The sequence below is a fragment of the Buchnera aphidicola (Nurudea yanoniella) genome (assembly GCA_039829995.1).
Taxonomy (GTDB): Bacteria; Pseudomonadota; Gammaproteobacteria; order Enterobacterales; family Enterobacteriaceae; genus Buchnera_B; species Buchnera_B aphidicola_AV.
The window spans coordinates 519,043-576,713 of sequence record CP140036.1 but is presented as its reverse complement, the minus strand read 5'-3'; the positions used below and the strand labels follow the sequence as shown (position 1 = coordinate 576,713).

At 24.7% G+C, this 57,671-nt stretch carries 62 protein-coding genes and 3 tRNA genes (2 of these 65 only partly in view); 49 read left to right on the top strand and 16 right to left on the bottom strand.

Annotated elements, in window-relative coordinates:
- Positions 1–144 carry the 5' end (the start) of an oligoribonuclease gene (gene orn / locus U0T64_02665; protein ID XBC41243.1) on the bottom strand. It extends 405 nt beyond the left edge of the window, so only the first 144 of its 549 coding nucleotides appear in the window; it begins with the start codon at positions 142–144; the stop codon falls past the left edge of the window.
- 492 nt (positions 145–636) lie between these two features.
- Between orn and pgi the strand changes: the two genes are divergently transcribed.
- From pgi to dut, 12 genes are all read left to right on the top strand, one after another.
- Positions 637–2,286, top strand: a complete 1,650-nt coding sequence (gene pgi / locus U0T64_02660) for a glucose-6-phosphate isomerase (protein ID XBC41242.1) — start codon at positions 637–639, stop codon at positions 2,284–2,286.
- A gap of 362 nt (positions 2,287–2,648) precedes the next feature.
- Positions 2,649–4,550 (top strand): PTS mannitol transporter subunit IICBA, encoded by a 1,902-nt coding sequence (locus tag U0T64_02655; protein XBC41241.1) that lies wholly within the window; start codon positions 2,649–2,651, stop codon positions 4,548–4,550.
- Between the two features lie 95 nt (positions 4,551–4,645).
- Positions 4,646–5,824: a mannitol-1-phosphate 5-dehydrogenase gene (locus tag U0T64_02650; GenBank protein XBC41240.1), complete on the top strand. Its 1,179-nt coding sequence runs from the start codon at positions 4,646–4,648 to the stop codon at positions 5,822–5,824.
- A 91-nt stretch (positions 5,825–5,915) separates the two neighbouring features.
- On the top strand, positions 5,916–7,676 hold the full coding sequence (mutL, locus tag U0T64_02645) for a DNA mismatch repair endonuclease MutL (GenBank protein XBC41239.1): 1,761 nt from the start codon (positions 5,916–5,918) through the stop codon (positions 7,674–7,676).
- A 44-nt stretch (positions 7,677–7,720) separates the two neighbouring features.
- Positions 7,721–8,623: a tRNA (adenosine(37)-N6)-dimethylallyltransferase MiaA gene (gene miaA, locus U0T64_02640; GenBank protein XBC41537.1), complete on the top strand. Its 903-nt coding sequence runs from the start codon at positions 7,721–7,723 to the stop codon at positions 8,621–8,623.
- A 392-nt stretch (positions 8,624–9,015) separates the two neighbouring features.
- Positions 9,016–10,167, top strand: a complete 1,152-nt coding sequence (gene hflK, locus U0T64_02635; GenBank protein XBC41238.1) for an FtsH protease activity modulator HflK — start codon at positions 9,016–9,018, stop codon at positions 10,165–10,167.
- A 57-nt stretch (positions 10,168–10,224) separates the two neighbouring features.
- Positions 10,225–11,202: a protease modulator HflC gene (hflC, locus tag U0T64_02630; GenBank protein ID XBC41237.1), complete on the top strand. Its 978-nt coding sequence runs from the start codon at positions 10,225–10,227 to the stop codon at positions 11,200–11,202.
- A gap of 81 nt (positions 11,203–11,283) precedes the next feature.
- A complete protein-coding gene (locus U0T64_02625; protein XBC41536.1) occupies positions 11,284–12,573 on the top strand; it encodes an adenylosuccinate synthase in 1,290 nt (429 codons plus the stop codon).
- 281 nt (positions 12,574–12,854) lie between these two features.
- Complete coding sequence (gene rpsF, locus U0T64_02620) at positions 12,855–13,190, top strand: 30S ribosomal protein S6 (protein ID XBC41236.1); 336 nt, start codon at positions 12,855–12,857, stop codon at positions 13,188–13,190.
- A 49-nt stretch (positions 13,191–13,239) separates the two neighbouring features.
- Entirely contained in the window at positions 13,240–13,467 is a 228-nt protein-coding gene (gene rpsR, locus U0T64_02615; GenBank protein XBC41235.1) for a 30S ribosomal protein S18, read from the top strand.
- A gap of 25 nt (positions 13,468–13,492) precedes the next feature.
- A complete protein-coding gene (rplI, locus tag U0T64_02610) occupies positions 13,493–13,954 on the top strand; it encodes a 50S ribosomal protein L9 (protein XBC41234.1) in 462 nt (153 codons plus the stop codon).
- A 133-nt stretch (positions 13,955–14,087) separates the two neighbouring features.
- Positions 14,088–14,552 carry a dUTP diphosphatase gene (gene dut / locus U0T64_02605; protein ID XBC41233.1) on the top strand — a complete coding sequence of 155 codons (465 nt, stop codon included), beginning with the start codon at positions 14,088–14,090 and terminating at the stop codon, positions 14,550–14,552.
- Positions 14,553–14,592: 40 nt separating this feature from the next.
- Here the strand turns inward: dut and pyrE are convergent, their stop codons facing one another.
- Positions 14,593–15,237 (bottom strand): orotate phosphoribosyltransferase, encoded by a 645-nt coding sequence (pyrE, locus tag U0T64_02600; protein XBC41232.1) that lies wholly within the window; start codon positions 15,235–15,237, stop codon positions 14,593–14,595.
- 55 nt (positions 15,238–15,292) lie between these two features.
- A tRNA-Ile gene (locus U0T64_02595) sits at positions 15,293–15,365 on the bottom strand.
- Positions 15,366–15,480: 115 nt separating this feature from the next.
- On the opposite strand from U0T64_02595, the gene U0T64_02590 reads away from it, so the two are divergent.
- Together U0T64_02590 and sbcB are read left to right on the top strand one after the other, a co-directional pair.
- A tRNA-Asn gene (locus tag U0T64_02590) sits at positions 15,481–15,553 on the top strand.
- A 122-nt stretch (positions 15,554–15,675) separates the two neighbouring features.
- On the top strand, positions 15,676–17,088 hold the full coding sequence (gene sbcB / locus U0T64_02585; protein XBC41231.1) for an exodeoxyribonuclease I: 1,413 nt from the start codon (positions 15,676–15,678) through the stop codon (positions 17,086–17,088).
- An 81-nt stretch (positions 17,089–17,169) separates the two neighbouring features.
- Here the strand turns inward: sbcB and murI are convergent, their stop codons facing one another.
- The 5 genes from murI to U0T64_02560 all read right to left on the bottom strand — a co-directional run bounded on the left by murI (position 17,170) and on the right by U0T64_02560 (position 21,565).
- Complete coding sequence (gene murI, locus U0T64_02580; GenBank protein ID XBC41230.1) at positions 17,170–17,985, bottom strand: glutamate racemase; 816 nt, start codon at positions 17,983–17,985, stop codon at positions 17,170–17,172.
- A gap of 83 nt (positions 17,986–18,068) precedes the next feature.
- Positions 18,069–18,314 (bottom strand): oxidative damage protection protein, encoded by a 246-nt coding sequence (locus tag U0T64_02575; protein XBC41229.1) that lies wholly within the window; start codon positions 18,312–18,314, stop codon positions 18,069–18,071.
- Positions 18,315–18,342: 28 nt separating this feature from the next.
- Positions 18,343–19,380, bottom strand: a complete 1,038-nt coding sequence (gene mutY / locus U0T64_02570) for an A/G-specific adenine glycosylase (GenBank protein ID XBC41228.1) — start codon at positions 19,378–19,380, stop codon at positions 18,343–18,345.
- A 327-nt stretch (positions 19,381–19,707) separates the two neighbouring features.
- Positions 19,708–20,802, bottom strand: a complete 1,095-nt coding sequence (gene hemW, locus U0T64_02565) for a radical SAM family heme chaperone HemW (protein XBC41227.1) — start codon at positions 20,800–20,802, stop codon at positions 19,708–19,710.
- Positions 20,803–20,896: 94 nt separating this feature from the next.
- Entirely contained in the window at positions 20,897–21,565 is a 669-nt protein-coding gene (locus tag U0T64_02560; protein ID XBC41226.1) for a YggS family pyridoxal phosphate-dependent enzyme, read from the bottom strand.
- Between the two features lie 369 nt (positions 21,566–21,934).
- Here U0T64_02560 and leuB point away from each other — a divergent pair, with 369 nt between their 5' ends.
- From leuB to leuA, 4 genes are all read left to right on the top strand, one after another.
- Positions 21,935–23,035, top strand: a complete 1,101-nt coding sequence (gene leuB, locus U0T64_02555) for a 3-isopropylmalate dehydrogenase (protein XBC41225.1) — start codon at positions 21,935–21,937, stop codon at positions 23,033–23,035.
- On the top strand, positions 23,032–24,432 hold the full coding sequence (leuC, locus tag U0T64_02550) for a 3-isopropylmalate dehydratase large subunit (GenBank protein ID XBC41224.1): 1,401 nt from the start codon (positions 23,032–23,034) through the stop codon (positions 24,430–24,432). The genes leuB and leuC overlap by 4 nt, the downstream gene beginning before the upstream one ends.
- Before the next feature lie 39 nt (positions 24,433–24,471).
- Positions 24,472–25,083: a 3-isopropylmalate dehydratase small subunit gene (leuD, locus tag U0T64_02545; GenBank protein XBC41223.1), complete on the top strand. Its 612-nt coding sequence runs from the start codon at positions 24,472–24,474 to the stop codon at positions 25,081–25,083.
- 455 nt (positions 25,084–25,538) lie between these two features.
- Positions 25,539–27,092, top strand: coding sequence for a 2-isopropylmalate synthase (gene leuA, locus U0T64_02540; protein XBC41222.1), 1,554 nt, complete (start codon positions 25,539–25,541; stop codon positions 27,090–27,092).
- A 151-nt stretch (positions 27,093–27,243) separates the two neighbouring features.
- Here leuA and ruvX read toward each other — a convergent pair whose 3' ends face one another.
- The 4 genes from ruvX to dnaB form a co-directional block, all read right to left on the bottom strand.
- A complete protein-coding gene (gene ruvX, locus U0T64_02535) occupies positions 27,244–27,654 on the bottom strand; it encodes a Holliday junction resolvase RuvX (GenBank protein ID XBC41221.1) in 411 nt (136 codons plus the stop codon).
- 3 nt (positions 27,655–27,657) lie between these two features.
- Positions 27,658–28,221, bottom strand: a complete 564-nt coding sequence (locus tag U0T64_02530) for a YqgE/AlgH family protein (protein ID XBC41535.1) — start codon at positions 28,219–28,221, stop codon at positions 27,658–27,660.
- Positions 28,222–28,308: 87 nt separating this feature from the next.
- Positions 28,309–29,256 (bottom strand): glutathione synthase, encoded by a 948-nt coding sequence (gene gshB / locus U0T64_02525; protein XBC41534.1) that lies wholly within the window; start codon positions 29,254–29,256, stop codon positions 28,309–28,311.
- Positions 29,257–29,686: 430 nt separating this feature from the next.
- Positions 29,687–31,072: a replicative DNA helicase gene (gene dnaB, locus U0T64_02520; GenBank protein XBC41220.1), complete on the bottom strand. Its 1,386-nt coding sequence runs from the start codon at positions 31,070–31,072 to the stop codon at positions 29,687–29,689.
- Between the two features lie 1,033 nt (positions 31,073–32,105).
- Between dnaB and ssb the strand changes: the two genes are divergently transcribed.
- Complete coding sequence (ssb, locus tag U0T64_02515; GenBank protein XBC41219.1) at positions 32,106–32,612, top strand: single-stranded DNA-binding protein; 507 nt, start codon at positions 32,106–32,108, stop codon at positions 32,610–32,612.
- A gap of 166 nt (positions 32,613–32,778) precedes the next feature.
- Here the strand turns inward: ssb and bioH are convergent, their stop codons facing one another.
- The gene (gene bioH, locus U0T64_02510) at positions 32,779–33,555 is read right to left on the bottom strand and encodes a pimeloyl-ACP methyl ester esterase BioH (GenBank protein XBC41218.1); all 777 of its coding nucleotides are present in this window, start codon (positions 33,553–33,555) and stop codon (positions 32,779–32,781) included.
- 265 nt (positions 33,556–33,820) lie between these two features.
- Between bioH and U0T64_02505 the strand changes: the two genes are divergently transcribed.
- Complete coding sequence (locus tag U0T64_02505) at positions 33,821–34,396, top strand: NfuA family Fe-S biogenesis protein (protein XBC41217.1); 576 nt, start codon at positions 33,821–33,823, stop codon at positions 34,394–34,396.
- Positions 34,397–34,991: 595 nt separating this feature from the next.
- Here the strand turns inward: U0T64_02505 and U0T64_02500 are convergent.
- Positions 34,992–35,177: an asparaginase domain-containing protein gene (locus U0T64_02500; protein ID XBC41216.1), complete on the bottom strand. Its 186-nt coding sequence runs from the start codon at positions 35,175–35,177 to the stop codon at positions 34,992–34,994.
- A 701-nt stretch (positions 35,178–35,878) separates the two neighbouring features.
- Between U0T64_02500 and U0T64_02495 the strand changes: the two genes are divergently transcribed.
- Together U0T64_02495 and deoD are read left to right on the top strand one after the other, a co-directional pair.
- A complete protein-coding gene (locus tag U0T64_02495; GenBank protein XBC41215.1) occupies positions 35,879–37,114 on the top strand; it encodes a phosphopentomutase in 1,236 nt (411 codons plus the stop codon).
- A gap of 49 nt (positions 37,115–37,163) precedes the next feature.
- Positions 37,164–37,874, top strand: coding sequence for a purine-nucleoside phosphorylase (deoD, locus tag U0T64_02490; GenBank protein ID XBC41214.1), 711 nt, complete (start codon positions 37,164–37,166; stop codon positions 37,872–37,874).
- Between the two features lie 98 nt (positions 37,875–37,972).
- On the opposite strand, the gene U0T64_02485 is transcribed toward deoD, so the two are convergent.
- A tRNA-Ser gene (locus tag U0T64_02485) sits at positions 37,973–38,057 on the bottom strand.
- A gap of 610 nt (positions 38,058–38,667) precedes the next feature.
- On the opposite strand from U0T64_02485, the gene aroK reads away from it, so the two are divergent.
- From aroK to trpS, 4 genes are all read left to right on the top strand, one after another.
- Positions 38,668–39,192 carry a shikimate kinase AroK gene (gene aroK, locus U0T64_02480; protein XBC41213.1) on the top strand — a complete coding sequence of 175 codons (525 nt, stop codon included), beginning with the start codon at positions 38,668–38,670 and terminating at the stop codon, positions 39,190–39,192.
- Positions 39,193–39,235: 43 nt separating this feature from the next.
- Positions 39,236–40,318 carry a 3-dehydroquinate synthase gene (aroB, locus tag U0T64_02475; protein XBC41212.1) on the top strand — a complete coding sequence of 361 codons (1,083 nt, stop codon included), beginning with the start codon at positions 39,236–39,238 and terminating at the stop codon, positions 40,316–40,318.
- A 258-nt stretch (positions 40,319–40,576) separates the two neighbouring features.
- Positions 40,577–41,257, top strand: a complete 681-nt coding sequence (gene rpe / locus U0T64_02470; protein ID XBC41211.1) for a ribulose-phosphate 3-epimerase — start codon at positions 40,577–40,579, stop codon at positions 41,255–41,257.
- 59 nt (positions 41,258–41,316) lie between these two features.
- Positions 41,317–42,318: a tryptophan--tRNA ligase gene (gene trpS, locus U0T64_02465; GenBank protein XBC41210.1), complete on the top strand. Its 1,002-nt coding sequence runs from the start codon at positions 41,317–41,319 to the stop codon at positions 42,316–42,318.
- Here trpS and tsgA read toward each other — a convergent pair.
- Positions 42,315–43,439, bottom strand: a complete 1,125-nt coding sequence (gene tsgA, locus U0T64_02460) for an MFS transporter TsgA (protein ID XBC41533.1) — start codon at positions 43,437–43,439, stop codon at positions 42,315–42,317. The two genes, trpS and tsgA, sit on opposite strands and share 4 nt — an antisense overlap.
- Positions 43,440–44,086: 647 nt before the next feature.
- Here tsgA and fkpA point away from each other — a divergent pair.
- From fkpA to rpsN, 23 genes are all read left to right on the top strand, one after another.
- Positions 44,087–44,851 (top strand): FKBP-type peptidyl-prolyl cis-trans isomerase, encoded by a 765-nt coding sequence (gene fkpA, locus U0T64_02455; protein XBC41209.1) that lies wholly within the window; start codon positions 44,087–44,089, stop codon positions 44,849–44,851.
- Positions 44,852–44,898: 47 nt separating this feature from the next.
- The gene (gene tusD, locus U0T64_02450; protein ID XBC41208.1) at positions 44,899–45,288 is read left to right on the top strand and encodes a sulfurtransferase complex subunit TusD; all 390 of its coding nucleotides are present in this window, start codon (positions 44,899–44,901) and stop codon (positions 45,286–45,288) included.
- 10 nt (positions 45,289–45,298) lie between these two features.
- Positions 45,299–45,658 (top strand): sulfurtransferase complex subunit TusC, encoded by a 360-nt coding sequence (tusC, locus tag U0T64_02445; protein XBC41207.1) that lies wholly within the window; start codon positions 45,299–45,301, stop codon positions 45,656–45,658.
- Positions 45,659–45,670: 12 nt separating this feature from the next.
- On the top strand, positions 45,671–45,958 hold the full coding sequence (gene tusB, locus U0T64_02440) for a sulfurtransferase complex subunit TusB (protein ID XBC41206.1): 288 nt from the start codon (positions 45,671–45,673) through the stop codon (positions 45,956–45,958).
- 106 nt (positions 45,959–46,064) lie between these two features.
- Positions 46,065–46,439: a 30S ribosomal protein S12 gene (gene rpsL, locus U0T64_02435; protein XBC41205.1), complete on the top strand. Its 375-nt coding sequence runs from the start codon at positions 46,065–46,067 to the stop codon at positions 46,437–46,439.
- 90 nt (positions 46,440–46,529) lie between these two features.
- Complete coding sequence (gene rpsG / locus U0T64_02430) at positions 46,530–47,000, top strand: 30S ribosomal protein S7 (GenBank protein ID XBC41204.1); 471 nt, start codon at positions 46,530–46,532, stop codon at positions 46,998–47,000.
- A 94-nt stretch (positions 47,001–47,094) separates the two neighbouring features.
- The gene (fusA, locus tag U0T64_02425; protein ID XBC41203.1) at positions 47,095–49,206 is read left to right on the top strand and encodes an elongation factor G; all 2,112 of its coding nucleotides are present in this window, start codon (positions 47,095–47,097) and stop codon (positions 49,204–49,206) included.
- A gap of 46 nt (positions 49,207–49,252) precedes the next feature.
- A complete protein-coding gene (tuf, locus tag U0T64_02420) occupies positions 49,253–50,437 on the top strand; it encodes an elongation factor Tu (GenBank protein XBC41202.1) in 1,185 nt (394 codons plus the stop codon).
- A 575-nt stretch (positions 50,438–51,012) separates the two neighbouring features.
- Positions 51,013–51,327: a 30S ribosomal protein S10 gene (rpsJ, locus tag U0T64_02415; GenBank protein XBC41201.1), complete on the top strand. Its 315-nt coding sequence runs from the start codon at positions 51,013–51,015 to the stop codon at positions 51,325–51,327.
- Between the two features lie 40 nt (positions 51,328–51,367).
- Positions 51,368–52,036 carry a 50S ribosomal protein L3 gene (gene rplC / locus U0T64_02410; GenBank protein XBC41532.1) on the top strand — a complete coding sequence of 223 codons (669 nt, stop codon included), beginning with the start codon at positions 51,368–51,370 and terminating at the stop codon, positions 52,034–52,036.
- Positions 52,014–52,619, top strand: coding sequence for a 50S ribosomal protein L4 (gene rplD / locus U0T64_02405; protein XBC41200.1), 606 nt, complete (start codon positions 52,014–52,016; stop codon positions 52,617–52,619). Before rplC ends, rplD begins: the two co-directional genes overlap by 23 nt.
- The gene (gene rplW / locus U0T64_02400) at positions 52,616–52,927 is read left to right on the top strand and encodes a 50S ribosomal protein L23 (GenBank protein XBC41199.1); all 312 of its coding nucleotides are present in this window, start codon (positions 52,616–52,618) and stop codon (positions 52,925–52,927) included. The genes rplD and rplW overlap by 4 nt, the downstream gene beginning before the upstream one ends.
- A gap of 18 nt (positions 52,928–52,945) precedes the next feature.
- The gene (rplB, locus tag U0T64_02395) at positions 52,946–53,767 is read left to right on the top strand and encodes a 50S ribosomal protein L2 (protein XBC41198.1); all 822 of its coding nucleotides are present in this window, start codon (positions 52,946–52,948) and stop codon (positions 53,765–53,767) included.
- A 17-nt stretch (positions 53,768–53,784) separates the two neighbouring features.
- Positions 53,785–54,063 carry a 30S ribosomal protein S19 gene (rpsS, locus tag U0T64_02390; protein ID XBC41197.1) on the top strand — a complete coding sequence of 93 codons (279 nt, stop codon included), beginning with the start codon at positions 53,785–53,787 and terminating at the stop codon, positions 54,061–54,063.
- Between the two features lie 14 nt (positions 54,064–54,077).
- On the top strand, positions 54,078–54,413 hold the full coding sequence (rplV, locus tag U0T64_02385) for a 50S ribosomal protein L22 (GenBank protein ID XBC41196.1): 336 nt from the start codon (positions 54,078–54,080) through the stop codon (positions 54,411–54,413).
- A gap of 17 nt (positions 54,414–54,430) precedes the next feature.
- Complete coding sequence (gene rpsC, locus U0T64_02380) at positions 54,431–55,129, top strand: 30S ribosomal protein S3 (GenBank protein XBC41195.1); 699 nt, start codon at positions 54,431–54,433, stop codon at positions 55,127–55,129.
- Positions 55,130–55,141: 12 nt separating this feature from the next.
- Positions 55,142–55,561, top strand: a complete 420-nt coding sequence (rplP, locus tag U0T64_02375; protein ID XBC41194.1) for a 50S ribosomal protein L16 — start codon at positions 55,142–55,144, stop codon at positions 55,559–55,561.
- Positions 55,536–55,748 (top strand): 50S ribosomal protein L29, encoded by a 213-nt coding sequence (gene rpmC / locus U0T64_02370; GenBank protein ID XBC41531.1) that lies wholly within the window; start codon positions 55,536–55,538, stop codon positions 55,746–55,748. The genes rplP and rpmC overlap by 26 nt, the downstream gene beginning before the upstream one ends.
- Complete coding sequence (rpsQ, locus tag U0T64_02365; GenBank protein ID XBC41530.1) at positions 55,741–56,001, top strand: 30S ribosomal protein S17; 261 nt, start codon at positions 55,741–55,743, stop codon at positions 55,999–56,001. Before rpmC ends, rpsQ begins: the two co-directional genes overlap by 8 nt.
- Positions 56,002–56,129: 128 nt before the next feature.
- A complete protein-coding gene (gene rplN, locus U0T64_02360; GenBank protein XBC41193.1) occupies positions 56,130–56,498 on the top strand; it encodes a 50S ribosomal protein L14 in 369 nt (122 codons plus the stop codon).
- 15 nt (positions 56,499–56,513) lie between these two features.
- On the top strand, positions 56,514–56,828 hold the full coding sequence (gene rplX, locus U0T64_02355; GenBank protein ID XBC41192.1) for a 50S ribosomal protein L24: 315 nt from the start codon (positions 56,514–56,516) through the stop codon (positions 56,826–56,828).
- A gap of 63 nt (positions 56,829–56,891) precedes the next feature.
- Positions 56,892–57,383, top strand: a complete 492-nt coding sequence (gene rplE, locus U0T64_02350) for a 50S ribosomal protein L5 (GenBank protein ID XBC41529.1) — start codon at positions 56,892–56,894, stop codon at positions 57,381–57,383.
- Between the two features lie 17 nt (positions 57,384–57,400).
- A protein-coding gene (gene rpsN, locus U0T64_02345; protein XBC41191.1) for a 30S ribosomal protein S14 crosses the window boundary here: on the top strand, positions 57,401–57,671 show its 5' portion. It continues 35 nt past the right edge of the window; the window shows 271 of its 306 coding nt (coding positions 1–271); the start codon lies at positions 57,401–57,403; the stop codon falls past the right edge of the window.

Sequence of the window (57,671 nt, the reverse complement as noted above, 5' to 3'; positions counted from 1 at the left end):
TATTGCTATAGTTGGGCCAATAGATAATATTTTTAATTCTTCATTTGTAATTAATGTAGAAATTTCAATAATTTTATGTATTTTTGGATTTAAACCTGTCATTTCTAAGTCAATCCATATTAAATTATTTTTTTTTATTTTCATTTTTTATTTTAAATTAGAATATTTAATTGAATTTTTAGTTGGTTCTAAGAAATAAATTTCGATTTTTACGTTGAAATTATGTGTATAAAATTATTTAAATTATTATTTTTAATATATAGAAATTTTAATATTATTAATAAATAATATAATGATAAAGAATTTTAGACGAATATTTTACAAAAAGATATTGATGTCTTGTATTGAAATATAGTGAAAATTTAAAAAGTATTTTTTACATAACATTAAATTATGTCTTATTATAGATAGTTCTTTAAATCGCGAAGATTAAATATATTAAACTTGTATTATTAAAAAGTTGTACATGTTAATTTTTTATTTTTATCAAAAAATAATACAATATTTTTTTAAATAGTATTTAATGATTTTATAACTTAACTTAATTTTTATCATTATGAAAAAAATAGTAGCAGTATGTTTTATAAAAATAAAATATTCATTTAATGTTTTTATCTTAATTTAATGTGAGTTTTTATGAAAAATATTAATCCAGTGAAAACAAATTCATGGAAAAATTTAAAAAAACATTTTCATGAAATAAAACATTTACATATGAAAGATCTATTTATCCAGGATAAAGATCGATTTTCAAAATTTTCTATAAATTTTAATGATAAGATATTAGTAGATTTTTCTAAAAACAGAATTACTAGTAGTACAATTTCGAAATTATTAATGTTAGCAAAAGAAGCAGATTTATTTAATGCAATTCAATATATGTTTAGCGGAGAAAAAATTAATTGCACTGAAGATCGTTCTGTATTGCATACAGCATTAAGGAACAGTAGTGATACTTCCATTATTTATAATGATGAAGATATTATGATAGATATAAAAAAAGTTCTTAGAAAAATGAAGTCTGTTTCGCAATTGATTATTAATGGAATATGGAAAGGGTGTACAGGAAAATCGATCACTGATGTAGTAAATATTGGAATTGGAGGATCAGATCTAGGTCCTTCTATGATAGTTCAAGCATTGAAGACTTGTAGAAATCATTTAAAAATACATTTTGTGTCTAATATGGATGGTTCACATATTTCTAATGTTTTAGAAAAAATCCACCCGGAAACAACTTTATTTTTAGTTGTTTCTAAAACATTTACCACTCAGGAAACAATTACAAATGCTAATACAGCTAAACAATGGATGAAAAAATATTTTCATACTGAAAATTTTTTAAATTATCATTTTATTGGAATATCCACGAATATAAAAAATGTTATTAATTTTGGTATTAAACCAGACAATATATTTTTATTTTGGAATTGGGTTGGAGGACGTTATTCATTGTGGTCTTCTGTAGGATTTTCTATTGTCCTAGCTATTGGATTTGAGAATTTTTTACTTCTTTTGAATGGAGCTCATGCAATGGACCAACACTATTTAAATACCACCGCGAGTAAAAATATACCTATTTTATTAGCATTAATAGGGATTTGGTATAATAATTTTTTCTTGTCCGAGACAGAAGCGATTTTACCTTATGATCAAAATATGTCTCGTTTTCCAGCATTTCTTCAACAAACTAATATGGAATCTAACGGAAAAAATATTGATAGAAATGGATGTCCTGTAACTTGGCAAACTGGCCCAATTATTTGGGGAGAACCGGGTACTAATGGACAACATGCATTTTATCAATTATTACATCAAGGCACTAAATTAATTCCTTGTGATTTTATAGCTTCTGTTCATCCTAATAATAGCTTTTTAGATAATCACCATGTTCAGTTGCTTTCTCATTTTTTTTCACAAACTAGAGCATTAGCGTTTGGAAATACTTCGAATAATTTACACAAAAATATAGAAAATATTACTCATGAATCTAAAACAGTATTTAATGTGTCTCCTTACAAAATGTTTGAAGGAAATAGACCTAGTAATTCTATTTTTTTATATAAAGTAGATCCTTATAATTTAGGTGCTTTAATTGCATTATATGAGCATAAAGTATTTACACAAGGTGTGATATTTAATATTTTTACGTTTGATCAATGGGGTGTAGAATTGGGAAAAAATCTTGCAAAATCTATTTCGTCTACTTTAACTGATGATTCAAAAGAAACTAAATATGATTCATCTACTAATGGATTAATCAATTTTTATAAATTATTGCGTTAATTATATATATTTTGTTTTTTTAAATAGATTTTATTGTAATGAAAAAATTTGCAGTTATATAATATATAACGTTATTTTCCAATTTTTAAATAAAAGGATTTCTAAATATATTCTAAAAATTTCTCTACTTTTGAGATAATAAAATAATTAAAAAGAAATTAAAATTTTGAAAAATGTTGTTATGTTAATTTTTCATATTTAGCATATATAATAATACAATAAATATTTTTTTTTATAAAGGAATTAGTTAAGGTTATAACATGATAAAAATTTTTTAAAACAATATTTTATATTATATTTTTATACATTGTCTTTTTAAAATAGTTATTTTATGAATTGGATTAATGAAGTAAGGAAAAAGTATGTCAATGTTAATAAAAGTTAAAATTCAAAATATTGGTCGATTTTTAAGCAATATGATCATACCAAATATTAGTGCTTTTATTGCATGGGGGTTAATTAGTGGTCTATTTCTTAATTTTGGATGGATTCCAAATGAAAATTTAGAAAAAATAGTCAATCCAATGATAATTTATCTTTTTCCAATTTTAATTGCTAGTACTGGTGGACAATTAATACATGGGAAACGAGGTGCTATTGTTGGAAGTATAGCTATAATAGGAGCTATAGTTAATACTACTTTGCCTATGTTATTGGGTGCTATGATTATTGGACCTTTAGGAGGATGGTTCATTAGATGGTTTGACAATGTGATTAAAAACAAAGTTACTAGTAGTTTTGAAATGTTAGTAAATAATTTTTCTGCTGGAATTATTGGAATATTTTTATCGATAATATCTTTTTTTATTATAGGACCGATCATTGAAGAGTTTTCTAATATTTTAGAATATGGTGTTAGTGTAATAGTAAAACATAATTGTTTGCCTCTAATTGCATTTTTTATTGAACCAGCAAAAATATTATTTTTGAATAATGCCATCAATCATGGAATTTTTTCTTCTTTAGGTATGCAAGAAGTAGATATATTTAAAAAATCTATTTTCTTTTTAATTGAATCTAATCCCGGTCCAGGAATTGGTGTTCTTATAGCATTATTTTTTTTAGAATACAATAATGAAAATGTTAAATCAGGTTTAAGAAATGCTATTATTATTCAATTTTTAGGTGGTATTCATGAAGTATATTTTCCTTACATTTTATTGAATCCAAGATTAATTATAGCTTTAATTTTAGGAAGTATGACTAATATATTTATATTAATGATTTTTGGTGGTGGATTAATTTCAACAGCTTCTCCTGGTTCTATTATATCTATTTTGGCTATGACACCAAAAAATTTATATATTATTAATATTTTTGCAATTATAATGTCATGTTTTATTTCATTTTTTATATCTTTAATAATATTGAAAGTGTTCAATAAGATGTATAAAAATAATATCACAGGAATACAGAAAAAATTTAAAAAAGATTGTACAAATTTCAGTAATAATATGAATTCATTAAATAATTGTCAATTTAATATTTTAAAAAAGATAAAAAAAATAACAGTTGCTTGTGATGCAGGAATGGGTTCTAGTGCAGTAGGTGCTGGAATATTACGAAAAGTATTAAATTCTTTAAATATTGACATTATTGTTGTAAATTCTTCTATAGATTCTATTCCTAATGATTCTGATTTAGTTATTACGCATAAAAATTTAACCGAAAGAGCAAAAATACAGCATCCCCAGTTTCAACATTTATCTTTAAACAATTTTTTGGATAATAATTTTTATAATGCATTAGGAAAAAATTTAATTAAATTTAATAAAAATAATATTAGTTTAATACATAAAAATTTTCTGAGAAAAGATTTTAATAACAATAGAAATATATTCTATTTTAAAAAAGAAAACATATTTTTAAATCAACAAGCTAAGAATAAAAAAGAAGCTATTAAATTTATAGGTAAACAATTAGTAAAACAAGGATATGTAAAAAAAGAATATATTGCAGCAATGCTAGAAAGAGAAAAAATTATGTCTACATGGTTAGGTGAATCAATTGCTTTGCCTCATGGAACTATAAAATCTAAAGATTCTATATTGAAAACAGGAGCAATTTTTTGCCAATTTCCTAATGGTGTACATTTTGGAGATCAGCCTGATGATATTGCATTTTTAGTAATAGGCATTGCTGCTCGTAATGATGAACATATTATGGTAGTCAGTAGTATTACACGAGTTTTAGATGATCATAAGATTATAAAAATTTTATCTCATACTAATGATGTAAATGATGTGCTAAAGTTATTTTCTTAGAATAATATATAGTAATTTTAAAGTATTTTTTAAACATTTGTAAAAAATTGTTGTTTTTGCATGGATAATACAATATTATTTCATTTTGTAATTGTATGTTGGAAATAATCATGCAAGCATTACATTTTGGAGCTGGAAATATAGGTCGTGGATTTATTGGACAAATATTAGTAAATTCAGGATTTAATTTGTTTTTTTCTGACATTAATAAAAAAATTATTGATGCTATAAATTTTTTTAATGAATACAGTATTAAAATTTTAGGCGATAATTCATTTGTAGAAAAAGTAAAAAACGTACAAGCTATACATATTCATGATGATAAGATTTTATCTGTCATAGAAAATTCAGATATAATTACAACAGCAGTCGGAGTAAATACTGTTAATTCTTTAGCTAATATACTTGCAACGGGAATAATACAAAAAATACGGTCCGGGAAAAAAAAATTTTTAAACATCATGGCTTGTGAAAATGCTTTTCGTTGTAGTTCAGAATTAAAAAAACATGTATTATCTTTTTTACCAAAAAGATATCACCAATATTTAGAAGATAATATTGGATTTATAGATACTGTAGTAGACAGAATTGTTTTATCTGATATCAAAAATGATAATAATATATTATTGGTAGAAACAGAAGAATTTAAAGAATTTATCTGTGACATTAATCAATTTAGAGGAAGTGTTCCTAATGTTTCAAATATGCAGTTGAGTACTAATTTAAATGCTTATAGTGAAAGAAAGTTGTTTACTTTAAATACTGGGCATGTAATTACCGCATATGTAGGTTTGATATATGGATATACAAATGTATTTGATGCTATTTCAGATAAATTTATATATGACATAGTATATGGAGCAATGTGCGAAAGTGGTAATGTTTTAATATCACGATATAATTTTGAAAAAATTATACATGATAAATATATTCGTGCTATTTTATTTAGATTTAAGAATCCTTATTTATCAGATGATTTAAAAAGAGTAGGTCGAAATCCTTTGAGAAAATTACAGAAAAACGATCGTTTAATAAAACCACTTTTGGGAACTTTAGAATATCATTTTTCTAATATTAATTTAGTAAAAGGTATTGCAGCTGCATTATGTTATACGAATATTGATGATAATGAAGCAATAAAATTAAATGATTTAATTAAAAATAAAGGTGTAGATCATGTTTTATTAAATATTAGTTGTTTATGTGCAAAATCATCTATTATACATTTAATAAAAAAGCATTTTTATTTATTTAAAAAAAAAATATGTATTTAAGAATATTAATACATATGTATTTAATTTGTTTGATAGATTTTTTAAATTGATTTTATTAATTTAGATATTTATTACTTGAAGAATCTATTTTATGTATATTCGTATATTACCTAAAACAGTATCAGATTATATCTCTGCTGGAGAAATAATCCATCATCCAGCATCTGTTGTAAAAGAACTTATGGAAAATAGTATAGATGCTGATTCTACACGCATTCATATTAATATTGAAAAAGGTGGAATGCATTCAATTAGTATTAATGATAATGGAAATGGAATTAGAAAAAAAGACTTAATTTTATCATTGACTCGTTATGCAACTAGTAAAATTTATTCTATACAAGATTTAGCATTTATTACTACTCTTGGATTTCGTGGTGAAGCTTTAGCTAGTATTCGTTCAGTATCTCGATTAAAATTATTTTCTCGTCATTATTTAGAAAAAATAGGATGGAGTATAATTTCTAATGGGAAAAATATAGATCAATTACTACATCCAGTAGCACATCCTAAAGGTACTACATTAATAGTTTCAGATTTATTTTTCAATAAACCTATTCGTAAAAAATGTTTTCAATCTGAATATTATGAATTTATGAAAATTGATGAAGTAGTGCGACGTCTTTCTTTATCTAAGAATCAAGTTAGTGTTAGTTTAAAACATAATAAAAAACTAATTCGGTATTATCGTGCATCTCATAATGATATAGAAAAAAAAAATAGAATTAATGTTATTTGTGGTTTTTCGTTTATTGAGAAATCTGTATTAATTAACAATTTTTACAAAAATATGAAAATTTTTGGATGGGTATATGTTCATACAAAAGAAAATTCAAAGAAATTCATTCAATATTGTTATATAAATAAACGTATAGTTTTTAACAAAACTATAAATCATGCTATTTTTCAAGCAGTAAAAGAAATATATACAAATATATATAAAATTTCTTACATTTTATATTTTACAATTAGTTCTAATGAATTAGATATTAATATACATCCTAAAAAAAACGAAATAAATATTTTTCACAAACGTATAGTACATGGTTTTATATATCAATCTATTTTATTTTCAATAAAAACAATAAGTGTTTCTTCGAATTTTTCTGGAACATCTGCATGGATTTTAAAAAATAAATCTAGTTCAGGTTCAAATGCATTTTCAAAAAAACGTGATAAAAAGTCAATTTTAGAAGAAACTAATCTTTCTAATTTTAAATCAAATTTAAAAAGTATAGTTTATAAAAATTTTGGTGATAGTGATATTTTTGATAAATTTTTTTCAAAAAAGTATCCTACTATATTTGGAAATTTTTTAGTTGTTATAAATAAATGTTATTTATTAACTGAAAAATGTGGAAAATTAGTTGTTCTTTCTTTACCTATGGCAAAACGTTTGATATATAAATCTAAATTAGAATGTGGAATAAAAAACTATAACATTCCACTAAAACATTTTGAAAATCCTATTTATATCATTGTTAATAAAATTCAACATAAATTTTTGAGTGTATATAAAAAATCATTTTCCCGTATCGGATTGAACTATTCTCTTTCTTCAAATTCAGTTAAATTATGTTCTGTTCCTTATATTCTCATTGATCAAGATTTTAATAGTATTATTACAAATATATTAAATTATTTTATACATGCAAAAGAAGTAAATTGGTCTGAACTGATTGAAATTATTTCTAATAGTATTGAAATTAATATTTCACATTGGGATAATTTGCAAATTATAGTTTTATTTTCGGAATTTAAAAAATATTGTAAAAATTTTATAAACAATCCTCTTCCAAGTCTTTTACAATTTATTGATATTAATCATGCTTTAAGTTTATTAAAAATATGACTGTGAAAAATATAAATTTAAAAAATCCATTTGTAATATTTATTATGGGTCCCACTGCATGTGGAAAAAGTTTACTTGCATCTAAATTAAGAGAATTAATACCTATTGAATTAATTAGTGTAGATTCAGCATTAATTTATCGTGGAATGAATATAGGAACTGCAAAACCTACGCAATTAGAATTATTTCATAATCCATATCACTTAATTAATATTAAAGATCCTGTAGAAAGATATTCTGTTAATGAATTTCAACGTAATGCTTTGAAGGCAATAAAATATATTATTTCTTTAGGAAAAATTCCTTTGCTAGTTGGAGGAACTATGTTTTATTTTAAAGTTTTATTAGAAGGCTTGCCACAATTGCCATCGTCGAATTATAATGTGCGTTTACATTTGTATTCAATGAAAGAACGTAAAAATTTTTTATATGAAAAACTAAAAAAAATTGATATTGAATCGTCGAAAAGAATTCATCCTAATGATATACAAAGAATTGTACGAGCTTTAGAAATATTTTATACATCTGGAAAAACACTAACGGAATTAACAAAATTCAAAAGTTATACATTTCCATATAAAGTAATTCAATTTTCAGTTATACCATATAGTAAAAGTTGGTTAAAAAATAATATATCCGTTCGTTTTTATAAAATGTTATCATTAGGTTTTCAAGATGAAGTAAAATATTTTTTAAATCGTGGAGATTTAAACATTAATTTACCTTCCATGCGTTGTGTAGGATATAAACAAATGTGGAATTATCTTTCAAAAAATTTAAGTTATACTGACATGATACAAGAATCGATCTCTGCTACACAAAAATTAGCAAAAAATCAGTTAACATGGTTAAAAAATTGGAAAAATGTAAATGTATTAAAGAATTTCGGGAATATAGATACTCTAAGTAATAAAATAGTTGGAATTGTTAAGGCTACATATTTTTAAAAAATATCTTTATAATTTATTATATAAATTATTTAAATAATTTTTTACGTATATAAATATTATATACTAGTTTTAAGATGTAAAAGTTTTAAAATAAAAAGATTTATATTATTTTTATTTTTATTTTTATACTTAAATAAATTTTAAAAATAAAATATTTTCTTAATTTATGAAACTTTAAATTTATTTTTTAAAACTGATATTTTAAAAAATTAAATCAATATATTTAATGTAACTTAATTATTTCTAGTATATTTTTATATATTATTTATCAGTTTTTTAGATGATATTATGTTTTTGATTTTAGTAGTTTTTTTAATATATGATAGAATCACTTTAAATAAAAAATTATAAAAATTTTTTAAAGTAAAAAAATAGTAAATGAGGATAAAATGGTTTGGAATCGACCAAATAATAATGAACCTGAATTAGACCCTTGGAGTAATAAAAATCGAAATTCAGAAAAATTTAAAAATAAAAAATGTAATTTTTTTACTTTTATTGAATTAAAAAAATTTTTTGATTCATTTAAAATTACAAATAAATTTTCGCATAATAATTTTGTATTATTTAAATATATAAAAAGTCCTATAATTTTAATTTTTATAACAGTATTTTTTTCTTTAGTTATTAATGGTTTTTATACTATAAAAGAAGCGGAGCGTGGTGTAGTTACACGATTTGGAAAATTTAGTCATTTAGTAGGACCTGGTTTAAATTGGAAATTAGTATTTGTCGATAAGGTAGTTCCTATCGATGTTAAAACAGTTAAAGAGTTAGCCACATCAGGAGTCATGTTAACATCTGATGAAAATGTTGTTCGAGTGGAAATGAATGTACAATATCGTATCACGAATCCTGTACAATATTTATTTTCGGTAACTAATCCTGATGATAGTTTGCGAGAAGCTACTGATAGTGCTTTGCGAGGTGTAATAGGTCATTCTACTATGAGTCGAATTTTAACTGAAGGTCGAACCATAATTAGAAGTGATACTCAACAAGAAATTGAAGAAACAATAAATCCTTATAAAATGGGAATTACTATATTAGATGTAAATTTTCAAACAGCTAGACCACCTGAAGAAGTAAAATCTGCTTTTGATGATGCTATTGCAGCTAGAGAAAATAGAGAACAATATATTCGAGAAGCGGAAGCATATGTCAATGAAGTACGACCGAAAGCAAATGGTACAGCACAACGTATTTTAGAAGAAGCAAGAGCTTATAAATCTCGTGTAATATCGGAAGCTAAAGGAGAAGTCATTCGATTTTTAAAGATATTACCTTGGTATAAGTTCGCGAAGAAAATCACTATAGAAAGATTATATATTGAATCTATGGAAAAAATATTCAGTAATGTTAAGAAAATATTAATTAATGATAATACACTTTTAGTATCTTTAGATGGTTCAATTGTAAAAAGAAATGAATTATCTAAGCCTTCCAATTTTATTGATAAGAATTCTTCTTTAAGTCATACGTCTATTTCAAAAAAAGAAGATAATGAGGGATTTTCTTCAAATATATCTAAAAAAAGATGAGATAGATTTAAAGATAACTAATTCTGTTAGAGTTGATTTTTTTAGAAGAGGATTATAATGAGTAAAGTTTTTTCAATATTTTTTAGCACAATATTAGTTTTTTTATTTTTGTGTTTATTTGTTATTCAGGAAGGACAAAAAGGTATTTTATTGCGTTTTGGAAAGGTGTTACGTAATAATCAAAGTCAGCCTATAGTATATAATCCTGGTTTATATATTAAATTTCCATTAATTGATAAAATAAAAGTTTTAGATTCTAGAATTCAAACTACAGACAATCAAGCTGATCGTTTTGTTACAAAAGAAAAAAAAGATTTAATTGTTGATTCATATATTAAATGGAAGATTGATGATTTTAGTCGATATTATTTAGCTACAGGAGGAGGAGATATATTGCAAGCAGAAATGCTATTAAAAAGAAAATTTAGTGATAGATTACGCTCTGAAATAGGTCGACTAAATGTAAAAGAAATTGTGACTGATTCTAGAGGTAGACTTACGACTGATGTAAAAGATTCTTTAAATACTGGTAGTGTCGGTTATATTTCTAAAAATTTTGTAAAAGAAAATAAACATATATTATTAGATACTAAAAATAATAAACAAAATGAAGTATTGATTAATACTAACAGTATGACTGAATTAGGTGTAAAAGTAATTGATGTACGTATTAAGCAAATCAATTTACCTGTGGAAGTATCTGATGCAATATATAATAGAATGAGGGCAGAACGTGAAGCAGTTGCAAGAAGTCAAAGATCAAAAGGTCAAGAAGAAGCGGAAAAGTTGAGAGCATTAGCCGATTATGAAGTTACTAAAGTGTTATCTGAAGCACAAAGACAAGCTTTAATTATAAGAGGAGAAGGAGAATCGGAAGTAGCTAAATTGTTTTCCCGTTCTTTTGAAAGAGAACCTATTTTTTACAGTTTTATTCGAAGTCTTCAGGCTTACGAAAATAGTTTTAAAAGTGGACAAGATATATTAATAATTAATCCAGATAATAATTATTTTTTTAAATATATGAAAAAGTTTTAGCAATATTTTTGTTTTTAAATTTTTCGATTAGAATAATAATTTTTATTATATTAGTATATACAATAAATAGGTATTTTAATGATAGAAAAAAATATAGTCATTGTTGGAGCGCAATGGGGAGATGAAGGAAAAGGGAAAATTATAGATTTCTTTGCAAAAGATGCAAATTATATAGTTCGATATCAAGGAGGACATAATGCGGGGCATACGTTAGTTGTTAACGGAAAAACAATTGTTTTACATATTTTACCGTCTGGAATTTTGCATAATAATACTATAGCTTTAATAGCAAATGGAGTTGTATTATCTCCTGAACATCTTATTAATGAAATTAATATGTTAGAAAAACATAATTATAATGTGAGGACTCGGATTATTGTGTCAGAGTTAGCTCATTTAGTGTTTGATTATCATATTTCAATGGATGTTGCTCGAGAAAAAAAATTAGGTAAACATTCTATTGGTACAACTAAAAGAGGTATTGGTCCGGCATACGAAGATAAAATAGCAAGGCGAGGATTGCGTTTAGGAGATTTACACGATTGGGAATATTTTTCTTGTAAATTAAAAGAAAATGTAGACTATTATAACTTTCAATTAGAAAAATTCTATAATTTTAAATGTGTTAGTTATGAAGATATTATTGATAAAATTTTTTTATTAAAAAATTATCTTATAAAAATTTCTGGTGATGTTTCTGAAATTTTGAAAAAATCTCAATGTGATAAAAAATTTACTATATTTGAAGGTGCTCAAGGAAGTTTGTTAGATATAGATCATGGAACATATCCATATGTTACTTCTTCTAGTAGTATATCTGGTAGTTTTTCTTTAGGTTCAGGTATAGGACCGTGTTATGTAAAAAATTTTATTGGAGTTGTTAAAGCATATTCTACTAGAGTAGGCAATGGTCCGTTTCCAACAGAAATTTTTGATGAATTAGATTCTTACTTATGTAAAAAAGGGAATGAATTTGGTGCAACTACAGGAAGAAAACGTCGTATTGGTTGGTTGGATACTGTATTACTCAAAAAATCTATAGAAATAAATTCATTTTCTCAGTTATGTTTAACAAAAATAGATGTATTAGATGGTTTGAAAGAAATAAAAATTTGTGTAGGTTATAAGAATAAAAATGGTAATGTTAGAAATGATAAAATTCCTCGTTTTTCAAAAGAATGGACTATGATAAGTCCTATTTACGAAGTGATAGAAGGTTGGAATAGTACAACTTCAGGAATTATTAATTTTGAACAATTACCTTATTATGCAAAAAAATTTATTTTTCGAATTGAAGAAATATTAGGTATTCCTATTAGTATAGTTTCTACTGGACCTAATAGAAGTGATACAATTATTCGATGCATATAATATTCACAGCTAGAATTAATAAAAAATCAATTCTAGCTGTGAATATTATATGCATCGAATAATTGGTAAGAATTAATATTTTAATAATATATTTTTAATGTAATATTTATATATTATTTTTAATATTTTATATTTTTATATTTTTTAAATTTTTATTTAATGTTGAATATTATTTTTTGTTACTGTATATTTGTAATATTTCTATTAGTATTTTTGTATTATTTAATATTATATAAATATAATGTTATTAAAAAGAATAGAATATAACAGAGGAATCTTTTATGAGACATTATGAAATAATATTTCTTATTCATCCTGATCATAGCGAACAGTTTCATAATATTATTGAAAATTATAAAAAGATCATTATTAATGATAATGGAAAAATTCATAGATTAGAAGATTGGGGTAAAAGGCAGTTAGCATATTCTATTAATAAATTACATAAAGCACATTATGTATTAATGAATATTGAAGTTTATCCTAATATAATAAAAGAATTATCAGATAAATTTAGATTTAATGACTTTATAATACGTAACATTATTATATGTGTTAAAAAACCTATAACTGAAGCATCTCCTATGATGTCTTCTCGAGAAGATAGAAACAAATAATTTTAAATATTATTCAAGTATTTTAATACACAATACTAAGGATTTTTTTATGATTCGTTATTTTCGTCGTCGAAAATTTTGCCGATTTACTGCTGATAAAATTCAAGAAATAGATTATAAAGATGTTTCTATTTTAAAAAGTTATATTACAGAAAGTGGAAAAATTGTTCCAAGTAGAATTACAGGTACTAAAGCAAAATATCAGCGTCAATTAGCGCGCGCTATTAAACGTGCTCGTTATCTTTCTTTACTTCCATATACAGATCAACAGCAATAGTATTAACAATAAGGTGTATTAATCGATGCAGAAGATCATTCTTTTAGTTAAAATAGAAAAATTAGGAAATTTCGGCGATATAATTAAAGTGAAATCAGGATATGCGAGAAATTTTTTAATTCCTTATAAAAAAGCTCTTTCAGCTACTAAATTCAATATTGAATCAGTATTAAAGAAAAAAATAGAACTAGAAGAAATATTGTTAGAAAAATTATCTTTAGCTAAATCTCGTATTCAAAAAATTCAAATTATTTCTCAACCAATAATTATTTATTCTAAATCACGTAAAGAAGGAAAATTATTTGGTTCTGTAGGTTCTCGCGATATTTCTGAAGTATTGTCTAAATTAAGTGGTATAGAAATTAAAAGAAGAGAAATATATCTTCCTAATGGTATTTTTCGAAAAACTGGAAAATATAATGTAATTTTTAGACCTCATAATGATGTCGAAACTGTTATTGTAATAAATATTTTATCTAAAGAGTAATAATAAAACTTCGTAGTAGTATAGTATATTGCAACTGTTTTATAAATTTTTAATAGAGTTTCGTCAAAAATTATAAAATATAATTTATAAAAATTTTAAATTTTTTAATATTAAAAGTGATAAAAAAATTAATATGAATAACAACATTGAAATAAAAATTTTAGACTCAAAAATAGGAACTAAATTTTCTTATCCTAATTATGTAACTTCAGGATCATCAGGTTTAGATTTAAGAGCTTGTATTGATTATAAAAGAGTTTTATTTCCTAATGACACTTTTTTATTACCTACTGGAATAGCTATACATATAAAAGATCCATTTATTTCTGCTTTAATTTTACCTAGATCAGGTTTAGGTCACAATCATGGAATTGTTCTTGGGAATTTAATAGGATTAATTGATTCTGATTACAAAGGACAAATTATGGTTTCTATTTGGAATAGAAGTAATAAAACTTTTGAAATAACTGTAGGCATGAGAATAGCTCAAATAGTTTTTCTTCCTATTATTAGACCTAATTTTAATTTTGTAGAAGATTTTACTACTAAAAATACAGAAAGAGAAGAAAAAGGATTTGGTCATTCAGGATTAGAATAATATTCTAAAATTTTTTAATGTATATTAAAAAATTTTTATTTTACGTAACTTCTAAAATCATTTTTTCTACATTTTCTAAATAATTAAATAGTATTTTTTTATTTTTTATATAATTTATAATATCATGTATTTTTATTATAGAAATTATTTTTACATTATGTTTTTTTTCTAAAATTTTTGAACTAGAATTTTGTTTCTTTCGTCTATCTAATGCTACTAAAATGCCAGATATTAAATTATTATTAGATATTTCATTGAATTGAATTGTATCAATTGCATTTTTTATAGATATTCCTGATGTAATTACATCATCTAATATAAGAATATTCTTTTTTTTTAGGTTACATCCGATAAAATTTCCATGTTCTCCATAATTTTTTATTTCTTTTCTATTGAAGCAATATGAAGTATTAATATTAAAATATTTTTTTAGCGCTATAGTAGCAGTTATTACGATGGGGATTCCTTTATATGCTATTCCAAATAATGCATTATAGTTAATTTGGCTCTCAATAATTTTTTTAGCGTAAAAAAAACCTAATTTTTCAAGATCATATCCTTTGTTAAAATGACTAAAGTTAAAGAAAAAAGAACTTGTCTCACCTGATTTTAACTTAAATTTACCAAATTTTAATATTTTTCTTGTAAAGCAAAATTGGATGAATTCTTGTTTCCAGTTTTTCATTTTATATTTTAAGTTTTAGATTATAAAATTTTAAAAAATAGTTTGATTAGATATTTGGCCCCTGCTGGATTTGAACCAGCGACCAAGCGATTATGAGTCGCTTGCTCTTACCACTGAGCTAAGGGGCCAGTAATTCTTTGGTATTATAATTATAAAATTATACATGTATTTTAATTAAAAATATATATTTTTTAAAATTTTAATTTGTTGACAAAGAAATGTTTTTTTGGTAGTATTCTATACTCCTCTGTAGTTCAGTTGGTAGAACGGCGGACTGTTAATCCGTATGTCACTGGTTCGAGTCCAGTCAGAGGAGAAGATATTTATATAATGATTTATACTTTTAAAACATATATTTTTATAATTTTAAAATTTTAATATTAAAAAGTGTACTATATTTTAAGATGCATTTTTAAATAATAACTTATAAATTTTACATTGAACAATTTTACTTTTTTATTTTATGATTACGAAACTTTCGGTATCCATACAGCTTTAGATAAGCCAGCTCAATTTGCTTGTATTCGTACTGATATAAATTTAAATATTGTTGATATTCCATTAGAATTTTATTGTTTTCCTCCTGCAGATTATCTCCCTGATCCTATGTCTATATTAGTTACTGGAATTTCTCCCAGTTATACGAAAAAATATGGTTTAAATGAATTTGAATTTTCAAATAAAATTCATAAACAATTTTCTAAACCGAATACGTGCATTATTGGTTATAATAATATTTATTTTGATGATGAAATTACGAGAAACATTTTTTACAGGAATTTTATTGATCCATATGAATGGAGTTGGAAAAGAAATAATTCTAGGTGGGATATTTTAGATGTATTACGTGCATGTTATGCGTTACGACCTAATGGCATAAATTGGCCTTTCAAAGAAAATTATAAAACTCCTAGTTTTAAATTATCTGATATATCAAAATCTAATAAAATAAAACATAACCAAGTACATAATGCCATTAGTGATGTAAAGGCTACTATTAAAGTAGCAAAATTATTAAAATGTAAGCAACCAAAATTATTTAATTATTTTTTTAAATACCGAAAAAAGAAAGAGTTATTTAAAATAATTGATATTGTAAACATTAAGCCATTAGTATATGTATCTAGATTTTTTGGTTCAATAAGAAGTAATATTAGTATTATTGCTCCCATTGCATGGAGTATTTATAATTCAAATGTTCTTATTGGTTTTGATTTAGTAAAAAATTTTGAAAATTTTTTAAAAAAATTTTTAGAAAGCACGGTTAAACATTTAAATTATAAAACACTTTTTGAGCAAGGAATCGTATTCATACATGTTAATCGTTGTCCAATATTAGCACCTATTAATGTTATTGATTTGAAAAAAATGTTAGAAATAGGAATTAATTATTCGTTGTATAGAAAGAATTTATTGTTGATACGAAGTAGTTTCTATTTAAAAAATAAAATAAAATATGTTAATAGAGATTTTGTTATATCAAAACAAAATAATGTAGATTTACAAATATACGATGGTTTTTTTAGTAATACAGAAAAAAAAATTATTAAAATTTTAAATGTATCTCTAAAAAATAATATTTTTGATAGAAATATATTTATTTCTAACAATAAAATAAAAAATCTCTTCATGCGCTGTATAGCTAGAAATTATCCTCATATGTTGAATGATAAAGAAAATTTTTTTTGGATGAAATATTGTAAAAAAGTACAAAATACAACTAATATACATGAATACACGAAGAATATTTTACATTTATTAAAATTAAATAAAAATAATTTTAAGAACATATTATTGTTAAAAGATTTACTGAGATATGTAAATCAATTCAGAAAAAATTTTTTTAGTTAATAGTTTTATAAAATTTTATTAATTTTTTAAACTAGTTAATAAAAAAATATGGATTTTATTTATTAAAAAATAATATGTATTTTAGATATTGAGTTTTTTAAATTTTTGAAATTTATATTTTTTAAATAGTTTTAATATAAATATATGATTGTTCTCAAACTTTGAAAAAAATACGATGTTTTGATTTTTTTTGTAATTGCATTTTTTTACTATATTGAATATATTGTTTGATATTTTTACATTAGAACTTACAATGTGGATTTTTTTAAAAAATATATTTTGAATTTCATTTTTTAAAAAATTAAAATGTGTGCAACCAATTATCACTGTATCAATTTTATTTTTTTTTGAAGACCATGGTTTGAGTATTTTATTGATTTGATTTTTATTGATTAAATTGCATTTCACTTTTTTTTCTGCTATTTTTACTAGTTTTTCATGATGTAATGTTTTCACAATAATTTTAGGGAGCAGTGACATAATTTTATTTTGAATATTATAATGATTAATAGTAGTTTTAGTGGCAAGTAATCCAATTATGTTAGTTTTAGTTAATGTAATAGCTTTTTTTATATCTGGTGTAATTCCAATTATTGGAAAATGAAAAATTTTTTTTAATGATGTTAAACTAGTAACGCTGATTGTATTGCATGCAAGTATTGCTATAGTAATATTAATATTTTTAGAAATTTTATTAATGATTTTTGAACATCTACTAAAGATAAGAGATTTTTTTTTATTTCCGTATGGAAAAAATTCATTATCAAATGCATAAACATAATTTATGTGAGGGAAATAATATTGTAGTTTTTTGTAAATCGATAATCCGCCTAATCCTGAATCAAATATTAAGATGTTACATATTTTTGTATTTGAATAATTAATTCTATTAATCATATTTTTATATATAATACTATTTCAGATTGTTTTTTATGTTTTTAATGAAAATATTGTATGTTTATAAGAAATTTTTTCTTTTTTTAATTGTGTTCTTGTTTTGAAAAAAGAAAGTTTATCATATTTTTTTCTAAAATTTTTCGATCATTATAATTTAACATATTTAATTTTTTTTCGTTTATAATTTTAGTTTGTTGAATGATCCATTTTTTCCATGCTATTTTCGAAATTTTTTTATAGATTTTTTTTCCTATTTCTCCTGGATAAGGAGGATTTTTTAAACCAATGGCATTTTTTTTTAAAAAATAGCAAAATATATTTTTTTTCATTTTAATTTATAATCCTATTATTTAATTTTTAAAAATGGGACGTATTATTTATAATTTTTTTTATAGGAGATGGTAATCCTATACGTTGAGGATTATTTTTATTGAACCATAAGTGTTTGTCAACTTCATTGATAGAAAATAAATTTTTTATTTGTATACTTATAGGAATACAAAAAAGTTGAATATGAGAAAGTTTATGTATAAACGTTGTAGATATTTTTTGATTTTTTATTTTAATTTTTTTATTTTTTATCCATTCTAAAATTTCTAATTGATTGGAAAATATTGGAAAACAATATAGTCCTTTCCATATTGTGCTTATTTTATTTTTACGTAAAAAAATTAAATTTTTGTATAAAATAATTAAAAAAAAGATAGTTTTTTTTGAGATTTTTTTTTGTGTAGTAATCGGATTTAATGTACTCCATTTTTTTTTAGAAAAATAAAAACATTTTTTGTTTAATGGACATATTTTGCAATTAGGTCTTGATCTTAAACAAATAAGGGATCCTAGATCCATTATAGCTTGATTAAACTTATTTGAATTATGTATTGGTGTTAATGATTCTATTATAGACCATAATTTTTTTTCAGAATTTTTTGCAGTATGTTCGTGCAGTTTAAAGTATCTTAATAGAATTCTTCTTATATTGCAATCAAGAATACATGCATGGAAATTAAATCCGAATGATAGGATAGCTCCTGCTGTAGTACGACCTATTCCTGGAAGTTTTACAATGTCAATAAAATTATTGGGAAATTTTCCTTTATAATTTTTTAAAATAATTTTAGCTGTGCTATGAACATTATGTGCTCTTGAATAATATCCTAAACCACTCCATACGTGAAGTATGTGATCTATAGTAGCATTAGCTAATATTTTAATGTTAGGAAAATTTTTTATAAATTTTTCGTAATATGGAATTACCGTTTTTACTTGTGTTTGTTGCAACATAATTTCTGATATCCATATATTATATGGATTTATATATTTTTTCCAAGGTAAATTTTTTCTCCCGTTTTCATGATACCAATTTAAAACTAATTGTGAAAATAATGTATTCATTTTAATATTTTATATATAATAATTGATTTTTTTGTAAATTTTTTATTTAATTATAGTGTAAAAATTTTGTTTATGTATGTTTTTGTATGAAATAATAATATGTATTGGTTTTTTAAGAAATAATATTTATAAATTCAGTTAAATTATTTTTTTAAAAATTTTTTGAATTTAATATATAACCAATTCACAAAAATATTTTTCTATATATTGTAAATTTTAAATTTTATTTAAATATTATTTAATAATACACTATATTTATGAATATACTTAATTTATTATAAAGTGATCGTATCAATTTTTAGATATTGTTGACATTTAAATATCATTTTATTTTATAAATAATTTTAAAAAAGAATCTAAAAATAGTTTTCCTTTTTTTGTTGTTTTCCAGTATTTTTTTGTTTCTATTAGATATTTTTGAGAAATAGATTTTTTAATTTCATTTTGAATGGTATATTCTTCAATACTAGTATATTTTTTAAAATTATTTTTAGGTATTTGTTCATATAATCTAAAATAATTGGAAAAAAATTCATATGGTAATTGATGTTTTGGGACAATATATTTTTTATATATATAATTTGTATACATAAATTTCTTAGGATTTTTTTCTTTTATAGTTCTAATAATATTTCCATTATTTTGTGTTATTTTTCCATGTGCTCCACAACCTATTCCAAGATAGTCTCCAAATCTCCAGTAGTTCAAGTTATGGCGACATTTATATTTTTTTTTAGAATATTCGGATATTGCATATTTTGTATATCCTGCTTTTTTTAATTTTTGTTCTCCTTTTTTGTACATATTCCACATAATATCATGATCAGGTAATTTTATTTTTTTATAATACAAAGAATTTTTAGGTTCTAGATAAAATGGATACCAGGAAATATGTTTTGAATTTAAATCAATTATTTTATTTAAATCTAGAAGAGACTTTTTTAAAGTTTGTTGAGGTAATCCATACATTAGATTTAAATTTACATTTTTAATTGTAAAATTTTTCAAATTTTTTAGTATTTTGAGTTGATTATTATTAACATTGTGTATTCCTATAGAAAATCGATTTATTCCAGAGTATTTATAATGTAAAAATTTATTAAGTTCTGATATTGTAGGATTTAATTCTATAGTTATTTCAGCACTTTTAGAAATAAGGATTATTTCTTTTATTGAGTCCAATAAATATTTAATAGATGTTTTTTTAAATAAACCTGGTGATCCTCCTCCAATGAAAATTGTTTCAATTTTTCTTTTTGAAGATAAAACAACATCATTTTTTAAATCTTGTAAAAGATGTTTGATATATTTATCTTCTTCAATTTTTCTGTTTTTTTGAAAAACATTAAAATCACAATACGAACATATTTTTTTACACCAAGGAATATGAATGTATAAACTTAATTTAGGTAAATTAGTCATTTTTTTTGAGGAAATACGTTTCTAACTTAAAAAGTTAATAAACAATTATAACGATATTTATTTTTTATAAGATATAAATTTCTTAAATTTATATTTAGTCAAAAATTTGTGATCCTATTCTTAATAATGTACTGCCTGAGAGTATTGCAGCTTTTATATCGTGACTAGTTCCAATTGAGATAGTATCTGCATAAGAATGCAAGTCTTTCATAATAGAAAAATATGGTTTTATATTTTTATATGATTTAATTTGATCATTATAATTAATGTGTTTATATGGCATTCCCATTATTCCTCGTAAATTTAGGTTTTTTAAAATTAATATTTTTTTAATTAAAATTTTAAAATTTTTTATATTTATTTGAGATGTAATGTATTTGTTTCTAATATTTACTTGTATTAATACATTTAATTTTTTTTTGTTTTCAAAACAGTGTTTATCTAGAATTTTAGCTATTTTTTCGTTTTCTACAGTATGACACCAAGAGAAATTTTTAGCAATTATATGCGCTTTATTAGATTGAATTTGTCCAATAAAGTGCCATTTAATGTTTTGTAGTTTTTTAATTTTTAATAAACTTTCTTGTACATAGTTTTCTCCAAATTCACGTTGTTTGTATAATTTTGCTGTTTGTATTTCTGAAATAGAACGAAATTTACTAACAGCTAAAAGTCTTATATTTTGTTGAGAACATTCATATTTATTTTTTATATATGTGATTTTTTTTCTTATTTTTTTTAAATTTTTTAATATTTTTAACATAGACATTATTGTAATATAAAATTATTTTAAATATATTATTTTAATAGCAAATAAAAATATTATATAGTAGTAATATTGATTATTTCATGAAAATGCAATTTAAGAATTTATTTCAAAGACATCTTTTTTTGAAAATCATAACATGAGTAGAATTTTTGAAAATTTCAATATTTTAAAGTAATAATTATTTCATTGCAAATATTTTTAACTTTCAAATAATTTTTGTATTTAAAATTTTTAGAAATTTAAGTAATTTGAATAATTATACATATTTTACAAAAATGGTGTCTTAAAATGGTTTCACAATGCTGATTTTTAATTTTTTGAAAGTTTAAGTATTTATAAAATATAAGGAAATTTTCATTGCATATGAATCGAAAATATAAAATTTCTGTTCTACCAGGTGATGGTATTGGTCCAGAAGTGATGCGAGAAGGATATAAGATTTTACAAGTTCTTCGCCAAAATTTTAATATAGATATTCAAACACAAGAATATGATGTTGGAGGAATAGCAATAGATAAATATGGTACAGCATTACCACAAGATACGATAGATGGATGTAAAAATTCTGATGCTATTTTATTTGGTTCTGTTGGAGGTCCGAAATGGAACAAATTGCCTTCTTGTTTGCAACCAGAAAGGGCTGCTTTGCTTCCTTTAAGGAAATATTTCAATTTATTTGCAAATTTAAGACCTTCTCAATTATATCCTGGTTTAGAGCAGTTATCTCCTCTTCGTCCTGATATCATTAAAGGAGGATTTAATATTTTATGTGTACGGGAATTAACAAGTGGTATTTATTTTGGCATTCCAAAAGGTACAAGATATAAAAATTCTAGAAAATATTCGTTTGATACTGAATTATATTATGAATTCGAAATTGAAAGAATTGCCCATATAGCGTTTAAATTAGCATCAGGTAGAAAATGTAATCTTACTTCAATAGATAAAGCTAATGTATTGGATACTTCTGTATTGTGGAGAGAAACTGTCAATAAGGTAGCTATAAATTATCCACAAGTAAAATTGTCGCATTTATATATTGATAACGCTGTAATGAAAATCATTAGTGATCCAAAAAGTTTCGATGTGATTTTATGTTCTAATTTGTTTGGAGATATAATTTCTGATGAATGTGCAATTATTTCTGGATCTTTAGGATTGCTTCCATCTGCTAGTTTAAACGAGGAGGAATTTGGTTTATATGAACCAGCAGGTGGTTCAGCGCCTGATATTCAAGGAAAAAACGTAGCTAATCCTATTTCTTTAATTCTGTCTATAAGCTTGTTAATGAGATACAGTTTTAAATTAGATTTTATAGCAGATACTATTGATTCAGTAATATATGAAGTATTAAGTTTAGGCTATAGAACAAAGGATATATCGAATAGTAACTATAAATTTGTTAGTACTAGTGAAATCGGTGATGTTATCTCTAAATTGTTGTCTCGTAGAAAAACAAAATGAAAAAAACACTTTATCAAAAATTATTTGATTCACATATAGTATGCGAAAAAGAAGGTCAATCTCCAATTTTATATGTAGATTTGCATTTAGTGCATGAGGTTACTTCTCCTCAAGCATTTGAAGGAATGCGTTTAAAAAATAGAACACTAAGACAACCAAAAAAAACTTTTGCTACTATGGATCATAATGTTCCTACAGTTAGTAGAGATTTAAATTCAGCTACCAGTTTAGCTAAAAAACAAATGAATATATTACAAAAAAATTGTGAAGATTTTAATATTAAATTATTTAATATAGAAAATTTAAATCAAGGAATCATTCATGTTGTTGGTCCTGAGCAAGGTATGATTTTACCTGGGATGTTTATAGTATGTGGAGATTCTCATACTTCTACTCACGGGGCTTTTGGCACGTTATCATTTGGTATTGGAACATCTGAAGTTGAACATGTATTGTCTACACAAACGTTAAAACAAAATCGATTTAAAAATATGAATATAGAAGTAAATGGAAAAATAAGAGATGGAATAACTGCAAAGGATATAATTTTATATATAATTCGAAAATTAGGCGTATCTGGTGGTACTGGATATGTAATAGAATTTTCTGGAACTATAATTTCGGATTTAAGTATGGAAAGTAGAATGACTATGTGTAATATGGTAATAGAAATGGGCGCCAAATCAGGTATTATTGCTCCGGATTCAACCACTTTTAAATATTTAAAGCGAAAAAAATATTCTCCAAAAGGAAAAAATTGGGAAGATGCGTTATTTCATTGGAATTCTTTATATTCTGATAAAGAAGCGATTTTCAACAAAAAAGTTATATTAGATGTATCTTCTATTTCACCTCAAGTTACTTGGGGAACTAATCCTAGTCAAGTAATATCTATTGATGAAAAAATTCCAACTCTTAATTCATATAGTGATTTTTCTGAGAGAAGTAATGCAGAAAAATCTCTAAAATATATGGGACTAGAACCTGGAATGCTATTAAAAGATGTATTTATTGACAAAGTTTTTATTGGGTCTTGTACTAATTCTAGAATAGAGGATTTGCGTAATATAGCAAATATTGTTAAATATAAACGTGTAGCTAACACTGTTCAGGCTATTATTGTTCCTGGATCTGGTGTAGTAAAAAAACAAGCAGAAAAAGAAGGATTGGATAAAATTTTTATTCGTGCTGGATTTGAATGGCGATATCCTGGTTGTTCTATGTGCTTAGCTATGAATGGAGATCGTTTGAGTGATAAAGAGCGTTGTGCTTCAACTAGTAATAGGAATTTTGAAGGACGTCAAGGAAGAGGAGGAAGAACTCATTTAGTGAGTCCTATCATGGCTGCTGCTGCTGCAATTTTTGGTCGTTTTGTAGATGTTAGATATTTAATTTAGAAAAGAAATTTTACAAAAAATTTTAGGTAGGATATTAAAATGTCCAAATTTATTTTTCATACAGGGATTGTAGCACCCTTAGATATATCTAATATAGATACTGATGCAATTATTCCTAAGCAATTTTTACAAAAAGTTACTAAATCGGGATTTGGTAAGAATTTATTTCATAATTGGAGATATTTAGATGATGACGGAGATGTATTAAATTCTGATTTTATTTTAAATAAATTGTATTACAAAAATTCAACTATTTTACTATCACGCGAAAATTTTGGATGTGGTTCTTCCAGAGAACATGCTGTGTGGGCTTTAATAGATTATGGATTTAAAGCAATTATAGCTTCTAGCTTTTCTGACATTTTTTATAGTAATAGTATTAAAAATCATTTGTTACTTATAAAGTTGTCTAAAGATATTGTAGATATTTTATTTTCAATTGTTGCAAAACATGCGAATACTTTAGTACAAATAGATTTAATTAATAATAAGGTTTTAGTTAAACATGTATGTTACACATTTGAAATTAATAGTTTTGATAAACATTGTATATTAAATGGTTTAGATGATGTAGATTTAACTATGAAATACATTAAAACAATAAAAAAATATGAAAATAAGGTTCCAAAGTTTTTTCAAATTTTTAAATAACTTTTATATGGAATTTTTTATAAATTTATTCTATGAATGTTTGTGTAATATTTATTTTATTATGTTTAAACTATAGATAGTTAAACAAATTTTTTATTTCGTAAGATATTTTTTTAAGGTATTTTCCAACTTGATATAAATATTTATTTGTTCAAATCAGAATATTAATTCTGCATTAATATATTTTTTATATATAAATTTTCGGTATTTTTTAGTCAAAATTAATTGACATTTAGATTGATTGTATAAAAATACGTATAAATAAATGTTTTAGAAATATAATAAAATATTAAATTATTTGCAATAATAACTAATAATTTTAAATTATTTATAAAAATTATTTTAATTTTTAAACAGAAATAAAATTCAAAAAATATAGTTTTATATAAAAGTTATTTTTTATTTTTATAAATTTTTAAAATTTTTTACAGTATATTTAATTTTTAGGAAAATAGATGACGCAACAATTAATTGTTTTTGATACGACGTTACGTGATGGTGAACAATCTTTACAGTCTAGTTTAAGTGCCGAAAAAAAACTAAAAATAGCTTTAGCATTAGAAAGGATGGGAATTGATATTATAGAGGTTGGATTTCCAGTTTCATCACCGGGTGATTTTTTAGCAACTAAAATTATATCTAAACATATTAAAAATTCTAAAATTTGTAGTTTAGCTCGATGTATAAATGGAGATATAGATGCAGCTGCTGAATCTATGCGATATGCAGCGTCATTTCGGATTCATGTATTTTTGGGTACGTCTAATTTACATATGCAATCTAAATTAAGGAAAAATTTCGATGAAATTATAGAAATGGCTGTACGTTCTATTAAAAGGGCTCGTAAATATACAAACGATGTCGAATTTTCTTGTGAAGATGCAGGAAGAACTGAGTTAGATAATTTGTGTCGTATTGTAGAGATAGCTATAAAATCTGGAGCTACAACGATCAATATTCCAGATACTGTTGGTTATACTATTCCTAGTCAGTTTAAAAATATTATTTCTTCTTTATACAATAGAGTTCCAAATATTGATCAAGCTGTTATTTCTGTACATTGTCATAATGATCTAGGAATGGCTGTAGCTAATTCTATTTCTGCTATACAAGCAGGAGCTAGACAAATAGAAGGTACAATTAATGGAATAGGAGAACGTGCAGGGAATACTGCTTTAGAAGAAGTTATTATGGCAGTAAAAGTTAGGAAAGATGTTTTTAATTTATATACTAATATTAAATATAAAGAAATTTATAATACTAGTAAAATAGTGAGTGAAATTTGCAATGTTTTAATTTCTCCTCACAAAGCAATAGTAGGACGTAATGCTTTTTCGCACTCGTCTGGGATTCATCAAGATGGAGTATTGAAAAATAAAAAGAATTATGAAATAATAATTCCCGAAAAAATTGGTATTATCCCGATTAAATTAAATTTAACTTCTCGATCTGGTCGATCAGCTATTAGATATTATATGTCTGAAATGGGATATAAAGAAAATAGGGATTATAATTTAGAAAATTTGTATAGTTCTTTTTTAAAGTTTTCTGATGAAAAAGGTCGAGTATTTGATTATGATTTAGAAATATTAGCTTTTATAAGTTTAGAAAATAGATTTTTTGAATATTTTCAATTAAAAAGTTTTGACATTAAGTTAAATACATACAGTATGTGTTATTTATCATTGAAATTAATGTGCGGATTACAATTACAAAACGAAGTGGTTACAACTAAAAATGGTTTGATATATGCTGTATGCGAAGCTTTAAATAAAATTTCATTATACGGAGTTAAAATAAAGAAAATTTATTCAATTATAAAATACAAAAAATTTAATTTTATTGGGCACGTTGAAATTGAAGCACAATACGAAAATCGTAATTTTTATGGAAGTAGTTTAACTTCTGACATTATAGAATCTTCTATACGAGCTATGATTGATATTTTTAATACTATTTGGAAAATAAAAGAAGTTAATAAAAAATTTAAAAAATCTTTATTAGATTAGATATTTTTTATAATAATCATTAATTTTTTAATATGGATGTAAAAATTTGTGCAATTTTTACGTTCATATGTTATGAATAAGTTTTAAACGTACTTAAATTATAATAATAAATATATTTCATATAATTTTAATATTTTTTTATTTTTAAGTTTTATACATTATTTATAAACCAACTTTCTAATATAATTACTGCCGAAGTAGAATCAACTATTTCTTTTTTTAATGATTTAAATCCATTATTTTCAAATAACCTTGATTTTGCTTCTATTGTTGTTAATCTTTCATCGTGAAAATAAATAGGTATTTTAAAATGTAAAAATATTTCTCTTGAAAAATTTTTCGTTTGTTTAGTGATTTTCTGTGGAGTACCGTCCATATTAAGTGGTAATCCCATAATTATAAAATGTGGTTTCCAATCAAGGAATAATTTTTTTAGTATTTTAAAGGCAATTTTTTTATTTTTCATTTTAATAGAAGGTAATATTTGAGCAGTTTTTGTTATATTTTGCCCAACTGCTACTCCAATGTTTTTTATTCCAAAATCAAATGCTATAATAATCATTATTTATGCATGTCCAAAATTTTCAGTTAATTTATTTATATCTATGCCGATATTTCGAGCAGATTTTATCCATTTTTCAGAAAAAGGAGTTTTAAATAAAATTTTAGTATTTGCAGATGTAGTTAACCAAACGTTTTCTAGTATTTCGTTTTCTAATTGGTTTTTATTCCAAATACAGTGTCCTAATGTCATTAGCATATTTTTAGAGTGATTATTTCTAGCTATATATTCTAATATATCTTTAGAGGATGTCATAAAAATATTTTTCGATATAATAATGCTAGAAATGAACTTTTTTTTAAAAGAATGTAAAATAAAACCCCGATCTTCAGATATTGGACCTCCAATGACAACAGGTTTATTTAAATGATTTAGAGAATTATTAGAAGATGTATTAATGTCAAGTTTTTTTAATATTTCCTTGATTGTTAAATTTTTAATAGGTTTATTAATAATAACACCCATTGCTCCACTATCGTCATGTTTCAATATATATATTACAGATTTTGTGAAGAATGGGTTTTTTAAATTAGGCATAGCAATTAAGAAATGATTTTGTAAATTGATTTTCACGTTCAATTCCTGTTGTTATGTAATTTTCATACGTTTTGTAGAAATATGTTTTTAAGAATTTATTAATTTAAATTATTTATATTATTTCATCAAAAGTTTTTCTATAGAATCTAGTATGATTTTCCTTATAGATATTCTACATTTAGATTCAATTTCTTGTATGCATGTTGGACTTGTAATATTAATTTCTATTAATTTTTTTCCGATTATGTCTAATCCTATTAGATATAATCCTTTATTTTTCGCAAATTCAGCTATGTAATTAGCTATTTTCCAATCATATGAACTAAGTTTTTGAACTATTCCTAAACCTCCTGAAGCTAAATTTCCTCTATTTTCATTAGTTTTAGGAATGCGAGCTAAGCACCATGGAAATGGTTTTCCATGAATAATCAATATTCTTTTATCTCCGTTTTTTATTTCTGGTAAATAGATTTGCGAAATACATAGTTTCGTTCCATATTTAGTCATAGTTTCAATAATTACCATTTTATTAGAATCGGTATCATGTATTCTAAAAATAGAAAAACCCCCCATCCCGTTTAATGGTTTAATTATAATTTCTTTGTATTTATGAATGAAGTTGCAGATTTTGGAAATATCACTAGTAACTAAAGTTTGAGGAATAAATTGTGGGAATTGCATTGCAAGTAATTTTTCATTGAAATCTCGCAGACATTGTGATTTATTTACTACGAGGACACCTTTTTTTTCAGCTTGTTCAAGAATATAAGTTGCGTATATATAATTTTCATCAACGGGAGGATCTTTTCGCATTAAAATTATGTCTAATTTTATTAAAGAAATATCTTCATATTTTTTGAAATGAAACCATTTTGTTTTATTATTTTTGAGAAATAAGAGTTTAACTTTAGAAAAAGGTTGATCATTTTTTAAATATAGATCTGATAATTCCATGTAATAAATTGAATATTTTCGTCTTTGAGCTTCTAATAATATAGCAAAGCTAGAATCTTTTTTTATGTTAATAGAAGAAATAGGATCCATTATTATTCCTAATTTTATTATCATGCTTAGCGTGCTTTTTTATTTATATTAATTAAATTATTTTAAATGGAATGAGTATATGAATATTTATATCTTTACAATAGTAATTCTTTAACTTTTCTTTCAATAGTTTTATATCATTTTAAATACTAATAATATAAAAAATTTTTGTCAACTAAATCTTATGTATTTTTATATTTAGTTTTTATTTTTAGTTTTAATGAATTTAATTAATATTATTAATGTATTTTAAATTACATAATAATTCATAATTAAATTAAAATCTTAAAAATCTAAATCATCTAGAATTTAAGTTTTAAAATAATAATATATATATTGGTGAATTAATCTTTAGTCTTATGTATCTTTTAATTTTGTGTTTTGATAATATCGATTATTACTAGTTTAATAGTTTTAAAATAGATAATGTTTTATATTCAATTTAAATTTTTTACTTTTCATGATATTTAGAGCTAGAATAGTTATCAAATCGGGACCAATGTCCATTAAATGTTAATTTTATGGTTCCAATTGGCCCATTTCTTTGTTTTCCTATGATTATTTCAGCAATACCTTTTAAATCTGTATTTTCATGATATAACTCGTCTCTATATATAAACATAATTAAGTCTGCATCTTGTTCTAAAGATCCAGATTCGCGTAAATCAGAATTAATAGGTCTTTTATCGCCTCTTTGTTCTAATAATCGATTTAATTGTGATAAAGCTATTATAGGAACGTGCAATTCTTTTGCTAATGCTTTGAGTGTTCTGGATACTTCAGCGATTTCTAATGTTCTATTTCCTACTAGTGATGGTACTTTAATTAACTGCAGGTAATCTACCATTATTAAGCTTAACCCATTATTTTCTCGATAGATTCGGCGTGATCTAGAACGCATTTCAGTAGGTGTAAGGGTTGATGAATCATCAATATACATGTTTTTTTTCTTTAATAAAATGTTTATAGTACTAGAAATTCGAGACCAATCTTCATCATTTAGTTGCCCAGTTCGTATTTTTTCTTGATTCACTCGAGATAAAGAAGATAATATTCTCATCATTATTTGTTCTCCAGACATTTCTAAACTAAAAATTAAAACTGGTTTTTCGTATGTCATAGCAATGTTTTCGCAAATGTTCATAGCAAATGTTGTTTTTCCCATAGAAGGACGAGCAGCGATAATAATTAGATTAGATGGTTGTAAACCTAATGTTTTTTTATTAAGATCTTGATATCCTGTATTTATTCCAGTAATTCCTTGATTAGATGTATGTAAGAGTTTTTCAATGTTTTTTAAAGTTATATCTAGTACTTGCTCTATGTTTTTGGGTCCAGAATGATGATTTAATCGATTTTCTGTTATTTTAAATATTTTTGATTCGGCTATATTTAAAAGATCTTCACTAGTTTGTCCTTTTAAATTATGTCCAATATGAATAATTTTATGTGCAATTTGAATTATTTCACGAACAATAGAATGTTCGCGAATTATTTTTGCGTAGGTAGAAATGTTAGCAGTACTAGGAATATTTTTTGATAATTCTGCTAAATAAGAAAATCTGCCTACATTTTTAAGTATTCCTTTTTTTTCTAAAGATTCTGATAAAGTAATGAGATCAATAGGATATCCGTTGTCTAATAAGTATTGCATTTCTTTAAAAATTAATTTGTGCGGAAAACTAAAAAAATCATTTTCTGTAATTTTCTCTATTATACAATCCCATTGTTCGTTGTCTAACATTAAACCACCTAATACAGATTGCTCAGCTTCTAGAGAATGAGGTAGAGTAAAGTGTTCTTTAACTTTATTATGAAACATTTTTTTTTTTGACATTTTTATATAGTACCAAAATTCAATTATGTTAGTTTTAAGTGGTTTCTTTTTTATAAGATAAGAAGTTTTTTGAAAAGAAATTATTTTATTAAATTTATTGTGTTTTATATAAAATATTATTTTAAATATAAATAAATTTTAATATTTTTTAAATAGTTGAATGTATACAACTTTTTTAGTTTGATTATGAAAATTTGTATTTGTTTTTTAAGAAATAAGTAGTGTATTTTAATATTTAGTATTAATATTATTTTTAAATTTTTTATATTAAAATAATGTACCTCTTGTTTCATGGAATATTTATATATAATTTTAACATATGATATGTAATATTATTACAATGATGTTCTTAAATGTTCTAGGTTTTTAGTAAAAATTTTCATTTTTAATTATTAAATCAGTTTTTTATGATTTGAATTTTCAATATATTTGAAATGAAAATATGTAATTATTGATATGTATATAAAAATATTGCAATCGCTACTTTATAAATGTAAAAAATGTACAATGATTTTAATGTTTTACTTTAATAAAGAGAATAAAAAATCTTGAAAACGTTCTGTTTTTTTATGCAATGAGTTACGTTTTTAATATTTGTTGTAATGAAAAATGTTTATATTTTTATTTTTAGTTTCATATTTTAAATATATGAAAGAGGATTATAAGATTTTACAAAACTTCGATATGAATATTTATTTAAAATATATTTATATAATTTAATTATATCTCTTGAAAGAAAAATTTTTTAAAGATTTTTAATTTTTACTCAACAGTATTGTGCATATAAATAATTTTTTATAAAATGTGATATAATATATTTAAAAAATTACATTTTATATTTTAAAGTATATGATCGTTAATTTACTGAACATAGCCTTTAATTGTTTAATTAAATATTATATATTGAGTATATAAACATTAATTAAGAATTTTTTATAGAATGTTGTATTCATTACCTTAGATAATAATATTATTTTAAGATAACAATTATGTATATCATAATTATAAAAAATATATTGGAGAAAATTGTGTAATGGCTAGTAAAGGAATCAATAAAGTTATTTTGATTGGATATCTTGGACAAGATCCAGAAATTCGATATATGCAAAATGGAGGAGCGGTTACTAATGTTACGTTAGCGACATCGGAAACATGGAAAGATAAAAATACTGGAGAAACAAAGGAAAAAACGGAGTGGCATAGAATTGTTTTTTTTAATAGATTAGCTGAAATTGCAGGAGAATATTTAAAAAAGGGATCACAAGTATATATTGAGGGATCGTTACAAACTAGAAAATGGAAAGATCAAAATGGAACAGATCGATATGTTACAGAAGTAATTGTTAGTATTGGTGGAACAATGCAAATGTTAGGTCGTAATACTCATCATTCAGCTTCCACTGGATATTCAAAAAATAACTTTCGTGATCCAGAAAAAGTTTTATCAAAAAATGATAAAGGTGATCAAGAGCCACAAAAAAATACAGATAGTAATAATGTTGATAATTTAGATTTTGACGATGACGACATTCCTTTTTAAGTAAGTTATAACGAGACGTAACAAAGAAATAATACGTTAAACTTTTCAGTTTTAGTATATTAAATTTAAATATTTTTATGTTTTATTAGGTTTTATAAATATATATTTTTTAATAATATTTTTTTATTTAATAGAGTAAACTAGTTTAGTTGTTAAAGTTTTTATATTAGATATTAAGATTTTTAACAAATCTAAGTATTATAGAACAAAATTTATATGTTTCAGAAATAAAAGGAGCATGAGAAGAAAATCTCATTATTATAGATTTTGTTTTTAAACTGTGTGTATCTAATATCTTAGATATTTCTTTCGGAACTAGTATATCTAGATATCCATATATTCTTAGAAAAGGAATTTTAATTTTACAAATTTCTTTTCTTAAATCTGATGAACAAATTAATTTAAGTCCTTTTTTTAAAGTCAGGGCACTAGGTTTTCTTTGGTATGAAATCAGGCCTTTTAAAATATGCATTTTTACATTAAAATGTTTTGAATTTGTGATTTGTAGAGTTATAAAATCTAAAATTGTTTGTTGATAGTTTACATTTAATTTATAATAGAATTTATATAAAATTTTTTTAGATATTCCTGGCCAGTTCTTTTTTTTAATAAAGCATGGTGACGAAGCAACATTAATAATTCCTTTAACTTTTTGTGGATATAGGATTGCAATTTTGTTTACAATTAATCCTCCCATTGACCAACCTAATAATATAGAATCATCAGGTATATATTTTTCTAAAAATTTAGCTGTATTATTTAGATTTTTAAATTTTAATTGGTTGTTGATTCCGAATCCAGGTAAATCTACTAAATGAATTTTAAAATTTATTTTGAGTTTAGGTAACAATATATTCCAAATAGTCGAATTAAATCCCCATCCATGTATTAAAATTAAATTTTCTTTTCCATTTCCTAACGTAATCCACTGAAATTTTGTCATGAACATTACAAATAATTTTTAAATATTATTTTAACATAAACAAATATAAATGTTTAAAAATTATAAAATTTCAATATAATGAAAATTTTTTTTAAATTAGTGTATAGTATTATTTTATGTAAACATGTTTATTTTTATTTGACTATATTATTTTTATAATTAAAATAGAATTGTGTCTAAGTTATTAAATATCTTTACAATTATGTTTATTTAATAAAGAAGTATTTTAAAAATATTTTAATAATTAAATATTTGAGTTTATTATATGATTAATATATCTAAAGCAGCACAAAATCATTTCATTGATTTAATTGCTCAACAAAAAAAAAATACTCATATTAGAGTTTTTGTAAATTGTCCTGGAACGCCAATTGCAAAGTGTGGAGTATCTTTTTGTTATCCCAAAGATGTAACACATGCAGATGTTGAATTTAAGTATGATAATTTTAATTTATATATTGACAATATTAGTATGCCATATTTAAAATCTGCAAAAATTGATCTTATTATAGAAGATTGTCATTCTCAATTAACTTTATTGGCTCCTTATGCAAAAAAAATTATTGTACATAAAGATATATTTTTAACGAAAAAAGTAGAAAATTTTTTGCATACGAATATTAATCCTAAACTTTCTTTGCATGGAGGAAAAGTATGTTTAGTAAATATTACTCAATCTGGATATGTCACTCTTAGATTTTTTGGGGGATGCAATGGATGTTCTATGGTAGGACATACTTTAAAAAAAGGAATAGAATATCAATTATTAGATCAGTTTCCTGAATTAAAGGGTGTATATGATGTTACTGATCATTATCAGGGTGATCATTCTTATTATTAACACTAAATATTTATAAATTAATTAAATAACTGTAAGTAACTAAGTTACTATTCGATTATTTTAGTTAGTTCACTTTTTAGATTTTTACATTTTTATATATGTGCTGTTTAAATTTTTATTAAATAAAGATATAGATTTTTTTTTTAATGCTTCTTCTATTTTTAAATCGTAACCACTAATTACTCCTATATTTGCAAGAGAATTTTCTTTTGTATATCTATATATGTTTACTATTCCTGAAATGCATTAGCTTAAATTTACTATTATTGCGTTATTTTGTAGACATAGTTTACAAAATTTATAAATTTCTTATTTTATAGTGCATTTTTTATGTCATAGGAACATAAAATTATAGATTTTACAGATTGTTTAAGAAAAGTGTATGTAGTTTTTCCGGAAATACTATCGTGAATAGTTACTCTTTTAATAGACTTTTATATTATAGAATTAATTTTAAATTTTTTATGTTTGTTTTTAACTTTAGTTGGATAAGGATATTCAATTGACATTTTTATTTCTAACAATATATTAAAATTTAGTGATGCAAAAATATTTAATTCATTTACATAAAATTTTTTGTTTGATTTTTACGATATCATTTTTTAGTAAATAAAACAGTAACTTCAGATATAAGATAATGTGTAGTTATGAATAACGAATTTAATAAATTTTGTTTTCCATAAGATTGACATTCAAATAGTGGAATTTTTAAGCTAGTTATAATCACTGGTTTTTTTAAATTTTTTAATGCGTATGATATTATTGAAGCAGTATATACCATAGTATCTGTTCCATGAAAAATAATTAATTTATTATTTTTTATAGTTTTTATAAATATTTTTTGATAGAATTGTCCATTCTATCGTGTTTATGTTAGAAGAATTAATTAAGAGTTTATATTCATTAATAGTAAAAACAGTATTTCAGATTTTTATAAATCTGGAACGTTGATAAGTTGTTTTTGCAAATTTCTTGAAATAGGAATATATCCATAATATAGTAATTTTTATACCAATTATACCCTCGGTATAAAATATATATATAGATTTTCACACATGTAATAGCTTTGTTAAAGTTTTATTTACTATGAAATGATTCTATGAAAATTAACTTTTATTTATGAATTTTTTAATAAAATTAAATTAACATATAGCATTATATGAATTAATTAATTAAATTTTTCGTCGAAATAATGAGAGAGTTTTATATTTCATATTTAAAAAACTTTTAAGACAAATTTTTTATATTATAATAAATAAGAAATTTATAATTTCGAATCTTGTATAATATTTATTTAAAAACCATGAAATATTTTTGTATTTTTAAAGTTTTAATAATGATCGAAATCTTAAATTTTATATTTGATATTGTAAGATGTGAGTGAATGTAATATATGAATTTTTAAAAAATCAGTATTTTAATATTTGTATATTTAGTAAATTTTATTTAAAAAGTTTTTTAGATTTCAATATGGAGATTTTTATGAAACGCGCATTTATTGTAGTTTTGGATTCTCTTGGAATTGGTTCAACGAGTGATGCGCATATGTTTAATGATGTAGGTGCTAATACATTTGGAAATATAGTTAAATTTTGTTATTTAGGAAAAGCTAATGTTGGTAGAAAAGGCCCTTTAAATATACCTAATTTAACGTCTCTTGGATTAGTTAGTGCTGCAAATGAATCAATAGGAAGAAAAATATTTAGAGTTCAAAATACAAATAAATCTATATTAGGAAGTTATGCTTATGCCAGTGAAATATCATCAGGAAAAGATACATCTTCAGGTCATTGGGAAATAGCTGGAGTGCCTGTTTTATATAATTGGGATTATTTCAAAAGTAAATATAATAGTTTTCCGAAATTTATACTTAACAAAATTGTTGATAAATGTAATTTATCTGGATTTCTTGGCAATTGTCATTCTTCAGGCACTTCTATATTAGAAAGTTTTGGAGAGGAACATATAAAAACAGGAAAACCTATTTTTTATACTTCTATTGATTCGGTATTTCAAGTTGCTTGTCATGAAAAATATTTTGGGTTAGAAAAATTATATGAAGTTTGTATTTCTATTAGGAAAATATTAAATTCAGAAAAAATCAATATTTGTAGAGTCATCGCTAGACCTTTTATTGGTGGTGATAAACTAAGTTTTAAGAGAACCGGAAATCGGAAAGATTTCTCAGTAAAACCTCATGATATAACAATTATGGATAAATTAATAAAAGAAAAATCAGGAAAAGTAATTTCTATAGGAAAAATTTCAGATATTTATGCAGGAGAGGGAATTACTAAACAGGTACATTCTGTAGGTTTAAAACAATTGTTTCATTCAACTTTATGTGAGATAAAAAAATCACAGCACAATACTATTGTTTTTGTAAATTTTGTAGATTTTGATTCTTTGTGGGGTCATAGGCGTGATGTCTCTGGATATGCTCGGGGATTGGAGTGGTTTGATTTTCATTTACCAAAGTTATTAAAATTAATACAAAAAGATGATGTTTTAATCATTACTGCTGATCATGGATGTGATCCAACTTGGGTAGGTACTGATCATACGAGAGAAAATATTCCAATATTATTTTATTGGCCTACTATTAAACCGAAATTTTTAGGTCATCGTAATACTTTTTCAGATATAGCTCAAACATTAGCAAAATATTTTGATTTATCTCCAATGCGATTTGGAAAATCAATGTTTTGTAAACGATAAATTTGATTGTAATTTTTATTATAAGTACGTTAAAACAATAGGAAAACATATGTCAACTTCTCATATTAATGCAAAAAAAGGAGATTTTTCTGATTTTGTTCTTATGCCGGGTGATCCTATTCGAGCGAAGTACATTGCCAAAAATTATTTAAAAAATGCTGTAGAAGTTACCAATGTTCGTGCGATGTTAGGTTTTACTGGAACTTATAAAGGAAAACGTGTTTCTATAATGAGTCATGGGATTGGAATACCTTCGTGCATTATTTATGTTCAAGAATTAATTACAGAGTATAATGTAAAAAAAATTATTCGTATTGGTACTTGTGGTACTATTTGTAAAGATATCAATGTTAATGATCTTATTATTGGTTTAGGAGCGTCAACTGATTCTAAAATAAATAGATTACGCTTTCATGATAATGATTTTTCTGCTGTTGCAAATTTTAATTTAGTTCACAATTTAGTGGTTTCTTCAAAAAATTTGGGAATTAAAGTTAATGTAGGGAGTTTTTTTACAACGGATTCATTTTATCATGACAATGAAGTTTTATCGGATATAAAAAAATTTAACATTTTAGGTATAGAAATGGAAACTGCTGGATTATATAGTTTATCTTCAGAATTTGGAATACAATCAGCATCAATTTGTACAGTTTCTGATCATATTTCAAAAAAAATACAAATCAGTTTTAAAGATAGAGAATCAAGTTTAGATAATATGATTCGAATTGCGTTAGAATCAGTTCTTTTAGAAGATTAAATATTCAATAGTCGTATTAAATTTACAATAAGCGATAGTATGAAAGTAAAATATTTGAAATGTTTAATTTTAACATGTAGAAAAATAATAAATTTTCATGGTGAGAAAGGGATTCGAACCCTTGATACGTTGTCGTATACACACTTTCCAGGCGTGCTCTTTAAACCTCTCAGACATCTCACCGTTATAAAAAATTTTTAAAAATTCACATAAATTTTTTAATGTATGCACAGTTTATAGTAAATTTTAAAAATTAAAAACGTTTTTTTAATTTTTTTAGAATATTTTAGTTTTAATATATAATATGTAAATTGCAATTGGTAAATGTTTAAGTTGTATTTTTGTATGATATATAATTGCTGACCGAAGATTCAAACAATATATATTGTTACATAAAAAAATTTATAGTTTTATGTATCTCTAACTTTTATAATATTTTTTTAATTATTGCAAGTAAACATCTATATATTTATAGATTATATAACTTTTAGAATACTATAATTTTTCATGTATTGTTTATTAATTATATGTTATTTAGATTTAATAATTTATTTTTTTAGAATTAAATAAAAGCATTTTGTATGCTATTCTACAGTTTTATAGTAAGAGCTGAATTATTTGGTTTTTTATAAAATATTCAATATTATATTTAATATAAATTGTATACTATAGTATTAATTAATTTTAATAATTTTTTCTATAATAATATAAAATTATTTATTTCATTTCCATCCAGTGAAAATAGCTGTGTATGGTTGTTACTAACACATTATTTTAATAATATTAAAAAAAAATGGCAGAAAAACGTAATATTTTTTTAATTGGTCCAATGGGCGCTGGTAAAAGTACTATTGGTCGTCAGTTAGCACAACAATTAAATATGGAATTTTATGATTCTGATCAAGAAATTGAAAAATGTACTGGTGCTGATATTAGTTGGGTATTTGACATAGAAGGTGAAATAGGTTTTAGATTGCGTGAACAAAAAATAATTTGTGAATTAACAAATAAACATGGAATTATATTAGCTACAGGCGGAGGATCAATTGAATCAAAAGAAATTAGAAATAAATTATCATCTCGTGGAATTGTAGTATATTTAGAAACAACAATAGAAAAACAGTTAGTTCGAACTCAAAAGGATAAAAAAAGGCCTTTGTTACAAAAAAAAGATGTTCCTGTAAAAACTATTTTAGAATCATTAGCTGTTAAAAGAAATCATTTATATGAAAAAATAGCAGATATAGTTATACAAATGGATGAAAAAAGTGCTAAGGCAATAGTTTTTCGTATTATTAATTTGATAAATAAAAATTAATATGCAATTTTTTGATTTTATGAAAATTTAGGATATATTTATTTTGAAAACATTAGAAGTAGCTTTAAATGATCGCACTTATAAAATTAAAATTGGATCATCTGTATTTAAGAGAGAAAAAATGTTATTTCCTTTGAAATCTGGAAATAAAGTTATGTTAATTACTAATGATGTAGTATCTAAAATATGGAAAGATGATATTTTTCATTATTTAGATAAATTTGAAATTAAAAAGGATTTTATTATTTTACCTGATGGAGAAAAAACTAAAAATATCAATTTTATGGAAGATATTATATCAGAATTAATAAAAAAATTTCATGGAAGAGATACTACGTTAATAGCATTAGGAGGTGGAGTTATTGGAGATATAACTGGATTCGTAGCTTCTGTTTATCAACGCGGTGTTCCATTTATACAAATCCCGACTACTTTATTGTCTCAAGTAGATGCTGCCATTGGTGGAAAAACATCCATTAATCATCCGCTTGGAAAAAATATGATTGGTTCGTTTTGGCAGCCAACTTCAGTTATTATTGATCTTGATTTTTTATCGACTTTGCCTCGAAGTCAATTAATATCGGGAATGGCTGAGGTAATAAAATATGCAATTATTTTTGATAGAGATTTTTTTTCTTGGTTGGAAAATAATGTTGATTTTATATTAGAATTAGATGTAAACACGATGTTATATTGTATTCAAAAATGTTGCAAAATTAAAAAATTAATTGTAGAACAAGATGAGAGAGAATATGGCTCTAGAGCTTTATTAAATTTAGGACATACATATGGTCATGCAATTGAAACTTATTTAGGCTATGGAACATGGTTGCATGGAGAAGCAGTAGCAGTTGGAATAATCATGGCAGCTGAAACGTCTTTTTTATTAGGCATGTTAGATATATGTGATAAGTACAGAATTATTAATTTAATTAAGAAAATAGGTTTACCAACGACAGGTCCAAAAAATATGAATTTTGATACTTATTATTCATATTTTTTAAGAGATAAAAAGGTTTTTTCAGAGGTCATTAGATTAATATTACCTGTTTCTATAGGGAAATCTATAATTTATCCTAATGTAAAGAAAAGCATATTAATTTCAGCGATTAATAATTGTAGTTAAATAGCTATTTTTATTTTGTTCGATTTTAAAAATTAATTAATTTTTAAATAATAATTATTATTGTTTAAGAAGTGATGATTAAAATTTTCAAATATTTAAAAATTTGTACTATAGAGTTTAACAAGTATTTAATTAATTAAAAACATCGAGTCGTATATTTTTACAAGCTATACTGTAAAAAAAGAATATGCTATCAGATTTTATATTTTTATTGTTTAAAAGATAGTATATTATTGAGGAAAAATTTTAGGAAAAATAATGAAAATCATGTGGTTGGCTCCTTCAATTTTATCTGCAAATTTTGCCCGATTGGGAGAAGATATAAAAAATGTATTACAAGCTGGAGGAGATATTATTCATTTTGATGTCATGGATAATCATTATGTTCCTAATTTAAGTTTTGGACCGATGGTATTGAAATCTATTAGACGTTACGGTATTAAATCAATTATTGATGTTCATCTTATGGTAGAACCAGTAGATGATTTAATAATTCGTTTTGCTGAAGCAGGTGCAGATTTTATTACTATTCATCCTGAATCTACAAAACATTTGGATAGATCTTTAAGTTTAATTAAAAGTTTAGGTTGTAAAGTAGGGCTTGGAATTAATCCTGCAACTACATTAAATGTTTTAACACATATTATTGACAAGTTAGATATAATTTTATTGATGTCTGTTAATCCAGGATTTTCAGGACAAAAGTTTATACCAACTACATTTGAAAAATTGTTAAAAGTACGAAAATTAATAGATAATAGTAATAAAAAAATTTTATTAGAAATAGATGGAGGCATTAATTTGAATAATCTTAAAAAAGTAGCTTCTTTCGGAGTAAATATTTTTGTTATTGGATCTGCTATTTTTGAATCACAAGATTATAAAAAAACTATTGAAGATATGCGTCTTCAATTAAATGAAAAAATTTGTTTTGTATAAACAATGATTATTAATTTTAATAATTTAAAAAATATTTAATATTTTTTTGGAATAAAATAGTGAAGAATTCAAAAAAAGTTTTATTTAGTGCTATGCAACCTTCTGGACCATTAACTATTGGAAATTACATCGGTGTCATGCGTCATTGGGAAAAAATGCAAAATAATTATAGATGTTTATATTGTATTGCTGATTTACATACTATTACTACACATTATTTATCGATAAATTTAAAAAAAAATATATTAGATACTATTGCTTTATATTTAGCATGTGGTGTTGATCCAAAAAAAAGTATTATTTTTCTTCAATCAAACGTTCATCAACATACTCAATTACATTGGATACTTACATGTTATACTTATTGTGGAGAATTATCACGGATGACTCAATTTAAAAAAAAATCTCTTCAACATAGTAAGAATATTAATTCTGGTTTATTAAATTATCCAATTTTAATGGCTTCGGATATTTTATTGTATAAAACTAATATAGTTCCTATTGGATATGATCAAGTCCAACATCTAGAATTAGTACGTAAAATTTCTCGTAGATTTAATTCGTGTTATGGAAATATATTTACTATCCCTGAAAAATATATGATAGAAAGTAGTTCTAACATTTTGTCATTATTAGATTTCGAGAGAAAAATGTCTAAGTCTGATTCTAATAAAAATAATGTAATATTTTTATTAGAAGATATTAATAGTATATCTAAAAAAATAAGGTTGGCTGTTACTGATTCAAATGATCCACCAAGTATTCGTTATGACATGATAAATAAAAAAGGAATATCGAATTTACTAAATATTTTTTCTAGTTTGACGAATAAAACTATTTCTGATTTAGAGATAGAATTTTCTGGAAAATCATATAAAGCATTTAAATCAGATATAATCGAAGTTATATCTGATGTGATAAGTAAATTACAATCTTCGTATTTTTATTATAGAAAACAAGAGGATTATTTAAAAGAAGTAGTTTATTATGGTGCGTCTCAAGCATGTATTAAAGCTGATAAATTATTAAAAACAGTGAAAAATAAAATAGGACTTATTTAAAGTTCTCTTTTTTTTATATTGTTTAATAATATTGATATGACAAATACTAGTCCATATAATATATTGGACGTAATGAGTGCTGAAATAAATCCGAAATTTTTTACTATTGGTCCGGTAACTATAAATGTTAACAAAGTTCCTATAGTTCCGCTTGTTAAAATAAAATTTATAATTTTGGGAGAAGGTTTTTTTGTTTCCCTCGAGGCTAATGTAATTATAATAGTATAAATAGTACTAGAAAAGAAACCTAAAGAAAGAATTATTAACTGGAGTAAATTATAATTATATGTATTGTTAAACATGTATATTAATAAAGTAGATATTCCTGTTAAATATATAATTATATTTTTTAAGTCAAAATATTTTAATATGAAACTAAACGCCCACATTCCTATCATATATGACATCCAAAAATTACTAACTAATTTTCCAGCTTGAGTAATGTCTAGATGTATTGATTTCACAATGTATTCTGGAATCCATGAAATAAAACTCAATTGTCCTAATATATATAATAGTGCTGATATCGATAAATAAAAAATAGAAATATTCCATGTTTCTGTATTTTTATTTTTCTTTTTTTTATAATATAATATAGGAAATTTTAAGTTTATTGCTAATATAAATATAATTAAATATAGTATTCCTATTAAAGGATATATCCAATACCATGTAATATGATGAAAAATCAAAGATGTTGCAATTATAGGAAATATAATTCCTGACATGCTAAAACATGAATCAGTGAGTAGCAATATAGAAGCTCGTTTATTTCCTTCATATAAATAGGTAATTAAGAAGGTTCCTATTGACATAGTTAGTCCACTTACTATCCCTAATATAAATATACTTAAAGAAAATGATTGAAGTGTATGATAAAACATGAGCATATATATTGATATTATTGTAAATATAAATCCTAATATAAGCTGTTTTTTTATCGAGATAATATTTATAAACCATGAATTTAAAAAAATAGCAATTAAAATTCCAGCATTTAATAAAGTGAAAGTATTGCTCATCTGAATGATAGATACGTGAAAATATTCAGATACATTACCTAAAATAACCCCGGTTACAATAATCAATGCTCCTGTTAAGGAATATGAACAAAAACTAATACAAGTTAATCCAAAAACGTTTTTTTTTTCATTTTTTAAATGCCTGTATAATAAAAATGATTAATGTATTTATATATTATAAAAATAATTTTGTATTTTTAAAGAAATATAGAATAATTATTTTTTAAAATTGAATTATGGTATTTTTTAAAACTTTAAAATTTCTAATAATATTCCATGACATTTATTTCCAATAAAGTTATCTTAATTTTTTAAAAAGTTATAAAATGATTTCTAGAATAATAAACTAAAAATTATTTATGAATGTAAATTAATTACAATACATTATAAAATTTTTTAATCATAATTTTTAATTATGTTAATAAGACATATCTTTGAAAATATAGTTTTTTGCATTTTATTATTATTCTAAGAATGAAATTTTTATATGAAATATATTTTATACATTAAGTTATTATTTTTATTTTTAAAAAACGTTTTTAAATAATTTTTTAAAAATATTTTTTAGATTATTAATAATCTTTTTATGTATCATACATCTTTTTTTATATTTTTATTGAAGTTTTACATTTTTATTGTTATATAAATAGTTTTTAATTTGTATTTTTTATTTTTTATAAATTTAACGTGATTTTTTAAAATAATTAATTGTATTTTAAAATAATATTTCAATTTTTGGAGTCGAAATGCTTTTTTTTCTATTAAAGGGGATTGTGATAGCAACTATTTTTTTTTTAACTTCTATCACTTTTTCAAAAGTTATAGATTCTTCTATAGAATCGCTTCAATCAAATATACCTGTTACAAAAGATTTTAAAAACGAAAATAATCAATCATCTTATGCTTTAGGAGTTTCATTAGGAAATTATATAAATAATTTTTTTATAGATAAAAAAAAATTAGGAATGTCTTTAAATAAAGATATTCTATTATCTGGAATTAAAGATGCAATATTTTTTAAATCTAAATTTTCTAATAAAAAAATTTCTCAAATATTGAATATACTCGAAAAGAAATTATTTGATTTAGAAAAACGTTTAGCAACAAAAGAAATGAGAATTAATGCTTCTCAAGGAGAGAGATATATGAAAGATATGTTATCAAAAAAAGATGTTCAACATTCTCAAACAGGTTTAGTATTTTTTATAATAAATGAAGGAGAAGGTTTGTATCCTAGTAAAAATGACATTGTTACTGTAAATTATATTGGATCATTTGTTAATGGAACTGAGTTTGACAATTCTTATACACGAGGTAAACCGCTGACTTTTCCTTTAAATAGTGTAATATTAGGGTGGCAAGAAGGATTACAACATATAAAAAAAGGGGGAAAAATAAAATTAGTTATTCCACCCTCTTTAGCATATGGAGAAAAAGGAGTACTTGGAATACCTGGAAATTCTACTTTAGTTTTTGAGATAGAATTAATTGATGTAAAATTTGTTTCATAATTGAATATCAGTTTATGAAATTATTTTAAATTTTTAATAATAAAAATATGAATTTTTCATTATTAGTTACAGGACCACCGTATGGAACTCAGAATGCTATTACTGCATTTCTTTTTTCTAAAGCTATTATAAATAGTGCAAATAAATTATTAAGCGTTTTTTTTCATTTTGATGGCGTATTAAATGCTAATAAAAATTTTTCTTATTTTTCTGATGAATATGATTTAGTTAAGCAATGGATAATTTTAAATCGTAAACATTGTGTTAAATTAAACGTGTGTATTAGCGCTGCTTTGCGAAGGGGGTTGACGTATGAAAAAAAATTAACTGATAAATATTTAAAAAAAATTGATGATTTAAAGTCGTCTTTTAGCTTTACAGGGTTTAGCGAATTAGCAATATATATAGAAAAGAGTGATCGTATTATACAATTTTAGCGAAATGTACATGAAACATATAGCTTTTATTTTTTCTCATGTCCCTCATGGAAGTAGTTTAAGTCGTGAAGGATTAGATTCTATTTTATCAATTTCTACAATTAATCAAAATATTACTGTATTTTTTATAGGAGATGGTGTTTTTCAGTTAATAAGAAATCAAAAACCAGAATACATTTTTTCACACAATTATGTGCCTGCATTTGGAATATTGCCACTTTTTGAAATTAATAAATTATATTATTGTAAGGATTCATTAATAGAACGCGGATTGTTTTCAAAGAGTGATTTTTTTTTAAAAGTATCAATTATGGATAGAAAATATATACGTAAAGAAATTGAAAAAAATGATATGATTTTTAGATTTTAAGGGAATTAAAATATGTTGCACATTTTAATGCGTTCTCCTTTCGAAATTAATATGATATTATTAATAGATCTTTTAACATCAAATGATGATGTAGTTGCATTGCAAGATAGCGTAATAATTGCAATAGATAATAATATGTTTCTTAAAAAAATTCTATCTATTCCAGTTAAATTATATGCTATGAAAAAAGATATTTATGCTCGTGGTATTCAGAAAAAGATTTCTAATAGCATTCATATTATAAACTATTTCGAATTAGTTTTATTAACAAAAAAACATAATAAACAAATTTCTTGGTAAAATTACACGTATTTTAATATTTTTTAAATTAATAGATTTATTGAATTCCTTTTTTATGAAAATATATTTATCAAAGTAATTTTAAGTAAAATAATTGGAAAATTATATGACTACAATTAATCAATTAGTTCGTAAACCTCGTTTACGAAAAGTCATAAAAAGCAATGTTCCTGCTTTAGGGAAATGTCCTCAAAAAAGAGGTGTATGTATTAAAGTATACACTACTACTCCTAAGAAACCTAATTCTGCATTACGGAAAGTATGTAGAGTTCGTCTTACAAATGGATTTGAAGTAACTTCTTATATCGGAGGAGAAGGTCATAATTTACAAGAACATTCAGTAATTTTAATTAGAGGAGGAAGGGTTAAAGATTTACCGGGAGTTCGTTATCACGTTGTTAGAGGAACACAAGATTGTTCTGGTGTAAAAGATAGAAAAAAAAGTCGCTCTAAATATGGTGTAAAAAAGAAAAAATCGTAAAATTTTTTATTTATATTTTTAAGGAAAACAATTGTAAAATTTTAAGAATAATTTATATAAATTTTATATTATTTTGAATTGGAAAAGAATATGCCGAGACGTCGTGGTATTGGAAATCGTAAAATTATATCAGATCCAAAGTTTTTTTCTGATATAGTTTCTAAATTTATTAATATAATTATGGTGCATGGAAAAAAATCTATTGCTGAAAAAATAATGTATTATGCATTACAAGTTTTATCTAAACATACCAAAAAAAAAGAATTAGAAGCATTAGATTTAGCATTAGAAAATGTGCGCCCTATTGTAGAAGTAAAATCTCGTCGGGTTGGAGGTTCAACTTATCAAGTTCCAGTTGAAGTTCGTTTAATTCGAAGACATGCTTTAGCTATGAGATGGATAGTTAGTGCAGCTAGAAAGCGTACAGAGAAATCAATGTCTTTAAGATTAGCAAATGAATTAGTAGATGCAGTAGATAATAAAGGATCTGCTGTAAAAAAACGTGAAGAAGTACATCGTATGGCGGAGGCCAATAAAGCTTTTGCACATTATCGTTGGTGATTAATTAAAATTTTTTTATTTCAATTGATTTATAATTAATTTTTAATTTGAATATAAGGATGTGTTATATAAAAATTAAAATTAGAGGAAAAAAATGGGACGTACTACGCCAATCATACAATACCGTAACATAGGAATTAGTGCACATATAGATGCTGGAAAAACAACTACTACTGAACGTATTTTATTTTATACAGGTGTTAATCACAAAATTGGTGAAGTACATGATGGTGCAGCTACTATGGATTGGATGGAACAAGAACAAGAAAGAGGAATTACTATAACTTCAGCAGCTACTACTACATTTTGGTCTGGAATGGCTAAACAATTTTTGCCGCATAGAATTAATATTATTGATACTCCTGGACATGTAGATTTTACTATAGAAGTAGAAAGATCTATGCGAATTTTAGATGGTGTTGTTATGGTATATTGTTCTGTAGGAGGAGTTCAACCTCAATCAGAAACTGTGTGGAGGCAAGCTAATAAATATAATGTTCCAAGAATTGCTTTTATAAATAAAATGGATCGTATAGGCGCAAATTTTTTTAGTGTAATTAAACAAATGAGAACAAAGCTTCACGCTAATCCTGTTCCTATACAATTAGCTATTGGAGAAGAAGATAATTTTATTGGAATTGTCGATTTAATCAAAATGAAAGCGATTTATTGGAACAATTCAGATCAAGGGATTACATTTACTTATAAAAAAATTTCCCCTGATTTACAAGAATTATCTGAAAAATGGCATCAAAATCTTCTTGAAGCTTCAGTTGAAAACGATGATATTTTAATGGAGAAATATTTATCAGGTAAAACGATATTTGAAGAGGAAATTAAAACTGCTCTTCGTAAACGTGTTTTAAATAATGAAATTGTTCCTGTAACGTGCGGATCTGCTTTCAAAAACAAAGGCGTACAAGCTTTATTAGATGCAGTAATTGAATTTTTACCCTCTCCTAATGATATTTCGTTGTCTAAAAGAATGTTAAATGATAAAAAGAAGAGTTCTTTTGTGCATTATTCAAACGATAAAGAACCTTTTTCAGCTTTAGCATTTAAAATTGCTACAGATCCGTTTGTGGGAAATTTAACTTTTTTTAGAGTGTATTCTGGTGTAGTCCGTTCTGGAGATATAGTATTTAATTCTGTAAAATGTCAAAAAGAACGGTTTGGACGCATTGTTCAAATGCATGCAAATAAGAGAGAAGAAATAAAAGAAGTAAGATCGGGTGATATAGCAGCAGCTATTGGTTTGAAAAGTGTAACTACCGGTGATACTTTGTGTGATCCTGATAATTTAATTGTATTAGAAAAAATGGATTTTCCTGATCCAGTGATTTCTATAGCAGTTGAGCCAAAAACTAAAGCAGATCAAGAAAAAATGGGAATGTCTTTAAGTAGATTAGCCAAAGAAGATCCTTCTTTTCGCGTATGGACTGATAGAGAATCAAATCAAACAATTATTTCTGGAATGGGAGAATTACATTTAGAAATCATTATTGAAAGAATGAAAAGAGAATTTAGTGTAGATGCTAATATAGGAAAACCTCAAGTTGCTTATCGTGAAACTATTAAAAATAGTATTAATGATGTAGAAGGAAAATATATTAAACAGTCAGGTGGAAGAGGCCAATATGGACATGTAGTTATTGATTTATTTCCTTTAAAATTACACGAAGAAAATTATAAATTTATAAATGACATCAAAGGAGGGGTGATTCCCGGAGAATATATCTCTGCCATTGATAAAGGAATACAGGAGCAATTAAATAGTGGTCCTTTAGCTGGTTATCCTGTAGTAAATATTGGAGTTCGTTTGCATTATGGTTCATATCATGATGTTGATTCTTCAGAAATTGCATTTAAATTAGCTGCTTCATTAGCTTTTAAAACTGCTTTTAAAAATGCTAAACCAATTTTACTCGAACCTATTATGAAAGTAGAAGTTGAAACTCCTGAAGAATATATGGGAGATGTCATAGGTGATTTAAATAGAAGAAGAGGAATTATTGAAGGAATGAATGAAATTTCAATGGGAAAAGTTATTTCTTCTCAGGTACCTTTATCTGAAATGTTTGGGTATGCTACTGATTTGCGTTCTCAGACACAAGGTAGAGCGTCTTATTCTATGGAATTTTTAAAATATTTAGAAGCTCCAAAAAATATAGCAATATCTGTTATTGAAAAAACAGAAAATAAGTAATATAAAATTTTTTATATATTTATAAAATTTAAAAAGGAAAAAAGTTGTGTCTAAAGAAAAATTTAATCGCTTAAAACCGCATATAAATGTAGGTACTATTGGTCACGTAGATCATGGAAAAACTACTTTAACAGCAGCAGTTACTACTGTTTTAGCAAAAAAATATGGAGGTTCTGCTCGAGCTTTTGATCAAATAGATAATGCTCCAGAGGAAAAAGCTAGAGGTATTACTATTAATACTTCTCATGTAGAGTACGATACTTCTATAAGACATTATGCACATGTAGATTGTCCTGGTCATGCTGATTATATAAAAAATATGATTACTGGAGCAGCTCAAATGGATGGCGCAATTTTAGTAGTAGCTGCTACAGATGGTCCAATGCCTCAAACACGCGAACATATTTTGCTTGGAAGACAAGTAGGAGTACCTCATATTGTAGTTTTTTTAAATAAATGTGATATGGTAGATGATGAAGAATTGCTTGAATTAGTAGAAATGGAAGTTCGTGACTTGTTAACACAATATGATTTTCCTGGTGAAAATACGCCTATTATAAGAGGATCTGCTTTGAAAGCATTGGAAGGCGATGCAATTTGGGAAGAAAAAATTATTGATTTAGCTAATATATTGGATTCATATATTCCCGAACCTAAACGTTCTATTGATCAGCCATTTTTACTTCCTATAGAAGATGTTTTTTCTATATCTGGACGTGGCACAGTTGTTACTGGACGTGTAGAAAGAGGAATAATAAAGGTAGGAGAAGAAGTAGAAATTGTAGGTATTAAACCTACTTCTAAAACTATATGTACTGGTGTAGAAATGTTTAGGAAATTATTAGATGAAGGACGTGCTGGAGAAAATGTAGGAGTATTACTACGTGGTACTAAACGTGATGAGATTGAAAGAGGTCAAGTTTTAGCAAAACCTGGTACGATTACTCCTCATATGAAATTTGAATCTGAAGTATATGTTTTGTCCAAAGAAGAAGGGGGACGTCATACACCATTTTTCAAAGGATATAGGCCACAATTTTATTTTCGTACTACCGATGTTACTGGTTATATTGAACTTCCAGAAGGAACAGAAATGGTTATGCCAGGTGACAATGTTAAAATGACTATTACATTAATTCATCCTATCGCTATGTCTGATGGATTGCGTTTTGCAATTCGTGAAGGAGGTAAAACAGTAGGTGCTGGAATTGTAGTAAAAGTTATTAATTAAGTTGTAATATATGTTATGTGCTATGAAATTAAAGTCAAGAAAAGAAATTAAAATTCAGGTCTTTTCTTGATTTTTATTTATATTAATAATATTTTTTTATAAGGTATCTTTTCAAGTGTGAAAATTATTTATTATTTTATGATAAAATATTTTAAATCACGTTATGTATGTTATAGCATATATTTTTATGATATAAATCAGAAAAAAATAATGAATTTTATAATTTCATGTCCTATAATAATATAGAATAAATGTTATGTATAAAATATTTTATTTATTTAAATATTGGTATTTAAGTTTAAAAAATTATATTAGTTATTTTATTCGTTTGTATGAAAAGATTATATCTTTTTTTAAAGTATATTGTGATTTTAAATAATATCAAATTTTTTAATTTTATTTTAGTTAGTTAAATATGTTATATAAAAATTTATAAGAAATGTTAAAATTTTTTTTAATTAAATTCTTTTTAAATGCACTCTTATTGTATGACTTAAAGCTTAATTTTAGCATATTCTTTTTGAAATTTGAAAGAAGAATATTGTATAATTTTTATATTATGGGAGTTCTGGTCTATGCAACAGAACCAAAGAATACGAATTCGTCTTAAAGCATTTGATCATAGATTAATTGATCAATCAACGTCAGAAATTGTTGAAACAGCTAAAAGAACTGGAGCACAAGTTCGTGGTCCTATTCCTCTTCCAACACATAAAGAACGTTTTACTGTATTAATTTCTCCTCATGTTAATAAGGATGCTCGCGATCAATATGAAATACGCACTCATAAAAGGCTTATTGATATTGTTGAACCGACTGAAAAGACAGTGGATGCTTTAATGAGATTAGATCTTGCTGCTGGTGTAGATGTGCAAATTAGTTTAGGTTAGTGATTGTATAGGTAAAATGATTAAAGGGATTGAAGAATATATGATTGGTTTAATTGGTAAAAAGATTGGCATGACTCGTATTTTTACAAGTGACGGCATATCTGTGTCAGTTACTGCAATTGAAATTCAAGAAAATAGAATTTCTCAAGTGAAAACTATAGACACTGATAGATATAATGCTGTTCAAATGACTACTGGAAATAAAAACAAAAATAAATTAATTAAATCAGAAGTTGGTCATTTTTTACGATCAGGAATACAAGCAGGTCGCGGTTTATGGGAATTTAGAATTTCTAAAAATATATTGAATTTCAAAGTTGGACAAGTATTAGATTTAAGAATATTTTCGAATTGTAAAAAAGTTGATGTAATTGGACGATCTAAAGGAAAAGGATTCTGTGGAACAGTAAAACGTTGGAATTTTCATACTCAAGATTCTAGTCATGGAAATTCATTGTCCCATCGAGCTCCTGGATCTATTGGACAAAATCAAACACCTGGAAGAGTATTCAAAGGAAAAAATATGGCAGGTCGTTTAGGAAATAATCGAGTTACAATACAAAACATAGATATAGTAAAAATTGATTTCGATCGTAGTTTACTTTTATTAAAAGGTTCAGTTCCAGGTTCAAAAGGAGGAGATCTTATTATTCGTCCAGCAATTAAAACAAAAGGAGTAAAGGATAATGGAATTAATTCTTCAAGATAAAAAAAATATTTTTTACGTATCTGATAAAGTTTTTAATTGCAATTTCAATGAAGCATTAATTCACCAGGTTATCGTTTCTTATTTATCTAGTTCTCGTCAGGGAACTAAAGCACAAAAAAGCCGTGCAGAAGTTTCTGGATCAGGTAAAAAACCATGGCGTCAAAAAGGAACAGGACGTGCCAGAGTAGGTTCTTTAAGAAGTCCTATATGGAGATCTGGTGGTGTGACTTTTGCAGCGAAGCCAAAAAATTTTTTTCAAAAAATTAATAAAAAAATGTATAAAGGAGCTTTAAGAAGTATTTTTTCCGAATTAATTCGGAAAAATCGTTTATTTGTTTTTGAAAATTTTAGTATCAATATACCTAAAACTAAGTTATTAGTAAATAAATTAAATTCTATAAAAATATTTGATGTTTTGGTTGTGACAGAAAAGTATGATAATAATTTACTTTTAGCTTCTCGAAATTTATATAAAGTTCATACTAAAACTATTAATTTGATAGATCCAGTAAGTTTAGTTTCTTTTAAACATGTTATTATTACTTCTGCAGCCATTAAAAAAGTTGAGACATTATTGTTATGATTATCGAACAGCAAATCTTAAAAAATTTTTTTTCTCCACATATTTCTGAAAAATCATCTATTGTTTCAAAAAAACGTGATGTTGTAGTAATAAAGGTACCTGTTAATGTTACAAAATTTGAAATCAAACAGACTATACAAAAATTATTTAAAGTGAAAGTGAATTGCATTAATACATTAATTGTTCAGGGTAAAAAAAAGCGTAAAAATGGCATTATAAGTCGCTTAAAAAATTGGAAAAAAGCTTATATTTTTTTAAAGAAAGGACAAAATGTTAACTTTATTGGCCATGAAGAGTCAACCGGTTAAGAGTGAGGACATGTATAAATGGCAATTGTTAAATGTAAACCAACATCTCCAGGTCGTCGTCATGTTATAAAATTAGATAATTCTAATTTACATAAAGGAAAACCATATTTTCGTTTGGTTACAAAAAAAAGTAAAAATGGAGGTCGAAACAATAATGGGCATATAACAGTTCGGCATATAGGAGGAGGTCATAAACGGTCGTATAGAATTATTGATTTTAAAAGAAATAAAGATAATATTTCTGCGATTGTTGAAAGATTAGAATATGATCCAAATAGATCTGCTAACATTGCTTTAGTTTTATATAGTGATGGAGAACGAAGATATATTTTAGCGCCTAAAGATTTGAAAATTGGTGCTAAAATAATTTCTGGGATTTCATCTGACATAAAAATTGGTAATGTTTTACCAATGAAAAATATTCCTATTGGAACAATTATTCATAACGTTGAGATGAGACCAGGAAAAGGAGCTCAAATTGCTAGATCAGCAGGCGTGGGTGTTCAATTAATTTCAAAAGAAGAAAAATATGTAACTATACGTTTGCGTTCAGGAGAAATTAGAAAATTAGAATCTAAGTGTAAAGCAACTATTGGAGAAGTGGGAAAAGAAGAACATATGTTAAGAGTTTTAGGAAAAGCTGGAGCTTCTCGTTGGAGAGGAATTCGTCCTACAGTTAGAGGTACTGCAATGAATCCAGTAGATCATCCACATGGTGGTGGTGAAGGGAAAAATTTTGGAAAACATCCTGTTAGTCCTTGGGGATTGCAAACTAAAGGTAAGAAAACTAGAAAAAATAAACGAACAGATCGATTTATTATAAAAAGCCGTAATAAATAACATAAGGAGATAATAAAGTGCCGCGTTCTCTTAAAAAAGGCCCATTTATTGATGTATCTTTATTTAAAAAAATTGAAATAGCTATTAAAAGTCATAATAAAAAGCCAATACGTACTTGGTCTCGTCGATCAACGATTTTTCCGAATATGATTGGTTTGACAATATCTGTTCATAATGGACGCCAACATGTCCCCATATTTATTACAGAAGATATGGTAGGACATAAGTTAGGTGAATTTTCTGTCACTCGTACGTATCGTGGTCATATTTCTGATAAAAAGATTAAGAAACGTTAGAGGAAATATTTAATATGGAAGCGTATGCTATACATCGTCAAGCCAGATCATCGGTGCAAAAAGTTAGATTAGTAGCTGATTTGATAAGAGGTCAAAAAGTTTTATGTGCTTTAAATATTTTAACTTTTAATAATAAAAAAGCATCAATATTAGTTAGGAAAGTTTTGCAATCAGCTATATCTAATGCAGAACATAATTTTGGAATAGGGATAAATAACTTAAAGATAACTAAAGTATTTGTTGACGAAGGTCCAACTATGAAAAGAATGATGCCACGTGCTAAAGGTCGTTCAGATCGCATTTTAAAAAGAACTAGTCATATTACTATAGTGGTTTCTGACTGTCTATAACAACTGGAGAATTATTCATGGGTCAAAAAGTGCATCCCAATGGCATGCGATTAGGTATAATTAAGCATTGGAATTCTGTTTGGTTTGCGAGTACTAAAAATTTTGCAGATATTTTAAATAGTGATTTTAAAGTTCGTGAATTTTTAAAAAGAAAGTTACTGAAAGCTTCAATTTCTCGTATTGTTATTGAGCGTCCCTCTAAAAGTATTCGAATCACAATATATAGTGCACGTCCTGGAATAGTAATAGGAAAAAAAGGAGAAGATGTAGAGAAATTACGATTAGCTATAACGTGTATTACAGGCGTTCCTGCACAAATTAATATATCTGAAATTCGCAAACCAGAATTAGATGCAAAATTAGTCGCTGATAACATTACATCTCAATTAGAGCGTAGAATAATGTTTAGGCGTGCTATGAAACGTGCTGTTCAAAATGCAATTAGGCAAGGAGCTAAGGGAATTAAAGTGGAAATAAGTGGACGTTTAGGTGGTGTAGAAATAGCAAGAAGAGAATGGTATCGAGAGGGAAGAGTTCCATTACATACTTTAAGAGCAGATATTGATTATAGTTTATCTGAAGCCTATACTACTTATGGTGTTATAGGAGTAAAAGTATGGATATTCAAAGGTGAATTATTAGGGGGTATGACATTGCCTACATTAGAAAGATCTATGTCTAAGTTGAAGAAGCATCAAAGAAAACACAAAAAGTAAGGAATTTGTTAAATGTTACAACCAAAAAGAACAAAATTTCGAAAAATGCACAAAGGTCGCAATCGAGGTCTTTCTACAGATGTGAATTTACATTTTGGGTCATATGGACTAAAGGCTATTGAAAGAGGACGAATAAAATCTAGTCAAATTGAATCAGCTAGAAGAGCTATTTCTCGATCTATTAAAAGACAAGGAAAGATTTGGATCAGAATATTTCCTGATAAACCGATTACTCAAAAGCCTTTAGAAGTAAGAATGGGAAAAGGAAAAGGTAACGTAGAATATTGGGTTGCTTTAGTACAACCTGGAAAAATTTTATATGAAATGGACGGTGTATCTGAAGAGATTTCTAGAGAAGCTTTTAGATTAGCAGCATCAAAATTACCTATAAAAACTGTTTTTGTGCATAAGAGGATATTTCCATGTTTATGAAAGAAATAAAAAAAAAACTATTGAAGAATTGAAAATTAATCTACTAAATTTGTTGCGAGAACAATTTAATTTGCGTTTGCAATTTTCTTCTAAAAAATTGCAAAAACCTCATTTATTACGTTTAGTACGTCGTAATATTTCTCGAATTAATTTTTTATTGTCTTATAAGGAAAAGTATGGTGAGTAATAAAATTCGTACATTTTTAGGCCGTGTTATTAGTAATACTATGCAAAAAACGTTAGTTGTTTCTATTGAACGTATTGTTAAACATCCTTTGTATAAAAAGTTTATCAAACGAACAACGAAATTACATGTTCACGATGAAAAAAATGCATGCTCGTTAGGAGATATGGTAGAAATTCGTGAATGCAGGCCAATATCTAAAAGTAAATCTTGGACAGTAATGAAAATTATTAAAAAATCTACTATAGTATCGTAAATATTATTTATAAATAGTATTTTAAAAAGTTTTATTGGTTTTATTTTTGTATTTTAATTTTTTATAATTGTATTATTTAAATAACTTATATATAAATTGAATATGTTTTTTATTTTATAGGATTTAGTATGATTCAAGAGCAAAGCATATTAAACGTAGCAGATAACTCTGGTGCTCGTATTGCTATGTGTATTAAAGTTTTAGGTGGTTCGCGTCGTAGATATGCAAACATAGGTGATATTATTAAAATAGCTATAAAAGAAGCTATACCTAGAGGAAAAGTTAAAAAAGGGGAGGTATATAGAGCAGTTGTAGTGAGAACTAGAAAAGGGATAAGGCGTCTCGATGGTTCTATTATTAAATTTGATACTAATTCTTGTGTTATATTAAATAATAATGATCAACCTTTAGGAACAAGAATATTTGGTCCTGTTACACGAGAATTAAGAAATGAAAAGTTTATAAAAATCATTTCATTAGCTCCAGAAGTTTTATAAGAGGAATATATAATTATGGCAGCGAAAATAAAAAAGAATGACAATGTAATTGTTATAACGGGAAAAGAAAAAGGAAAAATAGGAGTAGTAAAAAGGATATTATTTAAAAATAAAGTTATTATACAAGGTATAAACTTAGTAAAAAAACATCAAAAATCTGTCCCTGATAAAGATATAGTAGGAGGAATAATAAAAAAAGAAGCAGGAATTCATATTTCTAATATAGCTATTTTAAATCCTGACACGAAAAAACCAGATCGCATTGGTTTTAAAATTAAAAATAATAAAAAAATAAGATTTTTTAAATCAAATAATAATATTGTTAAGTAAATTGGAGCATTTCCAGTGTTGTGTTTTAAAAATTATTATAAAACCAAAGTATCAAAAGATTTTATGTGTAAGTTTAATTATTCTTCTATTATGCAAGTTCCTCGAATTGAAAAAATTACTTTAAATATTGGTGTGGGATTGGCTTCAATAGATAAGAAACATCTTGATAATGCCGTATCTGATTTAACTAAAATATCTGGTCAAAAACCGCTAATAACTAAGGCTCGTAAGTCTGTTTCTAGCTTTAAGATTCGTAAGGGATATCCTATTGGTTGTAAGGTAACTTTGCGTAATCAAAAAAAATGGGATTTTTTAGAACGTTTAATTATTATAGCAATACCTAGGATTCGTGATTTTCGCGGATTTTCTAAACGTTCTTTTGATGGAAGAGGAAATTATAGTATTGGAATTCGTGAACAAATTATTTTTCCTGAAATAGATTATGATAAAATAGATCGTATTAGAGGTATAAATATTACTATTACTACTACAGCTATTACTGACAGCGAAGGTTATGCATTGTTATCGGCTTTTAGCTTTCCTTTTAAAAAATAAAATGAGAAAATTATAAGATGGCTAAACAATCAATAAAAGCACGTGAAGTAAAACGTATTAAATTAGCTAAGAAATTTTTTTTAAAAAGAATGCATTTAAAAGCTGTAATATCTAATATAAGTACTTCCAAGGAAGATCGTTGGAATGCTGTATTAAAATTACAAAAATTTCCTCGTGATTCTAGTCCTATTCGTCAACGTAATCGTTGTAGGCAAACTGGAAGACCACATGCATTTTTAAGAAAATTTGGATTAAGTCGAATTAAGGTAAGAGAAATAGCGATGAAAG

Bases quoted from the DNA above. Each gene is read 5' to 3' on its own strand.
- pgi (XBC41242.1), top strand. From the start codon at position 637: ATGAAAAATATTAATCCAGTGAAAACAAATTCATGGAAAAATTTAAAA.
- U0T64_02655 (XBC41241.1), top strand. From the start codon at position 2,649: ATGTCAATGTTAATAAAAGTTAAAATTCAAAATATTGGTCGATTTTTA.
- U0T64_02650 (XBC41240.1), top strand. From the start codon at position 4,646: ATGTTGGAAATAATCATGCAAGCATTACATTTTGGAGCTGGAAATATA.
- mutL (XBC41239.1), top strand. From the start codon at position 5,916: ATGTATATTCGTATATTACCTAAAACAGTATCAGATTATATCTCTGCT.
- miaA (XBC41537.1), top strand. From the start codon at position 7,721: ATGGGTCCCACTGCATGTGGAAAAAGTTTACTTGCATCTAAATTAAGA.
- hflK (XBC41238.1), top strand. From the start codon at position 9,016: ATGGTTTGGAATCGACCAAATAATAATGAACCTGAATTAGACCCTTGG.
- hflC (XBC41237.1), top strand. From the start codon at position 10,225: ATGAGTAAAGTTTTTTCAATATTTTTTAGCACAATATTAGTTTTTTTA.
- rpsF (XBC41236.1), top strand. From the start codon at position 12,855: ATGAGACATTATGAAATAATATTTCTTATTCATCCTGATCATAGCGAA.
- rpsR (XBC41235.1), top strand. From the start codon at position 13,240: ATGATTCGTTATTTTCGTCGTCGAAAATTTTGCCGATTTACTGCTGAT.
- rplI (XBC41234.1), top strand. From the start codon at position 13,493: ATGCAGAAGATCATTCTTTTAGTTAAAATAGAAAAATTAGGAAATTTC.
- dut (XBC41233.1), top strand. From the start codon at position 14,088: ATGAATAACAACATTGAAATAAAAATTTTAGACTCAAAAATAGGAACT.
- pyrE (XBC41232.1), bottom strand. From the start codon at position 15,237: ATGAAAAACTGGAAACAAGAATTCATCCAATTTTGCTTTACAAGAAAA.
- murI (XBC41230.1), bottom strand. From the start codon at position 17,985: ATGATTAATAGAATTAATTATTCAAATACAAAAATATGTAACATCTTA.
- U0T64_02575 (XBC41229.1), bottom strand. From the start codon at position 18,314: ATGAAAAAAAATATATTTTGCTATTTTTTAAAAAAAAATGCCATTGGT.
- mutY (XBC41228.1), bottom strand. From the start codon at position 19,380: ATGAATACATTATTTTCACAATTAGTTTTAAATTGGTATCATGAAAAC.
- hemW (XBC41227.1), bottom strand. From the start codon at position 20,802: ATGACTAATTTACCTAAATTAAGTTTATACATTCATATTCCTTGGTGT.
- U0T64_02560 (XBC41226.1), bottom strand. From the start codon at position 21,565: ATGTTAAAAATATTAAAAAATTTAAAAAAAATAAGAAAAAAAATCACA.
- leuB (XBC41225.1), top strand. From the start codon at position 21,935: ATGAATCGAAAATATAAAATTTCTGTTCTACCAGGTGATGGTATTGGT.
- leuC (XBC41224.1), top strand. From the start codon at position 23,032: ATGAAAAAAACACTTTATCAAAAATTATTTGATTCACATATAGTATGC.
- leuD (XBC41223.1), top strand. From the start codon at position 24,472: ATGTCCAAATTTATTTTTCATACAGGGATTGTAGCACCCTTAGATATA.
- leuA (XBC41222.1), top strand. From the start codon at position 25,539: ATGACGCAACAATTAATTGTTTTTGATACGACGTTACGTGATGGTGAA.
- ruvX (XBC41221.1), bottom strand. From the start codon at position 27,654: ATGATTATTATAGCATTTGATTTTGGAATAAAAAACATTGGAGTAGCA.
- dnaB (XBC41220.1), bottom strand. From the start codon at position 31,072: ATGTCAAAAAAAAAAATGTTTCATAATAAAGTTAAAGAACACTTTACT.
- ssb (XBC41219.1), top strand. From the start codon at position 32,106: ATGGCTAGTAAAGGAATCAATAAAGTTATTTTGATTGGATATCTTGGA.
- bioH (XBC41218.1), bottom strand. From the start codon at position 33,555: ATGACAAAATTTCAGTGGATTACGTTAGGAAATGGAAAAGAAAATTTA.
- U0T64_02505 (XBC41217.1), top strand. From the start codon at position 33,821: ATGATTAATATATCTAAAGCAGCACAAAATCATTTCATTGATTTAATT.
- U0T64_02500 (XBC41216.1), bottom strand. From the start codon at position 35,177: ATGGTATATACTGCTTCAATAATATCATACGCATTAAAAAATTTAAAA.
- U0T64_02495 (XBC41215.1), top strand. From the start codon at position 35,879: ATGAAACGCGCATTTATTGTAGTTTTGGATTCTCTTGGAATTGGTTCA.
- deoD (XBC41214.1), top strand. From the start codon at position 37,164: ATGTCAACTTCTCATATTAATGCAAAAAAAGGAGATTTTTCTGATTTT.
- aroK (XBC41213.1), top strand. From the start codon at position 38,668: ATGGCAGAAAAACGTAATATTTTTTTAATTGGTCCAATGGGCGCTGGT.
- rpe (XBC41211.1), top strand. From the start codon at position 40,577: ATGAAAATCATGTGGTTGGCTCCTTCAATTTTATCTGCAAATTTTGCC.
- fkpA (XBC41209.1), top strand. From the start codon at position 44,087: ATGCTTTTTTTTCTATTAAAGGGGATTGTGATAGCAACTATTTTTTTT.
- tusD (XBC41208.1), top strand. From the start codon at position 44,899: ATGAATTTTTCATTATTAGTTACAGGACCACCGTATGGAACTCAGAAT.
- tusC (XBC41207.1), top strand. From the start codon at position 45,299: ATGAAACATATAGCTTTTATTTTTTCTCATGTCCCTCATGGAAGTAGT.
- tusB (XBC41206.1), top strand. From the start codon at position 45,671: ATGTTGCACATTTTAATGCGTTCTCCTTTCGAAATTAATATGATATTA.
- rpsL (XBC41205.1), top strand. From the start codon at position 46,065: ATGACTACAATTAATCAATTAGTTCGTAAACCTCGTTTACGAAAAGTC.
- rpsG (XBC41204.1), top strand. From the start codon at position 46,530: ATGCCGAGACGTCGTGGTATTGGAAATCGTAAAATTATATCAGATCCA.
- fusA (XBC41203.1), top strand. From the start codon at position 47,095: ATGGGACGTACTACGCCAATCATACAATACCGTAACATAGGAATTAGT.
- rpsJ (XBC41201.1), top strand. From the start codon at position 51,013: ATGCAACAGAACCAAAGAATACGAATTCGTCTTAAAGCATTTGATCAT.
- rplC (XBC41532.1), top strand. From the start codon at position 51,368: ATGATTGGTTTAATTGGTAAAAAGATTGGCATGACTCGTATTTTTACA.
- rplD (XBC41200.1), top strand. From the start codon at position 52,014: ATGGAATTAATTCTTCAAGATAAAAAAAATATTTTTTACGTATCTGAT.
- rplW (XBC41199.1), top strand. From the start codon at position 52,616: ATGATTATCGAACAGCAAATCTTAAAAAATTTTTTTTCTCCACATATT.
- rplB (XBC41198.1), top strand. From the start codon at position 52,946: ATGGCAATTGTTAAATGTAAACCAACATCTCCAGGTCGTCGTCATGTT.
- rplV (XBC41196.1), top strand. From the start codon at position 54,078: ATGGAAGCGTATGCTATACATCGTCAAGCCAGATCATCGGTGCAAAAA.
- rpsC (XBC41195.1), top strand. From the start codon at position 54,431: ATGGGTCAAAAAGTGCATCCCAATGGCATGCGATTAGGTATAATTAAG.
- rplP (XBC41194.1), top strand. From the start codon at position 55,142: ATGTTACAACCAAAAAGAACAAAATTTCGAAAAATGCACAAAGGTCGC.
- rplN (XBC41193.1), top strand. From the start codon at position 56,130: ATGATTCAAGAGCAAAGCATATTAAACGTAGCAGATAACTCTGGTGCT.
- rplX (XBC41192.1), top strand. From the start codon at position 56,514: ATGGCAGCGAAAATAAAAAAGAATGACAATGTAATTGTTATAACGGGA.
- rplE (XBC41529.1), top strand. From the start codon at position 56,892: ATGTGTAAGTTTAATTATTCTTCTATTATGCAAGTTCCTCGAATTGAA.